47 protein-coding genes and 1 riboswitch (2 of these 48 cut by a window edge) are annotated in these 57,671 nt (G+C 59.9%); of the genes, 31 read left to right on the top strand and 16 right to left on the bottom strand.

Going from position 1 to position 57,671, the window contains the following annotated elements:
- From BCM02_RS27555 to BCM02_RS27540, 4 genes are all read left to right on the top strand, one after another.
- Positions 1–152, top strand: partial view of a hypothetical protein gene (locus BCM02_RS27555; RefSeq protein WP_148932341.1) — the 3' portion only. 2,761 nt of this gene lie to the left of the window's left edge; only the last 152 of its 2,913 coding nucleotides appear in the window; its start codon lies beyond the left edge, outside the window; it ends in the stop codon at positions 150–152.
- 8 nt (positions 153–160) lie between these two features.
- Complete coding sequence (locus tag BCM02_RS27550) at positions 161–2,281, top strand: S-layer homology domain-containing protein (protein ID WP_148932340.1); 2,121 nt, start codon at positions 161–163, stop codon at positions 2,279–2,281.
- 88 nt (positions 2,282–2,369) lie between these two features.
- Positions 2,370–4,145: an O-antigen ligase family protein gene (locus tag BCM02_RS27545; RefSeq protein WP_187434438.1), complete on the top strand. Its 1,776-nt coding sequence runs from the start codon at positions 2,370–2,372 to the stop codon at positions 4,143–4,145.
- A 142-nt stretch (positions 4,146–4,287) separates the two neighbouring features.
- Positions 4,288–5,382 (top strand): GGDEF domain-containing protein, encoded by a 1,095-nt coding sequence (locus BCM02_RS27540; protein WP_187434437.1) that lies wholly within the window; start codon positions 4,288–4,290, stop codon positions 5,380–5,382.
- 44 nt (positions 5,383–5,426) lie between these two features.
- Here BCM02_RS27540 and BCM02_RS27535 read toward each other — a convergent pair whose 3' ends face one another.
- Positions 5,427–5,639 (bottom strand): hypothetical protein, encoded by a 213-nt coding sequence (locus tag BCM02_RS27535; RefSeq protein ID WP_148932337.1) that lies wholly within the window; start codon positions 5,637–5,639, stop codon positions 5,427–5,429.
- A gap of 142 nt (positions 5,640–5,781) precedes the next feature.
- Here BCM02_RS27535 and BCM02_RS27530 point away from each other — a divergent pair, with 142 nt between their 5' ends.
- The 8 genes from BCM02_RS27530 to BCM02_RS27495 all read left to right on the top strand — a co-directional run bounded on the left by BCM02_RS27530 (position 5,782) and on the right by BCM02_RS27495 (position 16,988).
- Positions 5,782–8,097, top strand: coding sequence for a putative bifunctional diguanylate cyclase/phosphodiesterase (locus BCM02_RS27530; protein WP_148932336.1), 2,316 nt, complete (start codon positions 5,782–5,784; stop codon positions 8,095–8,097).
- A gap of 142 nt (positions 8,098–8,239) precedes the next feature.
- Positions 8,240–9,523: a sensor domain-containing diguanylate cyclase gene (locus BCM02_RS27525; protein WP_148932335.1), complete on the top strand. Its 1,284-nt coding sequence runs from the start codon at positions 8,240–8,242 to the stop codon at positions 9,521–9,523.
- Between the two features lie 112 nt (positions 9,524–9,635).
- Positions 9,636–10,484 carry a basic amino acid ABC transporter substrate-binding protein gene (locus BCM02_RS27520; protein WP_187434436.1) on the top strand — a complete coding sequence of 283 codons (849 nt, stop codon included), beginning with the start codon at positions 9,636–9,638 and terminating at the stop codon, positions 10,482–10,484.
- A gap of 261 nt (positions 10,485–10,745) precedes the next feature.
- The gene (locus tag BCM02_RS27515) at positions 10,746–11,393 is read left to right on the top strand and encodes an amino acid ABC transporter permease (protein WP_148932334.1); all 648 of its coding nucleotides are present in this window, start codon (positions 10,746–10,748) and stop codon (positions 11,391–11,393) included.
- Positions 11,394–11,396: 3 nt separating this feature from the next.
- Positions 11,397–12,128 carry an amino acid ABC transporter ATP-binding protein gene (locus BCM02_RS27510; protein WP_148932333.1) on the top strand — a complete coding sequence of 244 codons (732 nt, stop codon included), beginning with the start codon at positions 11,397–11,399 and terminating at the stop codon, positions 12,126–12,128.
- Positions 12,129–12,445: 317 nt separating this feature from the next.
- Positions 12,446–12,934: a MarR family winged helix-turn-helix transcriptional regulator gene (locus BCM02_RS27505; RefSeq protein ID WP_187434435.1), complete on the top strand. Its 489-nt coding sequence runs from the start codon at positions 12,446–12,448 to the stop codon at positions 12,932–12,934.
- Positions 12,935–12,948: 14 nt separating this feature from the next.
- On the top strand, positions 12,949–14,439 hold the full coding sequence (locus BCM02_RS27500; protein WP_148932331.1) for a DHA2 family efflux MFS transporter permease subunit: 1,491 nt from the start codon (positions 12,949–12,951) through the stop codon (positions 14,437–14,439).
- A gap of 368 nt (positions 14,440–14,807) precedes the next feature.
- Positions 14,808–16,988 (top strand): methyl-accepting chemotaxis protein, encoded by a 2,181-nt coding sequence (locus tag BCM02_RS27495; RefSeq protein ID WP_187434434.1) that lies wholly within the window; start codon positions 14,808–14,810, stop codon positions 16,986–16,988.
- Positions 16,989–17,126: 138 nt separating this feature from the next.
- On the opposite strand, the gene BCM02_RS27490 is transcribed toward BCM02_RS27495, so the two are convergent.
- Both BCM02_RS27490 and trhA read right to left on the bottom strand, forming a co-directional pair.
- Positions 17,127–18,464: a 5'-deoxyadenosine deaminase gene (locus BCM02_RS27490; RefSeq protein WP_148932329.1), complete on the bottom strand. Its 1,338-nt coding sequence runs from the start codon at positions 18,462–18,464 to the stop codon at positions 17,127–17,129.
- A 66-nt stretch (positions 18,465–18,530) separates the two neighbouring features.
- Positions 18,531–18,630: riboswitch (purine riboswitch) on the bottom strand.
- Positions 18,631–18,931: 301 nt separating this feature from the next.
- Complete coding sequence (gene trhA, locus BCM02_RS27485) at positions 18,932–19,579, bottom strand: PAQR family membrane homeostasis protein TrhA (RefSeq protein WP_148932328.1); 648 nt, start codon at positions 19,577–19,579, stop codon at positions 18,932–18,934.
- A 365-nt stretch (positions 19,580–19,944) separates the two neighbouring features.
- Between trhA and infC the strand changes: the two genes are divergently transcribed.
- Positions 19,945–20,436, top strand: coding sequence for a translation initiation factor IF-3 (gene infC, locus BCM02_RS27480; protein WP_148932327.1), 492 nt, complete (start codon positions 19,945–19,947; stop codon positions 20,434–20,436).
- 144 nt (positions 20,437–20,580) lie between these two features.
- Here the strand turns inward: infC and thpR are convergent, their stop codons facing one another.
- A complete protein-coding gene (gene thpR / locus BCM02_RS27475; RefSeq protein ID WP_187434433.1) occupies positions 20,581–21,183 on the bottom strand; it encodes an RNA 2',3'-cyclic phosphodiesterase in 603 nt (200 codons plus the stop codon).
- A gap of 165 nt (positions 21,184–21,348) precedes the next feature.
- Between thpR and BCM02_RS27470 the strand changes: the two genes are divergently transcribed.
- Entirely contained in the window at positions 21,349–21,585 is a 237-nt protein-coding gene (locus BCM02_RS27470; protein WP_246183583.1) for a hypothetical protein, read from the top strand.
- 93 nt (positions 21,586–21,678) lie between these two features.
- Here BCM02_RS27470 and BCM02_RS27465 read toward each other — a convergent pair whose 3' ends face one another.
- Together BCM02_RS27465 and BCM02_RS27460 are read right to left on the bottom strand one after the other, a co-directional pair.
- Entirely contained in the window at positions 21,679–22,293 is a 615-nt protein-coding gene (locus tag BCM02_RS27465; RefSeq protein ID WP_148932324.1) for a PH domain-containing protein, read from the bottom strand.
- Between the two features lie 129 nt (positions 22,294–22,422).
- Positions 22,423–23,166, bottom strand: a complete 744-nt coding sequence (locus tag BCM02_RS27460; RefSeq protein ID WP_246183582.1) for an MBL fold metallo-hydrolase — start codon at positions 23,164–23,166, stop codon at positions 22,423–22,425.
- Positions 23,167–23,776: 610 nt separating this feature from the next.
- On the opposite strand from BCM02_RS27460, the gene BCM02_RS27455 reads away from it, so the two are divergent.
- From BCM02_RS27455 to BCM02_RS27440, 4 genes are all read left to right on the top strand, one after another.
- Positions 23,777–24,121, top strand: coding sequence for a metal-sensitive transcriptional regulator (locus BCM02_RS27455; protein ID WP_425466208.1), 345 nt, complete (start codon positions 23,777–23,779; stop codon positions 24,119–24,121).
- A gap of 18 nt (positions 24,122–24,139) precedes the next feature.
- Positions 24,140–24,343 (top strand): copper chaperone CopZ, encoded by a 204-nt coding sequence (gene copZ, locus BCM02_RS27450; RefSeq protein ID WP_148932322.1) that lies wholly within the window; start codon positions 24,140–24,142, stop codon positions 24,341–24,343.
- A 110-nt stretch (positions 24,344–24,453) separates the two neighbouring features.
- Positions 24,454–26,709, top strand: a complete 2,256-nt coding sequence (locus tag BCM02_RS27445; protein ID WP_148932321.1) for a heavy metal translocating P-type ATPase — start codon at positions 24,454–24,456, stop codon at positions 26,707–26,709.
- Between the two features lie 18 nt (positions 26,710–26,727).
- A complete protein-coding gene (locus tag BCM02_RS27440) occupies positions 26,728–27,741 on the top strand; it encodes a hypothetical protein (RefSeq protein WP_148932320.1) in 1,014 nt (337 codons plus the stop codon).
- Between the two features lie 460 nt (positions 27,742–28,201).
- Here the strand turns inward: BCM02_RS27440 and BCM02_RS27435 are convergent, their stop codons facing one another.
- The 4 genes from BCM02_RS27435 to BCM02_RS36170 all read right to left on the bottom strand — a co-directional run bounded on the left by BCM02_RS27435 (position 28,202) and on the right by BCM02_RS36170 (position 34,658).
- The gene (locus tag BCM02_RS27435; protein WP_148932319.1) at positions 28,202–28,639 is read right to left on the bottom strand and encodes a disulfide oxidoreductase; all 438 of its coding nucleotides are present in this window, start codon (positions 28,637–28,639) and stop codon (positions 28,202–28,204) included.
- Positions 28,636–29,370 carry a DsbA family protein gene (locus BCM02_RS27430; RefSeq protein ID WP_148932318.1) on the bottom strand — a complete coding sequence of 245 codons (735 nt, stop codon included), beginning with the start codon at positions 29,368–29,370 and terminating at the stop codon, positions 28,636–28,638. The genes BCM02_RS27435 and BCM02_RS27430 overlap by 4 nt, the downstream gene beginning before the upstream one ends.
- A 794-nt stretch (positions 29,371–30,164) precedes the next feature.
- Positions 30,165–31,451 (bottom strand): glycoside hydrolase family 18 protein, encoded by a 1,287-nt coding sequence (locus BCM02_RS27425; RefSeq protein WP_148932317.1) that lies wholly within the window; start codon positions 31,449–31,451, stop codon positions 30,165–30,167.
- A 423-nt stretch (positions 31,452–31,874) separates the two neighbouring features.
- The gene (locus BCM02_RS36170; protein ID WP_246183581.1) at positions 31,875–34,658 is read right to left on the bottom strand and encodes a multicopper oxidase family protein; all 2,784 of its coding nucleotides are present in this window, start codon (positions 34,656–34,658) and stop codon (positions 31,875–31,877) included.
- A 390-nt stretch (positions 34,659–35,048) separates the two neighbouring features.
- Between BCM02_RS36170 and BCM02_RS27410 the strand changes: the two genes are divergently transcribed.
- Entirely contained in the window at positions 35,049–36,434 is a 1,386-nt protein-coding gene (locus BCM02_RS27410; RefSeq protein ID WP_148932392.1) for an amino acid permease, read from the top strand.
- A 256-nt stretch (positions 36,435–36,690) separates the two neighbouring features.
- Here the strand turns inward: BCM02_RS27410 and BCM02_RS27405 are convergent, their stop codons facing one another.
- Together BCM02_RS27405 and BCM02_RS27400 are read right to left on the bottom strand one after the other, a co-directional pair.
- Positions 36,691–37,419: a PspA/IM30 family protein gene (locus BCM02_RS27405; RefSeq protein WP_148932316.1), complete on the bottom strand. Its 729-nt coding sequence runs from the start codon at positions 37,417–37,419 to the stop codon at positions 36,691–36,693.
- 149 nt (positions 37,420–37,568) lie between these two features.
- Entirely contained in the window at positions 37,569–37,796 is a 228-nt protein-coding gene (locus BCM02_RS27400) for a PspC domain-containing protein (protein ID WP_148932315.1), read from the bottom strand.
- Between the two features lie 1,301 nt (positions 37,797–39,097).
- Between BCM02_RS27400 and nirB (BCM02_RS27395) the strand changes: the two genes are divergently transcribed.
- From nirB (BCM02_RS27395) to nasC, 5 genes are read left to right on the top strand one after another with little or no spacing between them, the layout of a single operon-like run.
- Positions 39,098–41,527 carry a nitrite reductase large subunit NirB gene (gene nirB / locus BCM02_RS27395; protein ID WP_148932314.1) on the top strand — a complete coding sequence of 810 codons (2,430 nt, stop codon included), beginning with the start codon at positions 39,098–39,100 and terminating at the stop codon, positions 41,525–41,527.
- Between the two features lie 26 nt (positions 41,528–41,553).
- Positions 41,554–41,889 carry a nitrite reductase small subunit NirD gene (gene nirD / locus BCM02_RS27390; RefSeq protein WP_148932391.1) on the top strand — a complete coding sequence of 112 codons (336 nt, stop codon included), beginning with the start codon at positions 41,554–41,556 and terminating at the stop codon, positions 41,887–41,889.
- A 37-nt stretch (positions 41,890–41,926) separates the two neighbouring features.
- Entirely contained in the window at positions 41,927–43,111 is a 1,185-nt protein-coding gene (locus BCM02_RS27385) for an MFS transporter (protein ID WP_148932313.1), read from the top strand.
- A gap of 54 nt (positions 43,112–43,165) precedes the next feature.
- Entirely contained in the window at positions 43,166–45,529 is a 2,364-nt protein-coding gene (gene nirB, locus BCM02_RS27380; protein WP_148932312.1) for a nitrite reductase large subunit NirB, read from the top strand.
- Complete coding sequence (nasC, locus tag BCM02_RS27375; RefSeq protein ID WP_148932311.1) at positions 45,526–47,673, top strand: assimilatory nitrate reductase catalytic subunit NasC; 2,148 nt, start codon at positions 45,526–45,528, stop codon at positions 47,671–47,673. The genes nirB (BCM02_RS27380) and nasC overlap by 4 nt, the downstream gene beginning before the upstream one ends.
- 252 nt (positions 47,674–47,925) lie before the next feature.
- Here nasC and BCM02_RS27370 read toward each other — a convergent pair whose 3' ends face one another.
- Entirely contained in the window at positions 47,926–48,507 is a 582-nt protein-coding gene (locus tag BCM02_RS27370; RefSeq protein WP_148932310.1) for a hypothetical protein, read from the bottom strand.
- 194 nt (positions 48,508–48,701) lie between these two features.
- Between BCM02_RS27370 and BCM02_RS27365 the strand changes: the two genes are divergently transcribed.
- Together BCM02_RS27365 and BCM02_RS27360 are read left to right on the top strand one after the other, a co-directional pair.
- Complete coding sequence (locus BCM02_RS27365) at positions 48,702–49,898, top strand: MFS transporter (RefSeq protein ID WP_148932309.1); 1,197 nt, start codon at positions 48,702–48,704, stop codon at positions 49,896–49,898.
- Between the two features lie 264 nt (positions 49,899–50,162).
- A complete protein-coding gene (locus BCM02_RS27360) occupies positions 50,163–50,651 on the top strand; it encodes a hypothetical protein (protein ID WP_148932308.1) in 489 nt (162 codons plus the stop codon).
- Between the two features lie 57 nt (positions 50,652–50,708).
- On the opposite strand, the gene fdhD is transcribed toward BCM02_RS27360, so the two are convergent.
- The 3 genes from fdhD to BCM02_RS27345 all read right to left on the bottom strand — a co-directional run bounded on the left by fdhD (position 50,709) and on the right by BCM02_RS27345 (position 54,381).
- A complete protein-coding gene (fdhD, locus tag BCM02_RS27355; RefSeq protein ID WP_148932307.1) occupies positions 50,709–51,527 on the bottom strand; it encodes a formate dehydrogenase accessory sulfurtransferase FdhD in 819 nt (272 codons plus the stop codon).
- The gene (locus BCM02_RS27350; RefSeq protein WP_148932306.1) at positions 51,524–53,881 is read right to left on the bottom strand and encodes an FdhF/YdeP family oxidoreductase; all 2,358 of its coding nucleotides are present in this window, start codon (positions 53,879–53,881) and stop codon (positions 51,524–51,526) included. The genes fdhD and BCM02_RS27350 overlap by 4 nt, the downstream gene beginning before the upstream one ends.
- A 149-nt stretch (positions 53,882–54,030) precedes the next feature.
- Positions 54,031–54,381 (bottom strand): Na-translocating system protein MpsC family protein, encoded by a 351-nt coding sequence (locus BCM02_RS27345; protein WP_148932305.1) that lies wholly within the window; start codon positions 54,379–54,381, stop codon positions 54,031–54,033.
- Between the two features lie 291 nt (positions 54,382–54,672).
- Between BCM02_RS27345 and BCM02_RS27340 the strand changes: the two genes are divergently transcribed.
- From BCM02_RS27340 to BCM02_RS27320, 5 genes are all read left to right on the top strand, one after another.
- Positions 54,673–55,167, top strand: a complete 495-nt coding sequence (locus BCM02_RS27340; protein ID WP_148932304.1) for a glutathione peroxidase — start codon at positions 54,673–54,675, stop codon at positions 55,165–55,167.
- A 294-nt stretch (positions 55,168–55,461) separates the two neighbouring features.
- Positions 55,462–56,151, top strand: coding sequence for a queuosine precursor transporter (locus BCM02_RS27335; protein WP_148932303.1), 690 nt, complete (start codon positions 55,462–55,464; stop codon positions 56,149–56,151).
- 113 nt (positions 56,152–56,264) lie between these two features.
- The gene (locus BCM02_RS27330; protein ID WP_148932302.1) at positions 56,265–56,927 is read left to right on the top strand and encodes an HAD family hydrolase; all 663 of its coding nucleotides are present in this window, start codon (positions 56,265–56,267) and stop codon (positions 56,925–56,927) included.
- 89 nt (positions 56,928–57,016) lie between these two features.
- Positions 57,017–57,307 carry a hypothetical protein gene (locus BCM02_RS27325; protein ID WP_148932301.1) on the top strand — a complete coding sequence of 97 codons (291 nt, stop codon included), beginning with the start codon at positions 57,017–57,019 and terminating at the stop codon, positions 57,305–57,307.
- A 112-nt stretch (positions 57,308–57,419) separates the two neighbouring features.
- On the top strand, positions 57,420–57,671 hold the 5' end (the start) of the coding sequence (locus tag BCM02_RS27320) for a DUF421 domain-containing protein (RefSeq protein WP_148932300.1). The gene runs 426 nt beyond the window's last position; 252 of the gene's 678 nt are visible here — the first part of the coding sequence; the start codon lies at positions 57,420–57,422; its stop codon lies beyond the right edge, outside the window.

The following is a 57,671-nucleotide window of genomic DNA, read 5'->3' as shown; positions in this document are numbered from 1 at the left end:
TTCTTGTTACGGGGGTCCGTATTCCCTTCTACACCCAGCTTCATCTAACGGGCGAGGAGTTGCTGCGATCGTCCAGCCTGACCGTAGCGGAAGGACAAGCGCCGATTACTATCATTTTACCGACGAATTTGAAAAATTCGGCTCGCGGATAAAAAGCGAGATGATCATGCCAACCGCAGGCTATTCCGATCCGTTTACGTTTACGACGTATCCGGGCAATGGAATCATTCTGAATATTCCGCGGTTCGAATGGATGGTAGCGGGCAGGGCGCGCAACCAAACCGAGGGCCTTGCGATCTACAAAGAAGGCGTTCGCGACGCGGTATCAGGAAGATACAACTTCCCGCTCAAGCCAAGCTATTACGTGAGTTTGCAGGGGGACAAGGCATTCAGCGATTTTGCTTCCGAACGCTATCCTTCGTCATCCCAGGTCGTGTCCATGTACGTCGATTTAAAGCTGATGAACCGGATACGCGTGTCGGAGGGCAAGCAGCGGCTGGCTTTCGATACGGCAAGAGTCGATAAGAATGAATCGCCATGGCGTTATGCTTGGCGGACGGCGGAGATGGATATTAAGCGACAGACGACGATTCCGTTTACAGGCCAAATCGACCCCACGGCATCATCGTTACGACTGAGTCAGCGTGCGGTGAAGAATGAAGGGGGTTACTTGAAAGTAGAACCCGACGTCAAGAGCGGCGACTTGCGTCTTCATGCTGCATTCGTAGCGCGAGATTACCCGGTTCTGACGGAAGAAACGTTGGGTCTAAGGACCGCTTCCCAAGTTACGTATCCCTACGAGGGGACATTCTACGGCTATGAGCGGGTATTCGGTACGATTCGGGTCGAGAACGAGAAGGGGATCGCGGTGTTCGAGCAAGGCGTGGAGAATTTGGACCGGGCGTATGAAATTCCGCATGCGCTTCCGGGCGGTAACTACACCGTCAAATTCATGCTTCCTACAGGACCCAATGAAGCGATAGAGCTGAAACAAACCGTCGTTGTAACCGCAGTTGCCGGCGGAGGCGGCGGAACCGGAGGCGGCGGAACCGGAGGCGGTGGCGCTGGCGGGGGAACCGGCGGTGGCATTGGCGGAGGGTCTGGCGGAAGCGCAGGCGGCGGAAGCGGCGGCGGGGCCGGAGGTTTCGGCGGCGCGACAACGCCGATGCCAGGCGGCACCGACATACCGGCGCATAAAATCGTCGAGTTCACGGATGCTACGCTCCCGACCCCTAAGGAAGGCCAACTTAAGCTGGACGCAGGCGATGCGGAGCGGGTCAAGCTGCCAGCCGGCGTGGCGCGGAAGAGCGGCATCGAACAAGGTGTTGCCGTGAGAATAGCGGACGCCGAAGTCACGATACCTGCAGCCGTCTTGAAGCAGCTAGAAGCGTTAATTCCCGCCGGGGCGGAAACGGGGGCCGTTATCGCGCTTGACGTGAAGTCCTTATCGGCGGGCGAGGTATTGCGGCGCATGACGAAAGGCGGAGTCGGATTCTCTGTCGCCGGCGCCGCATACGATCTGAGCCTGTCCATTACCGGCAAGGACGGCAAGACGGCAACCTTAAAGGACTTCGACGAACCGATCACGCTGACGCTGCCGATAAAGCCCGGGGCTAATATGGATGTAACGAATGTGTATTACATTGCGGACGACGGCACGGCGGCATATATAAAAGGGCGCCCGAGCGGTGACGCGCTCCTTGTCGAAGTTCATCACTTCAGCACCTACGGCGTCCTGGCTTGGAAGAAGACGTTCGCGGATGTATCCGCTAAGCACTGGGCGTACGGCGTCATCCAGCAGCTGGCGGCCCGTCAGGTCGTGCAAGGGGTAACCGATACCGCGTTCGCGCCGGAGAAGAAGCTGACGCGCGCGGAGTTCATCGCGATGGTCGTGAAGGCGCTTGACCTCAAAGCGGATGGCGCGGCGCCGTTCAGCGACGTGGCGTCCAGGGCGTGGTACGCGGATGAGGCGGCCGCCGCCTATGAAGCCGGTCTGATCAAGGGCGATCAAGCGAAGCGCTTGCGGCCGCTGAGCACGATTACGCGAGAAGAGATGGTCGTTGTGTTGGTCCAGGCGCTTAAGCTGAGCGGGGCGGAGAACGCCGCGCAGCAGGGTAACGCGGCGTTCAAGGACCAGCAGCGAATTAGCGGATGGGCCAAAGAGGCCGCTGTTCAGGCGCGCCAAGCCGGCCTAGTCCAAGGCGACGCGCAGGGCAACTTCCGTCCGCAAGGCTTGGCTACGCGAGCCGAGGCGGTTCAGATGGTGTGGAATCTTCTGTAGCGTTCTTCGTAAATGATGTACACTCGAGAGACCCGTGCAAGCGGGTCTCTCGTTTTTTAGGTCCGAATGGAAAAGGATGTATGACTTCATGGAGACGAAAGGCAAACCGGCGGCTTCGCCCGCCATGACGGAACGCGTCGCGTTCTGGGCGATTGCGGCGTTCCTGGTTTCAGGGGCGCTGTTTCACGGGTTCCTGCTGGAACGCGAATATTTGATGGCATCGGCTGCGGGGGCTATCCTACTGCTGATTATGGCTGTGAGCGGCCAGTTCAAGTTGCGCCAACAAGCGCTGTTCTGGGCGCTGGTAGCCTTGGCGGTTAGTTATGGGATCGCCGTCCTGTATGCGGTCACGCCCGGTCGTGCCGTGCATGAGGCGTTGAAAAGCTTCATCCCGTTGCCGATAGCTGTGCTCGGGGGCTTCCTCTCCGCCTCGGCGTACCGGAAGCTCGTTTGCATTTTACTGGCGTCCGCCTCGCTGACGACGATACTCGGGCTTGCGCTGGGATTATTTTATGAGGGGCGACTGGCGGGGTTATTGGATTATGCGAACGGCCTAGGCATACTTCTGTTCGCATGTGCTGCTCTTGGCTTCCCGTTGTATGCGGTGGGAAGGCAGTGGATATATTTGCCGGCCGCATTCTTGTTCGCGCTCGGCATCGGACTCACCCAATCCAGAACGGTATTCGCGCTTGGCGTCCTTGGCGCTTTCGTGAGCCTGTTAGGCTCACGAAAGCATGATCGGGCAGCTTGGATGAACTATGCGACCGTATCGCTGATGGGCGTCGCTGGGGCAGTTAGTTATGGGAATTCGGTATGGGTATTCGCGATAACGGTTCTACTCGTTGGATTGCTCATTTGGTATCTGCCGCGCATCACGGGTCGAAAACTGACATTAGCGGCCGCGGTCGGCGGCGCCTTCGCTTTGGTCTTCGCCGTAATATCTCTCTCAAGCGGGCACTTATTCAGATGGGCGTCGCTTTCCTCCAACCTGACCGACCTGCGTACCCGGCTGGTTTATTATGAGGACGGTCTGGCGATGATCCGTGATTCCGTCTTGACAGGATATGGAGGAGGGGCTTGGGCCGAGTGGCAATATCGGTACCAGAGCGCGGATTATTATGTAGCTTATCTTCACAACCATGCGCTGCAAACCTGGCTGGATGCGGGGCTCCTCGGGATCGGGGCGTTCCTAGCGGTCGCGATGCTCGTCGCGGTTAATGGAATTCGGGCCATTAAGCGAAGCGAGGACGAGTTGCGTTCGTTCGAGATTGCCCGCTTGGCCGCTTGCATCGCGCTCTGGCTGCAAAGTCTGCTCGACTTTACGTTCTCCTCTCCTTATCTATTCGCGCTCTTCGTCTTTCTGGGACTTCGGCTGAAAAAGGACGAGCGACAGAAGGGGCCTGCGACTAAGGCGAGTTTGGGATGGGGGAGATTTCCGCTAGCGGCCTGCTGCGCGATAATCGCTATGCTGGCCGGCACTGCCATGCTGTCGCAGTTGTATTACGAGCGGGCAATCCGGGCCGCGGGCGAGGAACGTCTGGCCGATGCCGTCGCCTATCTGGATCGGAGCATGGCAGCGGGAATTTACGATGACGCCGCGCATGAGCGTAAAGCCCGACTTTATTACGAGGGGTACATGGACCGGCGCGATCGAGCTTACTTGAGCGTCGCCAGTACGGAGATTAACGCGGCGCTGGCGGTGAATCCGGATCAAATCTGGTACCGAAAGCTGCGCAGCGATATCGATTGGGAGCTGGGGAACCGGGAGCAGGCGCTAGCGGAGCTGGAGCGACTGGCTCGCGACAATCCTTTTCGAACTAATTGGCTGGAAGAGCTGAACGCGAAGCGTCCCCCTCCTGATTGAACATGCCGACGCGCCAAAGCCGCAGACGGGCGATCCTGTCCGCGGCTTTTCTTATTTCGTACAACGTTTGATCGTGCCCAGATTGTGACATCCTACGGAGTAGAACTTACCGGGATGCGGCATGGGGAAGGAGAGCGAGGCGGTGGACGATCCGACGTTACTGAATTTTAACTATTGGTCCCGGCGCATTCTGCTCTTCTACCTGTTCATCGTCATGCTGTCGGTGACGGGAGAAGTGCTGGCCTGGGTGATCACGCGTACGATCCATGATGGGACGCAAATGCAGTTTTTCGTCAAAATCATCGTGCGGCCGACGCTTATGCAGCTGACGGTGATCGGTCTCACGTACGCGATCATTCTCGTGATTCGGCGATCGCTGGCGATATACGCGCTGGTGCTGTGCGGAATCGGGATCACGATGGCGCTTACGCTCACGATGCCGAACGTGCACGGACTGGAGCTGGCGCTGCTGCTGCCGATGGCGGTATCGCTTATTTTCTTTCGGCTCGGCGTGCTCATGTTTAGCTTCGTGGCCAGCTTGTTCTGCTACATGCTGGCGTACGTGTTTCTTCCAGTGTACCGGGATCGGGTGCTGCAATATGAATCGATGGCGTATACCGCCCTGTTGTGCGCGGGGTACATCATTTATTATGCGGTGCTGCAGCGGGAGGTCGAGGTCATGGGGTCGCTTCGGAAGGCGATCGATACCGAGCAAGAACTCGACAAGTTGGCCCGAACCGATTCGCTGACCGGTCTCTACAATCACCGCACGTTTCAAGAAGAGCTGGACCGCTTGGTGGCACAGGGCAACCGCGGGGAAGGCGAAGTACAGCTGGCGATCGTGGACATCGATCATTTTAAGCGCATTAACGATAACTACGGCCATCACGCGGGGGATGCCATCCTGCGGCGAGTAGCCCGGGCGATCGCGGAATCGGTGACGGCGTCGGAGTTCGTCGCGCGTTACGGCGGGGAGGAGTTCGCGATTCTGTTCAGCGGCAAAACGATGGAGGAGGCGTTCCGGCTCATGGAGCACATGCGCGTTACGATCGGCCGTCTGCGCCATCCGGAGATGGAAGGGAGAACGGCCACGATCAGCGGCGGTTTGCAGGCGCTTCGGCCCGGCGTAGGGAAGGCCGCCTTCTTCGCGCAAGCGGATGCGCTGTTATATGAGGCGAAGCGGGGCGGTCGCAATCGGATCGAGGCGTCGTCGGCGTCCGCGGCGGCGGGGCGATAACGGCGAACGCCCTTCGGGAGGAAGGGCGTTCGTCTCAAGCGGGGCTATCTTTTTTTCATTGCGAAAAATTCGCAGCCGCGCCGCGAGTGATAGGCAACGTCGCTGACGGAGGATTGGATGACGACCGTATCGGCATCGAATCGAATAATGACGCCGCCGGAATCGATGACATGATCGTCCTGGAACACGCGAAGGCGGGCCCCTTTGTCCATCGCCTCGGTGAAATCTTGATCGGTCAGCAGCTTCTGGTTCTGCATGCAAGCTCCTCCCTTCCCGGTGTGAATACGGATGCTCCTATTGTAACGTCTTGCCGGGAAGACGACAAACGCCGCTTAGGCGGGAGGACGACGAAGGACACGAACGACGCAAGAGGCGCGCGAGAGCTGGAGGTCAGAAGGCTTGAAGATATCCAAAACGAATAGACGGATCTTGTTATTATTGTTCGCTATTGCGGGCTATACGGGACTACATGTTCTCTTTATAAATACGCCGTCCATTCTGGACCGGGCGGCGCCGCTGGCTGTTGCGCTGCCTTTGATGCCGCCGCTGGCGGCATGGGTAATTTTGCGCCGCATCGCTGCCGGGCACGAAGGAGGGGCGCGCCGTTTCTGGCAGCTGCTAGGCTTAAGCTGCTTGTTTTGCACAGGGGCTCAGCTCGTATGGGGTGTGCTGTATTTGGAGGCGGATGGCGTCGTGCATTCCCCCAATTACGCGGATTTTCTCTGGAATCTGCAAAGTTTCACCTTGGTTGCGGCATTCGTTTATTTATTCGGCAAGCATCGGAACAAGTATCGCGGCATACGTTATTTGCTCGACACGATGACCGTTATTATGGTAGGCGGCACGTTGTTCTGGGTCTATGTGGTTTCTCCGGGGTTATGGGTATTTTGGGAAACGAAAACCGTCTTCGAATTTTTGATTACGGCGCTGTACCCCGTCTACGACTTCTTGGCCCTCGCCGGCTTGGCAGCGCTGTTCTTCGGCTACCGCACCTTCCTGTCGACGGGCGCATGGCTGGCCCTGGCCGTCGCGCTCCTGCTGTTCGGCATCGCAGACGGCATCTACGCGCTGCTGACACACCGAGGAGGGAACTTCTCCGAAAGCTGGACCGCGTCGCTCCTCGGCATCGGCTTGTTGTTGTTCCCGCTGGCCGGGATGCTCCCCCGCGGACGTCCAGAGTCTCCCCCCGTCATGGACGAAGAGCTGTATTCCCCGGCTCGCTCGCAGGCGCGAACGTTTCTGCCGGCGGTCTCGATCGTCGTCTTGATCGGCTGTGCGCTGGACCAGATCGAGCAATGGAACGGGGTCATGATCGGCGGAGCTCTGACGGTCGCCATCATCGTGATCCGCCAAATGGTCGTGCTACGCGAAAACGAAGCCTTGGTCCAGCAATCACGACATCTGCTGGAGCGCTACGAATACTTGGCCAATCACGATCCATTATCCAACTTGCCGAACCGGCGGTACTTCGAGCTGCGGGTGGAGGAGACGTTGGCGAGACGGGAGGAGCAGGAGGCGGAAGCGAGGACGGTGGTCATCATCGTCGACCTCGACCGCTTCAAATACGCCAACGATACGTACGGGCATGCGGCAGGCGACCGGATCATCTGTCAGGTGGCGGAGCGGCTGTCCGCCGTCGTCGGCAACCGGGGCGTCGTCGCGCGGCAGAGCGGCGACGAGTTCGCGATCTTGCTGGAAGGGCGGTACGACCGCTTGGATCTGCAGGAATGGGCGCAGCGCCTGCAGCGTTCCCTATCGAGGCCGTTTCATCTGGCGGAGCGGGTCGAATTCCTCATGACGGCCAGCCTCGGCATCACGGTGGCGGAGCCTGGGGAGGCAGCGTCCGATCTGATGCGCAACGTCGATTTGGCTTTGGACAAGGCGAAGAGTCAGGGCGGGGGGAAGGCGGTCTTCTATACAGAGGAGCTGTCGGAGGCGGTAACGCGGAAGCTGGAGATGGAGCAGGCGCTGCGCAGAGCGCTCGAGCAGGACGAGCTGCGGTTGCATTACCAGCCGCAAGTGAGCGCGCAGACGGAGCGAATCGTAGGCGCCGAAGCGCTTATCCGCTGGCAGCCGAGAAGCGGCGCGATGATCTCGCCCGCCGCGTTCATTCCCATCGCCGAAGAGACGGGGTTGATCGTGCCGATCGGCGAATGGGTCATCCGGACCGCGTGTCTGCAGGCGCTGCAGTGGTTCGGGGAGGGGCTGGACGCGTTTCAAATTTCGGTTAACGTCTCGTCGCGTCAATTCCAGGAGGCGGACTTCGCCGCGGGCGTGCTGCGCATCGTCGAGGAGACCGGACTGCCGCCGGACCGGCTCGTGCTGGAGATCACCGAGAGCATTGCCATTCAGGACGAGGGGGATGCCATTGTCAAGCTGCTGGCCATCAAGAACGCGGGCATTCAAATCGCGATGGACGACTTCGGCACCGGTTATTCGTCGCTCGGCGTGCTGAAGCGATTCAAGGTCGACAAGCTGAAGATCGACCAGACGTTCGTTCGCGACATCGGGGGGAACGAAGAGCAGGCGACGATCGTCGAAGCGATCCTCGCCATGGCGTCTAGCCTGAAGATGGAGGTCATCGCCGAAGGCGTCGAGACGGCGGAACAGTACCGTTTCCTGCAGGCGCGAGGCTGCGGCTGGATCCAAGGCTATTATTTCAGCAAGCCGCTGCCGGCGGATCAGTTCGGCAGCGCGTATGTGCGGAAACGGTAACGACGACGGGGGCGAACAAGAGGAAACCCGGTCGGCGCGTCGAAAACGTATTCAACCTCGGTTAAATGCGAAAACGCGCAGCCTCAAACACGGGATGTGCTCCAACGATTGACGATGGAAGCGAACGGGAAGGGAGGAGCCGATGTTTAACCGATTGTATATACCGAGGCACCGATTCGGCCGCAGCATCTACATCGCGGTGCTGACGGGCGGATTGCTGCTCATATTGCTCGTATCGACGGGCTTGTACTGGATCAACCAGGATTTCAAGGAATCCGTCCGCGTGCAAGGCGGGCTGCATCGTTACACGCAACATCTGGATAAGCTGCGCTCCTCCCTGATCGATCAGGAGACCGGCCAGCGCGGGTTCGAACTGACGGGCGAGGATACCTTCCTCGAGCCGTACGAGACGGGGACGTTGGAATTCTACCGACTGATCGCCGTGATGGACGTGGAAGGCGATACGTATTTGAAAGCCTCGGTCTCGATCCAGGAAGCGATCAAGCAAGGGTTGTACTGGCACGATTATGCGGAAGAACAGATCTCGGCCAAGCGGCTGGGCCACAGCGCGACGACGGCGCAGCTGGAGGAAGGCAGACAGCTGTTCAACGAGTTCCGGCGGAAAATCGATTTTGCGGCGAGCGTGCTGCAGGAGGAGAAGGATATCGCCTTCACCGAGCTGCAGCGCAGCATCGGGATCAAGCTGCTCGGGTTCGGGATCGGCGCGGCGGCGATTATCGTGCTGTTGATTACGCTGTTGGCGCGCAAGCTTCACCGGGATACGACCGTGCTTCACCAGTTATCCGAGGTGGTCCGCGGGTTCGGCGACCGACAATTCGACGAGCGGCTGCCGGCCCGCAGGGAACAAGACGACCTCTACCGACTGATCGCGGGGATCGACGTCATGCGCATGGAATTGAAGCTGAAGTTCGGCAAAATCGAGGAGCTTGCCTTGCTGGACGGCCTAACGGGCATACCGAACCGGCGGCAGCTGGACGTGCATCTGGCGGCGATGGCCGAGGCTGCGCAATCCAGCGGCATGCCGCTCAGCTTATTGTTATGCGATATCGACCACTTCAAGCAGTTCAACGACCGATTCGGTCACTTGGAGGGCGACCGCGTGCTGCGCCATACGGCTCGCGTGCTTCAAGGCGGAGAAGCGGGCAGCCGCTTTGCCTTCCGTTACGGGGGAGAAGAGTTCTGCATTTTGCTGCCCGGCTGCGATCGCCAAGCGGCCGCTGAAGAGGCGGAGCGGCTTCGGGTGGCGGTCATGGAACAATCGCTGCCTCCCTATAGGCTGACCATGAGTTTCGGCGCGGCACAGTTGAGCATCGGAGACGATGGATCCGGCGAAGCGCTTATCGCAAGGGCGGATAAGGCGCTCTATTCGGCTAAGAAAAACGGTCGTAACCGCGTGGAAAGTTGATCAAACGGCCAGGATGTTATATTAACTAACATTTTTGCAAATCTTGCATTGTATACCTGTCAGATTCCTGCTACTATTTTGATAAATCCATCAAATAGTAAAGGGTGTTCCTATGAAAAAATTGAAGTTATTGTCAATTATTGCGTTACTTGTCGTTGTTTTGGCAGCTTGTGGCTCGAAAAATGACGAAGGCACGAACAATGCGGCTAACGGCGGCAGCGGCGGCGAAGACGCGAAGACCTACGTAATCGCGAGCGATGCTTCCTATGCGCCGATGGAGTACATGGACAAAGAAGATCTCGTCGGCTTCGACATCGACTTCCTCAAGGCGGTCATGGAAGAAGCGGGACTGAAGTACGAAGTGAAGAACGTCGCGTGGGAAACGATGCTCGGCAGCGTGCAGCAGGGCAAAGATTACGACGGGGCGATCTCGGCCGTGACGATTACGGACAAACGCCAAGAGACCTACGATTTCACCCTGCCTTACTTCGAATCGACGAACATGATCCTCGTCAAGGAAGGCAGCGGCATCAAGTCCGCTCAAGATCTGAAGGATAAGACGGTCGCGGTGCAAATTTCCACGACGGCCGACGAGATCATGACCGGCATCATGGGCAACGGCAACACGAAGCTGAAGCGGTTCGAGAGCAACACGCTGGCGTTCATGGACATGGACCAAGGCGGTGCGGACGCGGTCGTCGCGGATATCGCGATCGTGCAGGAATACTTGAAGAACAACCCGGACAAGAAATACGAGAGCGTGACGGATGCCTCGTTCGCCTCCGAATATTACGGGATCCTGCTTCCGAAGGACAGCGAACTGAAGGCGAAGCTCGATCCGGCCGTGAAGGCGGTAATCGAGAACGGCAAATACGCCGAAGTGTACAAAACCTGGTTCGGCGACGAGCCGGACACCACGAACCTGCTCGCCGAGCTGAAGAAGCACGAAGAAGCGAAGTAGGCGGAAGCATTCCGGAGCATGCGTCCAGCGGCAGCGACACGCATGCTTTTTGTTTGAAAAGCGCATTGGTTTGCGTTCACAATCGGAAGATTGGGAATGCAGCATTGCGCTAATAAGGCTGATTGGTTTGCGTTCACGGTCGAAAGACCGGGAATGCAGCATTCAGCCCAAGCGCATTGGCTTGCGTTCACGATCCTTGGACCGGGAATGCAGCATTCAGCCCGAGCCGAAGTCGTAAATAAAGCGGAAAGGACGACATACATGGATTTTAGGTTCGATATCATTATAGATTACTTACCGCTTCTTATGAAAGGAACCTTGTACACGATCGGCATCTCGCTCGCGGGAATCGTCATCGGTTCGATATTGGGCCTCATCATCAGTCTGGGCAAAATGTCCGCACGCTGGTATTTCAATTATCCCGCCAGCATCTACATCAACTTCTTCCGCGGCACGCCGCTACTGGTGCAAATCTTCCTCGTCTATTACGGCCTCGTGCCGTTCATTCTGGACACGACGGACGCCATCATCGCGGCCATCGTCGCGCTGGCGTTGAATGCAGCCGCTTACACGGCGGAAATTTACCGGGCCGGCATCCAATCGATCGACCGCGGACAGAGCGAGGCGGCGTATTCGCTCGGCATGACGCACGCGCAGGCGATGCGGCTGGTCATCCTGCCGCAGGCGATCCGGCGGATGGTACCGGCGTTCAGCAACGAGTTCATTACGCTCATTAAGGATTCGTCGCTCGTCGCGGTCATCACGGCGCCGGAGATCATGTATTGGAGCAAGGCGATGGCGGCGCAATACTCCCGCGTATGGGAGCCGTATTTGGCGGCGGCGCTCATCTACTTCATCCTGACGTACGTGCTCGGCAAGGTGCTCAGCTACGTAGAGAGGAAGGTGTAACGCATGGCGGCTGTCATTGAAGTAAGCCAATTGAGAAAAGCCTACGGCGCGAATGTCGTCCTGGAGAACGTCAGCGTGAACGTGCAAGAAGGCGAGGTCATGGTCGTCATCGGACCGTCCGGCTCCGGCAAATCAACGCTGCTTCGCTGCTTGAACGGACTGGAGACCGCGCAGAGCGGGGATATTCGGATCGAAGGCCGTTCGCTGATGGACAAGGCGACGAAGCTGACCGACATTCGGACCGAAGTCGGGATGGTATTTCAACAGTTCAATCTGTTCCCGCATTTGACGGTTCTTGATAACATCACGCTTTCCCCTATTAAAGTAAGAAAGCAAAATCCCGAGCAAGCAAAGGCCAAGGCGATAGAACTGCTCGGCAAGGTCGGGCTATCGGAGAAAGCGGGCGCTTATCCGAATTCGCTATCCGGAGGCCAGTCGCAGCGGGTGGCGATCGCGCGGGCGCTGGCGATGGAGCCGAAGATCATGCTGTTCGACGAGCCGACCTCCGCGCTCGACCCGGAGATGGTCGGCGAAGTGCTGGCGGTCATGAAGCAGCTGGCGAAGGAAGGCATGACGATGGTCGTCGTGACGCACGAGATGGGCTTTGCCCGGGAAGTCGCGGATCGCGTCGTCTTTATGGAGCAGGGCGGTATCGTGGAGATGGGATCGCCGGCGGATATTTTCGAGCAACCGAAGCAGGAGCGCACGCGCGCCTTCTTGTCCAAGGTGCTGTAAGGAAGGAGCGGCCTCCGAGCGGCGCGGGAAGAACCTGCGGGGGGCGGCCAAACATAAGGTTTTGAGAGACGAGACCCACGGCAGCGTGGGTCTTTTTGTCGCGCGGATGGGTCGGCTGCAGCCCGAAATCGCGGTGCAGGCGGCAGCCAGAAGGTGAATCAGGGCGGAAGGGCGAGGGTAATCTAAGAGGGATTTCTACGATAACGCAAAATTACCATTGACCTTGGGCGAGGATATAAGGTATATTACTAAATGTTTTAGAGCTAAAGTTTTAGAGCTAAACAATTGAGTGGTAAATGAAAAGAAGGTGGAAGCCGATGCAGGCGAATGCCCGGTTGCTGGAGCTACCTGCGCTATTCAAGTGTTTTATGAAAAAAGCGACGCAAGAGTGGAAAGAGACGATGGAGCACGACTTATCCATCTCCCAGTTCCGCATGCTCTATGCGTTGTACGCCGAAGGGCCGGGGAAGTCGGCCGACTTGGCAGAACTGCTCGGCGTCACGCCGGGCGCGGTGACGGGATTAGCCGACCGGCTCATGCAGAAGCGGTACGTGACGCGAACCCGCGACGGCCAGGATCGACGGGTGGCGCTGCTTGCGATCACGGATGAAGGGCGCGAGTTCGTGGAAGGGGTCAAGAACCGGCAACAGGATGCGCTCGAGACGATTTTCGACCGGCTGGACGACGAGGATATCGAGCATTTGTGCAGGATCTTCACCTTGCTGCTGGATCGCCCGCAGCAGGCTTCGCAAGCGAACGCGCGAGCGGCCAATAGAGGCGGAAGACATACATTAAACAGAGAGTGAAAGAGGGAACAAACATGAGTCAAGCTATCACGCAAACATTGCGGAAGGGACCGATCGTGGCTTCCTTGCTGATCGGGGCATTCGTCGCCCTGCTCGCGCAAACGCTGCTGAACGTCGCGCTTCCGAAAATCATGGAAGACTTGAACGTCAGCGCCAATACGGTGCAATGGCTGTCCAACGGCTATCTGCTCGTCAACGGGGTTCTGATCCCTATTAGCGCCTACCTCATTAGCAGATTTACGACGCGGAATTTATTTATTACGTCCGTCTCCTTATTCGTTCTGGGCACGATCCTGTGCGCGATCGCGCCGGGCTTCGAAACGCTGCTGGCCGGCCGTCTCGTGCAAGCCGCGGGCGCGGGCATTCTGATGCCGCTCATGTCGATCGTCTTCTTGACCATCTTCCCGGTCGAAGAACGCGGCAAGGCGATGGGCATGATGGGTCTGGCGATGATCTTCGCCCCGGCGATCGGTCCGACGCTGTCGGGCTGGGTCGTCGAGCACTACTCGTGGCGCGTTCTCTTCTACATCGTGCTTCCGCTTTCGCTGTTCGCGCTGATCTACGGCGCCATCTCGATGAAGAACGTCACGCGTAACAGCGATTCGAAGCTCGATATGCTGGGCGTGGTCTTCTCGACGCTCGGCTTTGGCGGCCTCTTGTACGGCTTTAGCGACGCCGGCAAAGACGGCTGGGACAGCGCGATCGTGCTGACCTGTCTGATCGTGGGCGTCATCTCGCTGGCGCTCTTCATCTGGCGCGAGCTGACGGTCGACAAGCCGCTTCTGGAAATTCGCGTGTTCAAGTACAGCATGTTTTCGTTAACGACGGTCATTAACGTCATCATCACGATGGCGATGTTCTCGGGCATGATTTTGCTGCCGATCTACTTGCAGACGATCCGCGGCTTCACGCCGCTCGAATCCGGCTTGCTGCTGCTGCCGGGCGCCATCCTGATGGGCATCATGTCGCCGATTACGGGCATTATCTTCGATAAAGTCGGCGCGCGCTGGCTGGCCGTCGTCGGTCTGATCATTACGACGATCACGACGTACGAATTCAGCAAGCTGACGGTCGATACGACGTACAATCACATGCTCTTCATGTATACGGCGCGCATGTTCGGCATGTCGATGCTGATGATGCCGATCCAGACGGCGGGCATGAACCAACTGCCTGCACGCCTGAACGCGCATGGCTCGGCGATGTCGCAGACGCTCCGCAACGTGGCGGGCGCGCTCGGCACCGCGCTGCTGGTGACGATTATGTCCAACCGCGCCGCCGACCGGGTGAAAGAACTCGTCATCGCCGGCCAAGTGGACCAAACGGACAAAGTCAAAATGGGCGCGATCGTTCAGCAGGCGACGGTGGACGGCATCAACCACTCTTTCGTCGTCGCGACATGGATTACGATTGCCGCGCTCGTGCTGGCCTTCTTCATCCGGAAGGTGAAGCCGCACGAGGAGACGAACGCCGTTCCGACGCCTGCGCCAACGCCGGCCAAATAACGCAATTCATAAGCCCGAACCTCGGACGCGATCGCGCGTCCGAGGTTTTTTTGATTACAAAAATGTGTAGATTTGCGCTTATCATTCATCTAGTATTTCTGCGGAAATGAAACGGTTGTTGGCCGCATCAAGACGGCGACAACCGCTTCGACTTGCGAAAAAATTTTAGCCATTAAATTCCTATATGCTTATTTAAAGGTTGGTTTCATGATAGAATAATAGTCGAAACTACCTAATTCGACATACATAGTCATAGGTTGACATTCTACTTGTATCGACATGACATTTTGCAATGTTAAGTTTTATGACATCGGAGTAACGGGAAAGACACTGCTTGTAGCCTGGCATGATGATGAATAAAGGATGGGGTGGCGCAATTGCGGTTGAAGGAGCGGCTTAACGCAGGGAAGCAGTTGAAGGTACTGAAGTCATGGGGGAACAAAGTCTCGGCGAAGGCGCGCCCGCTCATGCGCGCGGCGGTCCGCAAGTGGAAAGAAGCGAACGTGGGCCAGAAGATCAAGGACGTGGAATTCAAAGGCGGGCTCAAGTTTTTGCACTCGGTCGGCTTTAAGCTGTTTACGACGATTTTCGTCGCGATCGTCGCCTTCGTGCTCATCGTCGGGTCGTTCTCGTACTCGATCGCGAAGAACATGCTGGAGGACAACGTATCTTCCGCGAGTCAGCAGAGCATTATGCTGACCGGCGACAAGGTCGACGCGACGCTGATGCGCTATGAATCGCTCGTCTCGTCCATTCTGATGGAGTCGGACATCATCCAGCAGGCGCAGGGCATGATCGCGGCGAAAGGGGACGCGCAGCGGATGGCCGCCGGCCTTGTGCTGAAGCAGCGTCTGCAGGAACGTCTGCTCTCGGATGGGGATGTGCTGGGCGTATCGCTCTACACGCTGCAGGGCAATCAATTCCTGCATATGGGGGACACGGCCAATAACGTGAAGTACGTCGCGGGCGAGAACTGGTTCATGTCCGCGCTCAAGAACAAGGATAAAATGGCGTGGAGCGCCTCGAAGAACGGCGAGGTGCCGGTCGTCACGATGACGCGTCTGATCAAGAATCCGGCGACGGGGTCCGATATGTATGTCATTCAGCTGGAGATGAAGGCGGAAGCGCTGGCCAAGCAGCTGGACGTGAAGCTCGGCGAGACCGGCGGGCTGAAGCGCATCGTGCGCGAAGATATGATGGTCATTACCTCGACCGATCTGGCGGAAGTCGGCAAGCGCGCCGATATCGAGATGCCGAAGGAGAAAGAGGCGGCGGGTTCCTTCCAGGACAAGGTGCAGGGCGAGGAGATGATCGTGCTCTACCAAAGCCTGTCGTCGGTGGAAGGGTGGACGGTCGTCGGCAGCTTCAGCGCCGAGGAACTGGTCGCGCAAGCGGACAAGATCTTCAACTTCGTCGCGATTATGGCGGTGCTCGCCGCGGTATTGGCCATCGGCATCGGCTTGTTCATCGTGCACAAGGTCGCCCGGCCGCTCGTGCAGCTCAGCATGCTGATGAACGAAGGCGAGCAAGGCAATCTGACGGTACGCTCCGATATTAAAGGCAAGGATGAGATCGGGCGTCTCGGAGTCAGCTTTAACGTGATGATGGACAATATCACGAAGCTGGTGACGCGCACGAACGAATCGGCGGCGCACGTGCTGAAGACCGCGCAGGAGTTGGCCGAGTCGTCCAAGCGAACCGCCCAGGCGGCCAAAGAAATCTCCACGGCGACCGAAGAGATCGCCGGAGGGGCGTCCACGCTTGCAATTGAGGCGGAGCGCGGGCAGTCGTTGACCGATGCGATCAACGAACGCGTCGTGCGGACGATCCATGCCAACGACGAGATGGGCGCGTCCGCCGAGGAAGTGCGGGCGGCCAGCGCGCGCGGCACCGACGCGATGAAGGTGCTGATCGTGCAGACGGACAAGACCGAGGAGATGACGCGTTCGCTCGTGGAGAAGGTCGGCAAGCTCGGGGACAGCGCGAAGGCGGTCGACCAGATTTCGGTGCTGCTGAACGATATTACGAAGCAGACGAACGTCCTCTCGCTCAATGCGACGATCGAAGCGTCCCGCGCCGGCGAGGCCGGTCGCGGCTTCATGGTCGTGGCGGGCGAGATCCGCAAGCTGGCCGAGCAGTCCAAGACGTCGATCCAGACGGTCAGCAAGATGGCCAAGCAAATTCAGCAAGAGGTCGGCGAAACGGTGGCTTCGCTCTCCGAGGTGTACCCGATGTTCCGTCAGCAAGCGGTATCCGTGCAGGAGGCGGACGTGATCTTCGGCAGCGTGCAGGCGCGCATGAGCGGTCTCTCCGCGAAACTGACGGAAGTGACGTCCTCGGTCCAGGAGCTGGAGCATACGCAGCGTCAGCTGTCCGAGACGATGAGCGGCGTCAGCGCCGTCGCCCAGCAGTCGTCGGCTTCTTCGGAGGAAGTGGCGTCGCTTGGCGGCGAACAGCTCGGCGTCAGCAATAACCTGGTCGAGCTGGCCGATCGCTTGCAGGATCTCTCCGGCGAGCTGAAGGCGATCATCGGCGAATTTAAATTCTAGATCACAGGGGCGGCGATTATGGCCGTCATCCATGCACCATAGGCGAAAGCCGCTGTCCGGAGGATATCCGGCAGCGGCTTTTTGTTGCCCCGACGAGCGTATTCGGTTACCGCTATACCTTGCGGCAGGCGAAATTCGTCAGGCGATCGACGTGCGGCTAAGCAGACGCTTGATCGCGCGGTCCGACTCGCGCAGGACGATGTCTTTGTCGAGGGTGACCATAATGCCTTGATGCATGAGGATCTTGCCATCGATGATCGTCGTCTCGACGTCGGCGCGGGTCGCGGAATACACGATGCGCGAGATCGGATCGACGTCGAACGAAGGGAACGTGTGGAAGTTGTACAGATTCAAAATGGCGAGATCCGCCTTCTTGCCGACCTCGAGACTGCCGATCTGATCCGCGAGGCCGACCGCCCGGGCGCCGCCAATCGTCGCCATCCGGAAGACGGTGCGCGCATCCATCGACGTCGGGCCGTGAACCGGCTTCTGAATAAGGGCGGCCAGGCGCATTTCGTTAAACATATCCAGGTTGTTGTTGCACGGCGCGCCGTCCGCGCCCAAGCTGACGGAGACGTTCGTATGCAGCAATTCCGGCGTCTCCGCGATGCCGGAAGCGAGCTTCAGATTGGAGCCGGGGCAGTGGCTGACGTGCACGCCGCGTTCCCGAAGGATGCGCTTCTCCTCGGCATCGAGCCAGATCGCATGGGCGAGGATAAGCCGTTCGTTCGCAAGCCCGATATGATCCAGATAGACAACGTTGCGCATGCCGGTCTCCGCCTGCACGATCTCGATCTCGCCCCGGTTCTCCGAAGCGTGGGTATGCACCTTCACATTATAAGAAGCGGACAGATCGCGCACTTCCGTCAGCAGCTGCTTCGTACAGGAGATGACGAAGCGCGGCGAGAACGCGTATTGGATGCGGCCGTTGTCGTGTCCGTGCCACTTTTCCAGCAGATCGACGCTCTCCTGAATCGAGTCGGCCGTCTCCTCCTGCAAGGCGGCGGGGATGTCGCTGCTCTTGCGGTCCATCATCACTTTGCCCGATAGGGCGCGGATCCCGCTCTTCGCGATCGCCTGGAACGCCGAGTCGGTATGGCGGACGGTCTCCATGTCGACGATCGTCGTCGTGCCGCTGGCGATGAGCTCGCCGATGCCGAGCATCGCCGAGTAATAGAGCGATTCCTCGTCGTGCGACGCCTCGAGCGGCCATATCCGTTTGCGCAGCCAGTCCATCAGCTCGAGATCGTCCCCTTTGCCGCGGAACAGCGTTTGGCACAGGTGAATGTGGGTCTGGACGAAGCCGGGAATGACGGTGCGATTCGTCGCATCGATGACGCGGTCGACGGGGCCCGGGTCGAGGTCGGGACCGATGGCGGCGATGCGGTCGCGCTCGATGAGAATATCGCCGTGGATAATCTCTTCCGCGTTGTTCATCGTGACGATCTGCGCGTTTTTGATCAGCAATTTGGACATGGGCGGTTCCTCCTTTAATGAGCGGCTCCCGGCCGGCGGGCACGAAAAAAGCCACGAAAAAATACGCTGGCGAGCATATTTTTTCGTAGCTAGAAATTTACGGTTTCTAAGTAGAGACCCTTAATCCGATTATTAAGGTTATACGAAAAAGACATATTCAGTTTGCCGTTGTTGATGTCATAATAATCCAAATTCGAATTCGCGTCAATAATGAGTGAGAAAACATACCATTATGGAGAGAGAGTTTGGGATTATTCGAGGATTCCGCTGCGATTTCTTGCGCTTGATAGGATATGTTGGTAGGTAAAATGACGTAAAATACCGATAGTTGGTTTCATTTGCGGATGCATGGGGATGCGAGAGGGTGGTCGATTTTATTGGGCGGGGCGCAAAAAAATCCCGCGCGCCGCGGTAGAAGCGGCGAAACGGGATTAGCGGCGAACCGGCGCTGGTTAACTGACGGCGGTCTAGGACGGCGGCAGCATATACAGCAGCACCGAGAAGAAGTGCAGTATGGAGCCGGCCAGCACGAATAGATGCCATACCGCGTGGTGGTATGGGAAGCCGCGCCAGACGTAGAAGACGGTACCGACAGTATAGCAAATGCCGCCCGCTATGAGCAGGTTCAGTCCTCCGGCCGGCAGGCTTTCGGTGAGCGGCCCCCAGGCGAACACGATCAGCCAGCCCATCAGAATGTAGAAGAGCGTGGACGTGAAGAGGAATCGTTTGGTGAAGAACGATTTGAACACGACGCCGACGAGCGCGATGCCCCAGACGAGTCCGAACAGCGTCCAGCCGAGCGGGCCGCGCAGAATGCCGAACAGGATCGGGGTGTACGTCCCGGCGATGAACAAGTAAATGGACGAGTGGTCCATGATTTCGAAGAAGTCTTTCAGCCGTCCCTCCGGGAAACTGTGCACGAGGGTGGAGGCCGTGTAGAGCAGCAGCATGGTGGAGCCGAAAATGGTAAAGCTGACGACATGCCAGGCCGTGCCGTGCAGGCTGGCGTAGACGATGAGCAGCACGAGCGCCGCGACGCTCAGAAGCGCGCCGATGCCATGGGTGATGGCGTTGGCGACCTCTTCCCGGCGGCTGTAGGTATACGTATTGGCCATCCGATTCACTCCGCTTCCTTCATAATTAACAAGGGACATGTACAAGGCGAGGCAGCCCGTCCGGGCGCCTTCTTTCCGTCTATTATATCATATGGGCGCCCCGTTGCCGATGTGCGGATCGTCCGTCTCGACAGCGGAAGGCGAGATTGTTCGTAATAAGGGGAAACGGTGGGAGGACAGGCAGCGTTTTATGATTATGAGGAGTAACCCATAGTGTAGCGAATGAACGTTTACTAGCGGGAAAGGAAAACTCCGTTCTATGGCGTAATTCAGCGTTGGCCCGTGCACCCTCGACCTCGACGGGTCCTCGACGGGGAGGAGGCTATCGTTCATAATAAGAACAAAACAGCTGGAGGACAAGCAATATGCTTATTATGAACGAGAAAATCAAAGCGTCGGAGGTACATCTCACCGGCGTAGACGGCGAAGATCTCGGCGTGGTCTCCCGCGAGGAGGCGCTTGCGCTGGCGAAGAAGCTGAAGGTCGACTTGGTGTGCACGTCGCTGATGAGCAGCCCTCCGCCGTGCAAGCTGGTCGGAGCGGGCGCGGCCAAGGCGCAAGCGCAGAAGGACAAGCAGGCGGGGCGCCGGCAGGAGCAAGGCGCGAAGGTGAAGGAGCTGCGCCTGACGCCTCATATCGAGGAGCATGATTACGACACGAAGAAGCGGCAGGCCGAGAAACTCCTCGGGTCCGGCGATGCCGTGCAGTTCGTCGTGAAGCTATCCGGCAGCAAGGAAGGACAGCAGGCGCGCGAACTGCTGGAGCGGCTGACCAAGGAGCTGGCCGCGTTCGGCACGCGCGAGAGCGGCATCCAAGTAAGCGGCAAGCAGGCGGCCGTGAAAGTGAATCCGAAGTAAGGCGAAAAGAAGTAAAGAAGAAGGCCGATTCCGCGTCGCAGGTGTGGGAATCGGCCTTTGTGTTCATGCTGTAGGCTTGCCGTACATGCTTCCCGAAGCTTGCGACCCAACGAGGGGAGCTAGATCGAATACGAGAGGCTAGGACTATCCGCCACGGGCCTGTCCGAGCGGGAAGCGGGCTAATGGCTCATACATCGGCTTGCGGTTCAGATGACTGCGGTAGAGCATGATATCCGCGGCCTCCCAAACGAACGGCCGACCGCGCGGGTCGGCGGGAGATCCGAAGCGTTCAAGCGCCTCTGCCTGCAAGGGCGTTTCGCCTCGATATTCGCGAGCCACGGTCAGATGCGGGTGGAAAGGCCGGTTGTCGGGCGCGAATCCGATGCTCTTCATGGCGTCTGCCACGCGGCGCTGAATGCCGTGCAGCGGAACGGCGCCTTCCCCGCCGATACCCGCCCATAGAATGGCTGGCGTTGTCGGTCGGCCGAAGGTGCCGAGCGACTCGATCGTCAGCGAGAGCGCGGGACCTTCGTGCAAGGCCACGACGGCGGCGAGCTTTCGCGATACCTGGTCCAAGCGGTCAGTCTCCGTGTTGCCAAGAAACTGCAGCGTTATATGCAGGTCCTCCGGATGCGTCCATTTGCGAAAAGGCAGCTCGCGCGCGATCGGCGAGCACCAATCGGCGATGCCCGATTTGATCGGCTTGGGTATCGAGACCGCGACGAACAGACGGTGCGATTCCGTCATGCGCATCACCTCCTTCTCAGGATAGGATACCCCGTCAACGGTTATTCAGGCGTGCAAGGTTGCAACCATTCATAGACGAAAGTCGTTTAACCTATAGAAGGGAATGGTAAAATAAGGCATGTACGCCGTTCCTGCAGAACGGGTTCGAGGAGGCGAATGGAAGGGATGGAACTTTTCCTCATGCATCCGACGCAGCCGTCGGAACAAGTCGGACAAAACCTGCTGGATGAAGCGCATGCGTTGGAGCAACTGAGGGACAGCCAGCGGATCGAGGGCGGCGGACCGCCGCGCCCGGTCGATTGGCAGGCGATGCCGGGCCCCGTCCGCCTGTTCGGCTACTTTTTTATCGCCGCTTTCGCCGCGTCGATGGCGGGCGTGCTCATCGTGACGGTATGGAAGTAGGGAGCGCAAAAGACCGTGTCCTCGCGGGAGGAACACGGTCTTCCTTGTCAAAAACGCTCTCGCCGACAGCTCGGCGACAATCGTTTGGCCCTATTAACGGTTAATGTACCGCTCGAACACGTGAGTATAATCCTTCACCTTATATTGCTTCTGCGCCGCGGACAGCCAGTCGAACGCGGATTGGTTGATCGCATTGAACTGCTCGGCGACGTTGATGTCGGCTTTCTGGATGTTGCTGACCGTCGAGGCGGCCATGTCCAGGCTTTGGCGGGCGAAGTCGAGCGCGATTTCGTTCTCATGCGTAATCTCGGCGATGCGGAGCAGCGCCTTGTACAGGTCTTTCACTTCTTCGATATGTTTCTTATGGACGTCGATCGAGAGCGTCGTGCTGCCGATCGTGAATTTGATCTCGACGTCGAGGTCGACCGTGCCGGCCGTCTCCAGCGTGACGTTGGAGATGCGGTGCGTGGCGTACGGATGTCGCTCCAGCGTCCGTTTCTTGCTCATGGCGCTTGTGCCGTTCAGATGAATAAGAGCCAGGTTCGTGAAGCAGTATTCGTCGGCTTTGGACTTGATCAGGAAGAAAATTTTCTCGTTGTCTTCGTGGAAGACGTAATCGTCCGCATCCACCTTGTCGTAGTTCTCGGGGCGAATGACCGCGCCTACATCGCTTAGGCCGAGCATATCGGCAGCTACTTTTCCAAACATCTACCCGTTCCTCCTTGGTTGACCCATGAGTGGTGTGCATTGCTTATTGTAGCATACGGGCAGGAGGCGAAGGCGTTTCGTTCCCTTTAGATTTGTATAAGGTTGGATGGAACGCGCACTCCGGAGCTTCTATTGTGCGGGCAGCATGGCCAGTTCTCTCAGGCGCTCGCTGGCATTGCCGGCGTATAAGCCTCCGTGGTAGCAAATGACGGTCTCGATGTCGTAGCGGCACAGCTCGCGGACGGACTGGATGGCGGCTTGCATATCCCACGTCAGCGACGGCGGGGAGATTTGCAGCTCTCCGTCTTCGATGATCAGGGCATCGACGGCGATTAGTGTTTTACTGACGGGATGATACAAGCTAATGTGACCTGGCGTGTGACCCGGCGTTGGAATCACGGTGACGCCCCCTCCGTAGGGAAGCGTCTCGCCGCCAAGCAGAAGCCCGGTGACATCGGCGCGCGGCGGATTGGCGAGCAGCCGTTTGAACGGGGCACTCATTTCTTCAGGCCAGCTGTCGATGTCTTTCAATGCATCGCCGCTAAACTTGAGCAGCGTCTGACGGCCTTCGATGAACGGTTGTTCGAACGGATGGGCCAGCACCTCGAGCGGATTCGGCGCGGCCTGCAGCAGCCCTGGTAAACCGCCGATATGATCGATATCTTGGTGCGTGACGATGACCGCGGTTAACTGTTGGAGCGATACGCCGGAGTCTCGGAGCGCTTGCTCCAATAGCGGGAGCTGGCCGGGATAACCGGCGTCGACAAGCGCGGCGGAATCGCCGTCCCGAAGCAGCACGGGATGGATCGTGCGCTCTTCGCCGAGCAAGTGAGCAGTGAGGGTAAGCATGGTGACTGGATTGGAATGATGCATATAATCGCCTCCAATAGTCGGAATGGGTGTTCTCAGACTATAAGGATACCGGCAAAACTTCATCTTGTAAACAAAATATTTTATTATAACATACATATTTAAATTTGTCAATAGTTATTTTACGAGGGGATCGAGCTACTGTCTAATAAGTCGGTTGAGCGGGATATTGGCGTAGTGTTTTTCTTGCGGCTAAATGACCTAGCTGCGCATAGTTGAGCGTTCTCCCTCATCGCGCGATCGTGGGTTACTTCTCTCGCATTGATGCCGAAGCTCTCGTGGAAAGAACCAGCTACCCAATGCGGGATGTTCATGAATACCCCGGGGGTGTACCGGAAACCTGTCTTTTTCCACGCCTGCCAATCCTCTATAGACCGAGATAGCAGGTAGTCGTTGCGATCAAGCTGCTAGTTCTCCTGCGGCTGTTCAACTGATAAGGCACGAAAGCACGGCGCTTGCGAGGCGAATAACCGACTGAACGAATCCATATACATAACCGGGGCGGGGAACGGACAGCGTATATGGAAATAGGCTTGAAAAAGTTCATTTCGCCCGTTGACATACCCTTGGGGGGTATTGTATATTTGATTCACGAGGTGAGCATGCTATGAACATGGAAGATAACAACGAAGTCACTGCGGAGTGCGTGCACGAGGCGTGCGATCACGGCTCCGGCGGCGAGCGCAAGAGCCATCATTCGGACAAAACGAAGTCGAATTTGATCTCGCGTCTGAACCGGATCGAAGGGCAAATTCGCGGGGTGAAAGGCTTGATCGACCGGGATGCCTACTGCGACGACGTGCTGAACCAGATCGCGGCGATTCAATCGGCGCTCAACAGCGTCGGCAAGCTGCTGCTGGAAGGTCACATGAAGAGCTGCGTCATCGAGCGGATTCAAGCGGGCGACGACGATGTTATCGACGAGCTGCTCATTACCGTGAAGAAATTGATGAAATAAGAAGCGGAGGGCTGTACGATGCAGCGAGAAACGTTGAAAGTGGAAGGCATGTCCTGCGGACATTGCGTAAACTCGGTCGAGGGCGCCGTGAAGAAGCTGGGCAACGCGGAAGCGAAGGTCGATCTGGCCGGCAAATCCGTCACCGTCGAATTCGACGCGTCGAAAGTGTCGCTTAGCGCGATCAAGGAAGCGATTGAGGATCAAGGTTACGACGTGGTGTAACCGGCTTTGGCATAGGGAGCTGGCCTCGGAAGAGGCGGCTCCTACATTTAGCCCGAATTTATACCCTACAGGGGTATGGTTCGTTACTATAGATACGGAAGGTGATCCCGATGGGCGAAAGAGCGATGCCGCACGCTGGCGGCGAGCAGTTGAATCCGGATGTCGAGCAAATGACCTTGGCAATCGAGGGAATGACGTGCGCGGCGTGCGCGAACCGGATCGAGAAAGGTTTGAATAAACTGCCGGGGATGCAGCAGGCGACGGTCAATTTTGCGATGGAGACGGCTCACGTGGCTTTCGCGCCATCGGGACTAACGATCGATCAAGTCGTGAATAAAGTGGAGCAGCTGGGCTATCACGCCAAGCCGAAGGCCGAGCAGGAAGATAGCGGAGATGCGCGGCAGGCGGCGATCCGCAAGCAGCAGCTCATGTTCGCGATCTCCGCGCTGCTGTCGCTCCCGCTGCTCTGGGCGATGGCGGGCCACTTCTCCTTTACGTCGTGGCTGTGGGTGCCGGAGCTGTTCATGAACCCGTGGTTCCAGTTGGCCTTGGCCACGCCGGTGCAGTTCGCGGTCGGCGCGCGCTTCTACTCCGGAGCGTACAAGGCGCTCCGCAGCCGCAGCGCGAACATGGATGTACTCGTCGCGCTCGGGACGTCGGCGGCGTATTTCTACAGCTTGTATTTGACGCTCGAAGCGGCGTCGAACCCGCATCATCATGGCGGCGTGGAGATGTATTACGAGACGAGCGCCGTGCTGATCACGCTGATTCTGCTCGGCAAACTGTTCGAGTCGCTGGCGAAGGGCCGCTCCTCCGAAGCGATCAAGAAGTTGATGGGCTTGCAGGCGAAGACGGCGCGCGTGCTGCGCGACGGTCAAGAAGTAGATATCCCGGTCGAGCAGGTTCTGGCGGGCGATATGTGCCTCGTTCGTCCGGGCGAGAAGATCCCGGTCGACGGCGTCGTGTTCGAAGGCGCGTCCGCGGTCGACGAGTCGATGCTGACCGGAGAGAGCATCCCGGTCGATAAGCGGGCCGGCGACTCCGTCATCGGCGCGACGCTGAACAAGAACGGCGTGCTGACCGTGCAAGCGACCAAAGTCGGCAAAGCGACGGCGCTGGCCCAAATTATCCGCGTCGTGGAGGAAGCGCAAGGGTCCAAAGCGCCGATCCAGCGCGTGGCGGATGCCATCTCCGGCATCTTCGTGCCGATCGTCGTTGCGATCGCGGCCGCCGTGTTCCTGCTCTGGTACTTCGGCATCGATGCCGGCAATTTATCCGGCGCGCTCGAGAAAGCGATCGCGGTGCTCGTCATTGCGTGCCCATGCGCCTTGGGGCTCGCGACGCCGACGTCGATCATGGCCGGTTCCGGCCGGGCTGCGGAGCTGGGCATTCTGTTCAAAGGCGGCGAGCATCTCGAATCCGCGCATCGGCTGACGACGGTCGTTCTCGATAAGACGGGCACGATCACGCACGGCAAGCCCGTACTGACGAACGTGAAGCTCGAGAACCGTTGGGAGGCCGGCGAGCTGCTGTCCTGGATCGGCGCGGCCGAGCGCAACTCGGAGCACCCGCTGGCCGAAGCGATCGTGGAGGGCATTAAGGAGAGAGGCATTGCGCTTCCGGCCGTCGAGCATTTCGAAGCGATTCCGGGTCATGGCGTCCGGGCGAAAGTTGAAGGACATGATCTGCTCATCGGCACTCGCAAGTTGATGACCGAAGAAGGCGTCGATGCATCGGCGCTGCTGGCGGACATGACCGGATTGGAAGAAGCGGGACGGACGGCGATGCTCGTCGCGGTGGACGGACGGCTGGCCGGGCTGCTCGCCGTAGCCGATACGATCCGCGAGACGTCTCGGGAAGCGGTCTCCCGCCTGAAGGCGATGGGCATCGAGGTCGTCATGATCACCGGCGACAACGAGCGGACGGCTCGCGCCATTGCCATGGAAGCGGGCGTGGACCGCGTGCTGGCGGAAGTGCTGCCAGAGGGCAAGGCGGCGGAAGTGAAGAAGCTGCAGCAGAGCGGCGCGGTCGTGGCAATGGTCGGCGACGGGATCAACGATGCCCCGGCGCTGGCGACGGCGGACGTCGGCATCGCGATCGGCGGCGGGACGGACGTGGCGATCGAAGCCGCGGACGTGACGCTGATGCGCGGTGATTTAAACGGCATCGCGGATGCCATACTGATGAGTAGGAAGACAATGGCAAATATTAAGCAAAATCTGTTCTGGGCGCTGGCCTATAACGTCATCGGCATCCCGATCGCCGCCAGCGGCTTCCTCGCTCCATGGCTGGCAGGCGCGGCGATGGCGCTCAGTTCGGTGTCGGTCGTGCTCAACGCGCTGCGGCTGCAGCGGGTCAAATTTTGATCGAGAAGGAGATGGATCATGGTACGCAAGTGGTTGGTCACCGCGCTTGCTGCGGCGCTCGTATTGGGTGCCGCGACGGGCTGCGCGAAGAAGGAAGAGGGTGATGCGAAGCCGGCGGCCGCGACGGAAAGCGGCCATGGCGGTCATGACACCGGGCAGGAAGAGACGAGCGCGGCGGATAACGGCCATGAAGCTCATGACGGCGCGGAGGGCGGCGGAGCGGAGGCGGCCGAAAGCGGCGAGCAAGGCGCAGACGAGGCGGCGTCGGCGGAGGCAGGCGGTCATAGCGGCCATGGCAGCTCCGCGGGCGGCGGTCATGAGGAATCCGCGGGTTCGGCGGTCCAGACGGAAGCGACCTGGTCGTATTCCAGCGACAAACCGGCGCCGGGCGCGGATACCGTCGCGACGATTCGGGTGACGGACGCGGCGGGCAAGGCGGTCGAGAAGTTCGACATCAACCATGAGAAAGAGATGCACCTTATCGTCGTGAGCAAGGACTTGAGCTTCTTCAACCACATCCATCCGGTCTACAAAGGCAAGGGGCAGTTCGAGGTCAAGACGGCATTCCCGGAAGCGGGCGAATATAAGCTGATTGCGGACTACATTCCATCCGGCGGCGGGGACACGACGAAGAGCGACTGGTTGACCGTAGACGGGACGCCGGCGGCGCCGGCGAAGATCGAGCCGGACCAGCAGCTGACGCGTACGGTGGACGGCGTGGAAGTCGCGCTGGAAGCGCCGCATTTGATGGCGGACATGGAAGTGGAACTGAATTTCGCAATGAAGGATGCGGCGACGAAACAACCCATTACCGACCTGCAGCCGTATCTCGGCGCCGTGGGGCACGTCGTCATCCTGAGCGCGGACGCCGAACACTATCTCCACGTGCATCCGGTCGACGAGAAGGCCAAAGGCCCGGACGCGACGTTCATGACGACGTTCCCGCATAGCGGCGTGCACAAAATTTGGGGCCAATTCCAACGCGGCGGCGAGACGTTCGTCGTGCCGTTCACGGTGAACGTGCCGGAGTGACGGGGATGGCGGGGGTTCGCGTCTGCGGCGGCAAGGTTGCTGTTGGCGACCACCGAGCGCTAAGAAGTTGAGGGGGCCGATTGCCGGGAGGCGATCGGTTTTTCTGTGTCTGGGCGGGAGAAGTTTCGGGGGACGCAGCAAAAGCCGGGAAGCGGGCGATAGCGACTTGAGGAGCGTTAATGGGCGAGGTGGCATCGGGTAACGGGCAATAGCGACTTGAGGAGCGTTAATGGGCGAGGTAACGATCGGGTGGTGGGCGATAGCGACTTGAGGAGCGTTAATGGGCGAGGTGGCGATCGGGTAGCGGGCGATAGCGACGTGAGGAGCGTTAAGGAGTGCGAGAAAGTCGCCATGCCGCACATGAACGCCACCGCCGCATCCCGAAGAACGCAAAAAGCCCGGCTCAGCCGTCCCGTGCACGCATGCGCGGGGGACGAACGGTAACCGGGCTATCCGAAGCTTACGCTTCCTCTTCTTCTGCCGTTTCTTGTTGTGCGCCTCTTCCCGCGATGAGGAAGATCGTAATCAGGATGAAAGCGATGAGCGCCAAGAACGGGATCGTGACGATGCCGCCGAACCAGTCGAGATAATCCTGATTGCACGGAATGCCCTGCGTGCACGGGAGCACTTTGGCCAGCGCGGGGATTTTCTGCTCCAAGTAATGGTAGAGCGAGAATCCGGCGCCGAGGATGCTGAAGGGGAGCGCGTAGCCGATGATTCCGCGGTCGTTGCGGTACGCGGCCCGCCCGAGCAGGATCACGAGCGGGTACATCAGGATGCGCTGGTACCAGCACAGCGTGCAGGGCATGAAATCCATCACTTCGCTGAGAAACAGGCTGCCGCCGGTGGCGACAAGCGACACGACCCAGGCAAAATAGAGCGCGTACGACTTGATCATGCGGCGTCCTTCGCGGCTTTCGCTTCGCTCAGCGCCTTCTCGATCGCGGATTTGATCGCGCCGTAATCCATCACGTTGTCGAACTTCTCGCCGTTAATGAAGATCGAAGGCGTGCCCGTGACTTTGGAAGAGCGGGCCAGTCCGTTATGGTCTTCGACCTCGTCGGCATACGTGGCGTTCTCGATGTCGCTGCGGAGCGTGTCGTAATTGACGTCGATTTTGTTGTCCTGCGCCAGTTTGACGAGGAAATCGGCCGTTGCCCATTGCTCGGCCTCGGGGCCTTGGTTTTTGTAGATCGCATCGTAGTACTTCCAGAACTCGTCCGGGTTCTGATGGTAGACCGACTGAGCGGCATAGGCGGCGGTAAAGGAATCCGGGCCGATGAATTGGAAGTTGGCGAAGTAGAGGCCCACGTCGCCGGAATCGACGAAGTCTTTCTCGATCTGCGGCACGATCGTCTGGCTGAACGTCTGGCAGACCGGGCATTTGTAATCGCCGAATTCGACGATCTTGACGGGGGCGTCGGCTTGGCCGCTCAGCGGCAATGCCTCGTAATCGAAAGCGACGATATTGCTCGGCCTGAACATGACGGCAAGCGCGATCAGGCCGACGAATACGACGGCGGTTAGTCCCATGATCCAACGCATCCGATTTTTCTTCTTCAATGCCTCTTGTTGGCGGATCGCCTTATAGTTGGCCTTATGTTCGGCCTTGGCTGTAGCTTTTTGCAACGGAATAACCTCCAGTATAAAGGATGATGTGAGGGAAGACGGGCCGTTCGCCAAAAGCGGGGTTATGCCGCATCTGCTCGCACTACAAATTGTAGTGTTTGAACGGAGTTTCGTCAATTGACAGACTGGCGAACAATCCCGAAGGCTTGCGAGCGGTTCAAGCCCGAGTACGGTGGCATGAAAATAGGGCGCGAAATCCCGCCTTGCCGAATAGATCGGTTCGCATTCGCAGCTTCCGGTTCAGGGGAGTTCTTCATGCCGCCGGCGCGGCGTTCCCTTACGAACCGCGATTTCTACGGGGATATTCGGACGAGCTTTTGCGATCAAAGGGTGCGTTTAATGGCATTAGCCTTTGACGCGGGAAATTATTTTCCCTCCTTCCGGAAGTGGTTTCGGCCCAAGACAACCGCCTATTTGTATCATACTAAATTCAAATGGAAAGCGGATTCATTTTATACAAAAAATTAAAGAAACTGGCTAGCTGTGTACGGAGACGCATTGCCCGTTTACGAGTAGGCTTGGTTGGAAGGGGTTTTGGCCTGCGAAGCGCGAAGGGGGCGAATAACGGGTAAGGGCACCGGCGGAGGAGCGCTATTGCGTCGAGGTCTTTGCCGGCATTGCGTGGTACCGAGTCGAAGTGTCTTGGGCTTGCAGCGCGGAAATTCTCGAGGCTGCGCATGGAACTTAAGCGGAGGTGCGATTGGGGAAAACCGCGGGGTTATAAATTCGGGCACGCCGGCGCAGACCCGGGAGACCGATATTCGATCCTCCCGAGTCGCATACGTTTCACCGGGTTAACGTTTCACGACGTTGAAATTATCCTGGATTAACAGCCAGTTCTGCGGGAAGCTGAGGCCCAGTTTCCAATAGCTGATGCCGCGCAAACCGAGCTCTTTGAGCAGATCGAACTTGGCTTGGATGGAACGGGCATCCTCGAACCAGACGATATGCTCTTTGCGGTTGTCGTCCCAATAGCGGAAGGTCGGCGCCTGCGCGGTATAGTCGTATTCGATCCGGGCGTTCTCGCGGCGGGCGATGTTGATCGCTTCCTGCGGGCTGACGGCGCGCGCGTACTGGCCGCCTTGGACGAACGGCAGCGTCCAGTCGTAGCCGTACAGATTTTGGCCCATCATGATTTTGCTGCCGGGCATCTCGGTTAGGGCGTATTCGAGCACTCGCCGCACCGGCCCGATCGGAGACACGGGCATTGCGGGGCCGCCGCTATAGCCCCACTCGTACGTCATGATGATGACGAAATCGACGATTTCGCCGTGCGCTTTGTAATCGTGGGCCGTGTACCATTCGCCGGTTTGGGAGGCGCTGGTCTTGGGCGCGAGCGCCGTCGAGATGAGATAGCCTTGGGCGTGCAGACGGTCGGCGGCCTTGCGCAGGAACCGGTTATACGCTTCGCGGTCGGCCGGGCGCAGATGCTCGATGTCGAAATGAATGTCGCGGAACCCGAGCCGCCGCGCGGTGGCGATGATGTTGTCCAGCAGCGTATTTTGGAGCGCTTCGTTGTTCAGGATGATTTCGCCCAGCTCCGCGCTGAATTGGTCGTTCTCCAGATTGGTGACGACCATCATCAAGGTGACGCCGTTCTGATCCGCGATGGCGCGGAAGTTGTTCAGCTCCGGCTGCGCGAGCGTGCCGTCCCGGTTGATGCGAAAGCTGAACGGAGCTAGATACGTCAGGTTCGGCGCCGTATCGCGGACGGACTGCTCGAGCTCGGGCGTGACGCCGGTCGCGCGCGGTTCGACGTAGGCGTTGACCTCCGCGTTCGGTTTGGGCCGCGGCGGGATATACAGGCGAAGGCCGACGACGAGCTGGTTGCCCGCGCCGATGTTGTTGACGCGCGCGAGCGTGGCGGCGTCGGTGCCGAAGCGTCCCGCGATCGTCGTCAGCGTATCGCCCGGCTGCACGAAGTAGTACCGGCCGACGATCGGAATGACCAGCGCCTGGCCGATGACCAGCGCCAGGGCGGGATTGATTTCGTTGGCCTCGGCGAGCTCCTGCACCGAGGTGCCGTACGCTTGCGCGATGCCAAACAGCGATTGGCCCGGCTGCACGACATGGATTTGCATGATTCGTTGTCCCCCTTATGCGGCGTTCGCCGCTTCGTTTCCCGTTACGCAAAAAACTGCCGTCAAAGCTAGCGTATTCGGGCGGCGTGCTCCGCATGACATTATCGCTCCCCCAACCCCTCCGCCGAGGGGGGTTCAAAGGGCCGCTGCCCTCTGGGCTCCTGCTTTAATCCCTCCTCCCACCTCCTCCGCCGAGGAGGCCCCAAAGGGCTCTGCCCTCTGGACTCCCGCTTTCGCGCGGATCCGTTGGAGCGGTGGTAGGCGGATGCTTTCGAGTGGGGCGCGCTTTTGTCTTTGGGGACAAAGCTTACGTCGTTGCCGCTTTCCGCGCTTTTTTGCCCGGCTTCCGCAGCGTGCGGAATTTAAATACAAAAAAACGGGTCGGACTCGTTAGCGTCCGACCCGCCTAAAGGCGTTTGTATTCTATTCCGGGTGGTTCTGCGTCGCGCTTCCGACCGTGTACGGGGCTAGAACGCCTTCGTACATCAGATGCATCGACATGCCGGCTTTGGCATGCAGCAGGTTGTGGCAATGATCCATCCACAAGCCGGGGTTGTCGGCGCGGAAGGCGATCTCGTACGTTTCGCCGGGCAGGACGTCGAGCGTGTCGGTCCACCACGGACTGCCGTCCGCCGCTTCGCCGTTGCGAGAGAGCACGAGGGCGTGATGGCCGTGGAGATGCATCGGATGATCGACCAAGGATCGGTTGACGATCGTGATTTTCACAAGCTCCCCTTCGCGGACCATGTACATCGGCGTGTTCGGGAACGACTCGCCGTTCATCGTGTACAGCTGGTCGAAGGCGCCGTTGTAAAAGCCGAGCTTGTTGTCGATGATCATGTCGAAGGAGCGGTCGAACGCGCTTGCGGCATCGAAGGGCGTAGTTGCCGGCTGGCCGTAATGCAGCGGGTCGAACTCCTCCATCGCCGGGATGGCGGGGAGCTCGCCTTGACCGTCCGGACTGAGGAAGATCCCGAGGTCCTTCCGCCCGCCGATGCTTAGGAACACGGGGCCTTCCGGCATGTCGAACGTCAGGTCGTACCTTGCGCCGGTCGTCAATGTTACTTTCACGTCGCGCAGCTCGCTTGGTTCGTTCACGCTCCCGCCGTCGATCGCGTCGACCCGGAAGGCGGTGCCGGTCAGCATATACGACTGGCGAATCCAATCGTCGGTGTTGATGAGCCGCAGGCGGACGGGCGTCCCGGGCGGCACGTCGAACCGCTGTATGCCGTCGTTCGCGCCGATCGCGAAGGTGCTTCCCCATAGATGGGTCATGACGGTGAAATCCCGCTCGTCTTCGATTTCCTCCGTCGTTGTCGACATGAGAGCGGCGTCGCTGCTGCTGCTTGCGTCGTCCGCGTTGCCCTGGAGGCTATCCGCCGGAGTTGTTTCCTCGCCTGCCGGATCGGTAACCGCCGCTTCCGCTGCGAACGATGGCTGATATGGGGCCGAAGCAAAACCGCCTTCGGACGAAGGCGCGTTGGCGGAAGCGAGCGTTGCGCCATCTCCGGTCTCCAGATCAAACGACGGCGTTCCCGCCTCTAGTTGATTCTGCGTATCCCCCGTTTTCTGCTTTGGAGCGCTTGGTTGCGGGTTGGTTGGCTGCGCGACGCCGGCATCGTCCGTATCGCTTGGATTCGGAACGCTAGGCAGTGCCTTGCCGCCTGGCTGCGCCCCGGCCGAGCCGTCTTCGGTCTTCGGGCGAGCGAGGTCGAGCAGACCTTCTTCGTCCAAGTCGAAATCGGCGTCGGAGCCGGTGCCGTGGTCGGCGAACCCGTCTGCCGGGGCGTCCGGCGTGCCGATTGGCGCCGTCCCTTCCGCAGGGAGCGTCGGTTCGGCGTTCGGAACGGTGGTTGTTCCCGTCCCGCCATCCGTGTTCCCGTCCGGCTGTTCTGTCGCGGCTGCTTCATCGGAAGGCGCATTCTGCTCCGTGCCTTGCTCGATATCCGATCCGTCCGTGACGACGCCGGTATCCGGGAATGTTTCAGATCCTCGTTCGCTAACCTCGGCACTCGAAGCGGGATCGACGATCAAGGAGCCGAACAATCCTTTGGCGACCGCTTCTCGCGAATGCTGGTGCGAGTGGTACCAATACGTGCCGGTCTGCTCGGCGATAAAACGATACGTATGCGACTCGCCCGGCATGACCGCATTCTGAGTAGCGCCGGCGACGCCGTCTTCGGCGTTAGGCACGTCGAGGCCGTGCCAATGGATCGTGGCGCCGCCTTCGATGTCTTTGTTCACGAGCGTGACTTCGATTAGCTCGCCTTGTTTCATCCGCAGCTGCGGGCCGGGGATCTGGCCGTTGAACGTCCAGGCTTCCACGGACTTGCCGGAGCTGAGCTGGACGGTCTTCTTCTCGGCGGTCAGCGTGAAGCGCTGGTCCGGTTCGCCGTCCCGAGGGCCGGTCAAGTCGGAGACCGAGACGGCGCCCGGCGCGGCCGCTTCCGTGCCGTGGGCATGGGCGAGCGCGGTGCCGCCGCCCAAATCGGCCGGACCGCTAGCCATGTCGACCGTGACCGGCAATAAGCTGGTCTCCCGGGCGAGATAGCCCAGCGGCGCGGCGATGGCCGCGAGCAGGAGCGCAACGCCGAACCCGGCGGCCGCGCTGCGCCATGGACGCGATACGACGGGCGCCTCCGTCACGGCGATTTTGCGCGAACGGCGGCGATGTTTGGCCCACAGGCCATACCAAACCAGCAGCACGGCCGCGACGGGGATCCCCGCGTCTACCCAATCGAACGGAGCGGCCATCGTCATGGAGAGCAAGAAGACGGCCGTCCCGCTCCAGGCCAACGCTTGGAATGGCGCGACGATGCCCGGCTGCGAAGCGCGTCCGAGCGTCTCGCCGGACAGCGGCGCTTCCGCTTCATGCCGGGACAGCTCCCGCCGGAGCAGAAGCAGCTTCGGCACCGCGACGAACCAGGCGGCCAACAGCGGCAGCGCGGTCATCGGCGCCAGAATGAACGCGCGATCCTGCCAATAGACGGGTTCGAACCGCTGCATAAGCAGGACGGCCCCCGTCGCTTGCGCCGCGACGGGCAGCGTCAGGATGAACGTCCATGTTATGAGCTTGCGCGCCTTGCGGCGCATGCGCGGCGCGGAGCCGCTGTATACGAGCCGGGATGCTTTCGTCCCGGCGATCCAGCCGAGCGCCAGCAGCAAGAGTGGCGCTCCGAGCGTGAGTCCAACGAATAAACTGTACAACCCAAACAACCTCCCTAGTGATGTAAGAACGCATCTGGCGTTCATCTCTAGTCCTCAGTTTACCGGGAGGGGGGAGGGGGCGGAACGGACGCGGGAATGGTTTGCGACCTAGACCTTGGCCCGGGGAGCGAAACGCGACAGTTATTTATTTACAGTTGCGTAATGCCGATCGTTTTTCTTACAATATACGCTGGTTAAAATTTGCGTATCAGAAGCAAGCTAGAGGCAAGTATGCCGTTATTTGGGCGATTGCCTACTCCTGCAGACTTCAACGATATACGTAATCTTCAGGGAGTGTGAACGTACAGCGTGGATCAGCAACACGACAATCGCAACACAAGCGCAGCCGAAGGCGCCGGCCGTCTGCGCAGAGGTTTGAAAGCCCGGCATATGACGATGATTTCGTTGGGCGGCTCCATCGGGACCGGCTTGTTCCTGGCCAGCGGCGGGGCCATCCATTCCGCGGGACCGGGCGGCGCGCTGCTCGCGTACCTGCTTATCGGCATTATGGTGTATTTTCTCATGACCAGCTTAGGCGAAATGGCGACGTATATGCCGGTATCCGGCACGTTCAGCACGTACGCGTCGCGTTTCGTCGACCCGTCGTTCGGTTTCGCGATCGGCTGGAACTATTGGTATAACTGGGCGATCACGATCGCGGCCGAGCTGTCGGCCGCGACGATGATCATGAAATTCTGGTTCCCGGACAGCCCGTCCTTCCTCTGGTGCGCGCTGTTCCTGATCGTGATGGTCGGCCTGAACTTGCTGTCGGTCAAAGGGTTCGGCGAATCCGAGTATTGGTTCGCCATGATCAAAATCGTAACGGTCATCGTGTTCATCGGCGTCGGCCTGCTGATGCTGATCGGCATCTGGGGCGGGGAGACGGTCGGTTTCACGGCCTTCCGCGACACGCCGTTCCCGGGCGGATTCCTCGCCGTGCTCGGCGTGTTCATGGCGGCGGGGTTCTCCTTCCAAGGGACGGAGCTGATCGGCGTCGCGGCGGGCGAGAGCGAGAACCCGCGCGAGTCGATTCCGCGGGCGATCCGCTCGATTTTCTGGCGCATCCTGTTGTTCTACATTCTCGCGATTCTCGTCATCGGCCTGATCATTCCGTATGCGGACGAGCGGCTGGCGAGCGATGCGATCGCGACGAGTCCGTTCACGATTATTTTCGAGAAAGCGGGCCTCAGCATCGCGGCTTCCGTCATGAACGCCGTCATCTTGACGTCGGTGCTGTCGGCGGGCAACTCCGGCATGTACGCGTCGACCCGGATGTTGTGGACGCTGGCGAAGGAAGGCAAGGCGCCGCGGTTCCTTGCTCGTCTGTCCAAGAACGGCGTTCCGGTGTTCGCGTTGATCATCACGGCGGCGCTTGGCACGATCGCCTTCTTCTCGTCCTTGTTCGGCGACGGGGCCGTGTACGTGTGGCTGCTGAACGCCTCCGGCATGTCCGGCTTTATCGTATGGCTCGGCATCGCGATCAGCCATTACCGGTTCCGCAAAGCTTACGTCGCGCAAGGCCGTTCGCTGTCCGACCTGCCGTATCGCGCCAAATGGTTCCCGTTCGGACCGATCCTCGCCATGGTGCTCTGCATCGTCGTCATTATCGGCCAAAGCTACGGCGCCTTGTCGGACGGCGAGGTGGACTGGCCGTATCTGTTCGCTTCGTACGTCGGCATCCCGCTGTTTCTGGCGCTCTGGCTCGGACATAAGTGGAAGCACCGCACCCAGCTGCTCAAGCTGAGCGAGTGCAAGTTGGATGGTTCGCAAGAGTAATATAGTGGAGAAGTCCGTTATCGCCGGAAGGCGGTGGCGGGCTTTTTTCGCATGAGCGTCGGTAGGATAAGGGGCGCAAATAGCGGCATGAGGGCGTGAGACCGACTATTGCGAGTTAGAAGGCAGAAGACTTGCAACTTGCGGCATACAGCCGTGCATGGAACCGCTATTTTTCACATCCCGAACCGACCGCCGCAAGGTACGCCGCACACAAAAAAGTCCGCCATCCCTCTCGGAGTTGGCGGACTTTCTATTATTACTCGGAAGCTTGCTTCTTGCGCAGCAATTCCAGCTGCTCGGCGATGAGCGCTTCTTTGGCCGGGTCGGTTACCGTCGGTACGCCCGCGCTTGCCGGCGTGCCGTACGCGCCTTGGCTGCCGTGAGGCGTGCCGGCGTAAGGCGCTTGCTTGCCGGACAATTCGAGGCGAGCCTCGAGCTGATGGATTTTCTCCTCCATCCGCTGGAAGCCGCGCGCCGCGGAGCCGCCTTCGAGGTAGGAACTAGGGCCGCTGCTGAAGCTAGGCATCGATGTACGCGACTTCGCTTCGGCCTGCTCGACGCGGGCGACGAGCTCCGTCCGTTTCTTCACCATGACCTCCAGCTCGGCTTTCGCGTTGTCGAGCTTATAAGTAAGTTCGTCCTTGCGCGCCAACGCGTGGTGATGCCACTCGAGCTGCAGGGCGGCTTTCTCGGCATAGTGCAGCTTCGCGGCGAGCGCTTCGCGCGCTTCGGCTTCGCGGCCCGCGGCGAGCGACTCGGCGGCTTTCGCTTCGTAGTGATCCGCCAGGCGGGCATGCTCGGCATGCTGCTGCTTGAAGCCGCGCGCCGCCGCCTCTTGGCGGGCGATCTCGGCTTGTACTTGGCCGATTTCCTGCTCGGCGTCGCGGATGTATTGATTCATCATAAGCACGGGGCTTTCCAGTTTCTCCAGCACCTCATGCGCGGCGGCTTTCGTCAAGTTTACGATACGTTCGAATACTCCCATCGTTCAAACACTCCTTTAGGTGGTATAAGCATAGTTTGGTTGGACAAATCGCGGGGCATCCCGCGCGGCATGGCGACTGTGGATGGCGGCTGATCGAAGCGCGGCTTCAACTCCGGTGCAAAAACCCGGTTAACGATTAGCGCTTTGTATTAGAACCGGTGGTACATCGCTTCGTCGTAGAAGCCCGTCATTTCCGGCTCTTTCGGGATGACGACCGCGGCCAGGGCGTAGACCAGCAGCACGCTGCCGAAGCTGAAGAAGGCCGTGACGATCAGCGCCAGACGAAGAATCGTGGCATCGAAGCCGAGGTACTGGGCGAACCCGCCGCACACGCCGGCCAGCTTGCTGTCTGTTCTAGAACGGAATAAACGTTTCATATTCGCATCGCTCCTCTTTTAATTGAGAACCGTTTGTTGCATTGCGGTTCGTCGGTGTTTCGTTTGCGTTGTTCTTATGGCTTAATTGTAGACCGAATGGCAACCGGCGATAACAGTCCCGCGACGGTTTTTGGCACTGGTCTCGAGGCGGGGGAAGGCTGGGACCCCGGCACGGTTGGGCGGTCGGATAGACGTCGGCCGCGCGAGAACTCCGGCGGGGCGTTTTTGACATACAAGAATTTATAAGCGGAATGCTGCATTCTCAATCTTCCGATTGCGAACGCAAACCAATCAGCTGTGGCTGAATGCTGCATTCTCAATCTTCCGATTGCGAACGCAAACCAATCAGCTGTGGCTGAATGCTGCATTCTCAATCTTCCGATTGCGAACGCAAACCAATCAGCTGTGGCTGAATGCTGCATTCTCAATCTTCCGATTGCGAACGCAAACCAATCAGCTGTGGCTGAATGCTGCATTCTCAATCTTCCGATTGCGAACGCAAACCAATCAGCTGTGGCTGAATGCTGCATTCTCAATCTTCCGATTGCGAACGCAAACCAATCAGCTGTGGCTGAATGCTGCATTCCCAATCTTCCGATTGCGAACGCAAACCAATCAGCCTATCTAGAATGAAACTTGCTGCGCCGCCAATGGACGCCGACAGTCGGTTCGTCTTGACATGCCTAATAGGGGGCATGCGGCCGACCGCGCTGCGCCGCCACGAAATGTTCTTATTAGGAAACCTCGCCCTTGTCCTCCCTCATTTAAATCGATCTAATGCGAATCGGATGTCAGCTTTCCATGAATGTTCGGGCTTTTTGCGTCTTGTGGGCACGAACTTCGTTTTCAGAAATCGAATCGCTCAAATTCCCTCGTTTTTTCGTAAAAATTCACTAATTGACCGTTTGGCTTCGCGACACCCGTCTATCTTTTGTGAAAGGTTCACAATGATGTTAGGGAACTTCACGTAAGAATCGGCGGACAAAAGGATAAACATTGGTATTAACGTTTCGAATTGTAAGGGGTTACATCCGAACAATAGGCCGCACTTCACCTAATCGCGAACGTTTACTAGGCACGTAAGGTATAACGTACGCTTACAACCCGGGGTCTAGGCGATAAAAAATAATTATTTCGTTAATTGTTGCCAAAATCGCAACTCTGAGCTAAAGTATGAATAATTAATGTTAGATAACATTACACAAGCGGAAGAAAATAGGGTTGGTCAACGCGAGGGTTAGGTTATGAGGGTCGATAGTAACATATCATGTTAGATATTTGGGTAGGAGTGTGGAGCTCACATGAAAAAGAAACTTGTGTTGGTAGGCAACGGGATGGCCGGCGTGAACTGCATCGAGCAGCTGCTGAAGCTGGCGCCGAACCGGTATGACATTACGATTTTCGGCAGCGAGCCGCATCCGAACTACAACCGCATTCTGCTCTCATCGGTGCTGGCGGGCGACGCGGACATGAAAGATATCGTGATCAACGAGCGCTCTTGGTACGCGGAGAACGGCATTGCTCTTCATACGAGCCACACGGTAACCGGTATCGACCCGGTCAAGAAGACGGTCACGACGGATAAAGGACTGAGCACGGAATACGACGAGCTGATCATCGCGACGGGGTCCAACGCGTTCATGCTTCCGGTGCCGGGAGCGGATAAAGAAGGCGTCATCGCGTTCCGCGACATCAAGGATTGCGAGACGATGATGGACGCGGCCAAACAATATAAGAAAGCGGTCGTTATCGGCGGCGGCTTGCTCGGTCTCGAAGCGGCGCGCGGCTTGCTGAACCTCAACATGGACGTGACGGTCGTGCACAAGCACCCGTTCCTCATGGAGCGCCAGCTCGACCAGACGGCTTCCATCCTGCTGCGCAAGGAGCTGGAAGGACAGGGCATGCGGTTCCTGATGAGCAAGAACACGGAGCAGATTTTAGGCAAAAAGCGCGTAGGCGCCATCCGGTTCAGCGACGGAACGAGCGAAGAAGCGGACCTGGTCGTCATGGCGATCGGCATCCGGCCGAACATCGCGCTGGCCCGCAGCACGGGCATCACGATCAATCAAGGCATTGTGGTCAACGACTTCATGGAGACGAACATCCCGCATATCCATGCGGTCGGCGAGTGCGCCGAGCATAACGGGGTCGCATACGGCCTGGTAGCGCCGCTCTACGAGCAAGGCGCGGTTATTGCCAAGCGGCTGTCGGGCGTCGAGACGGATGGCTACCATGGCTCGATCGTCTCCACGAAGCTGAAAGTATCGGGCGTCGACGTGTTCTCCGCCGGCGTGTACGCCGACCGGCCGGATACGCGCTCGGTGCGGGTGCAGGACGATTTCGCGGGCATCTACAAGAAGGCGGTCATCCAGGACGGCAAGGTGATCGGCGCGGTGCTCTTCGGCGATATCGGGGACGGTTCGAGATTGTTCAAAATGATCCGCACCGGCGAGGACGTCACCGGCCGCGAACGCGAGGTATTGCTTCCCGCCTCCGGCGCTCCGGCGAAATCCGGCGCCGACCTGGTCGCGGAGATGCCGGACGACGAGGTCGTGTGCGGCTGTAACGGCGTCACGAAGGGCGCGATCGTAAGCGCCATTAAAGAGAAGGGCTGCTCGAGCATCGGCGAAATCAAAGCGTGCACGAAGGCTTCCGCTTCCTGCGGCGGCTGCAAACCGCTCGTCGGCGACGTGCTGACGTACGTGCTCGGCGCCGACGGCGTCAAGACGGTGAAGGAAGGCATGTGCGGATGCACGACGCTCGGCCGGGACGAAGTGGTCGAGGCGATTCGAGACATGCACCTGACGACGTCCAAAGAAGTGATGAACGTGCTCGGCTGGACGAACGAGGAAGGCTGCTCCAAATGCCGCCCGGCGCTCAACTACTACCTCGGCATGGCATGGCCGGATGAGCACGAGGACGAGCGGGAATCGCGCTTCGTCAACGAGCGAAACCACGCCAACATCCAGAAGGACGGCACCTACTCCGTCGTGCCGCGGATGTACGGCGGCGTGACGACGCCGGAAGACCTGAAGAAGATCGCGGACATCGCGCTGAAATACAACGTGCCGCTCGTGAAGATGACCGGCGGCCAGCGGATCGACTTGCTTGGGGTGAAGAAGGAAGACTTGCCGGGCATGTGGGCCGACCTGGATATGCCGTCGGGTTACGCGTACGGCAAGACGCTGCGCACGGTCAAGACGTGCGTCGGCGAGACGTTCTGCCGCTTCGGCACGCAGGACGCGATGGGCATGGGCATCAAGCTCGAGAAGAAGTTCGAGCGCCTGAGCGCGCCGGCGAAGGTGAAGATGGCGGTCTCCGGCTGCCCGCGGAACTGCGCCGAGGCGACGATCAAGGACTTCGGCGTCGTGGCGATCGACGGCGGCTGGGAGCTGTACGTCGGCGGCAACGGCGGCACGAAGCTGCGCGGCTGCGACCTCCTCACGAAGGTGAAGACCGAGGATGAGGTCATCGAATGGAGCGGCGCTTACGTCCAATATTACCGGGAGACCGGCAAATATAACGAACGCACAAGCGAGTGGGTCGAGCGTGTAGGTCTCGATACGATCAAGGCGGCGCTGGAGAAGAAGGAAGACCGGCTGGCGCTCATGGAACGCATCGAGCACGCGCTTTCCCTGACGAAAGATCCATGGAAAGAAATTATCGAGAAACGCGAGCTGAACGAAACGTTCGTGCCGATGATCGAAGAGACGCCTGCGTCCGCAGGGTAAGGAGAGGGGCCAAGATGACCATGACGATGAAACGAATCCATATCGGCAACGTGGGCGACATTGCGGAGAAACGGGCGCGGGTCGTCCGGATCGGGGAATTGGAGATTGCGATATTCAAAATGACGGGCGGCGAGCTGAAGGCGATCGAGAATCGCTGCCCCCATAAGGGCGGCAAGCTGTCGGAAGGCATCGTGTGCGACCATCACGTCTTCTGCCCGCTGCACGACTGGAAAATCAGCCTGCGCGACGGCCTCGCGCAGGCGCCGGACGAAGGCTGCGTGACGACCTTCCCGATTGAGATCGACGCGGCAAGCGGCGAGCTGTGGCTCAGCCTGCCGGAGGAAAGCACGATCGCTTCTTAGAGACGTAAGAGGCAAGCGAAAGCGGAGGAGAAAGCATATGGGGAAGAAACAGGGCACTCAGGCACAGGCATTGTGGTATTCGACCATCGCGATGGCGGCGTCCTTCGTGATTTGGAATATGCTCGCGCCTCTCGCGGCGCAGCTTAGCGAGCTGTACCGGCTGAACGGCTTTCAGAAGAGCGCGCTCATCGCGGCGCCGGTGCTGCTCGGTTCAATCATGCGGATTCCGATGGGGATCCTGACGGACCGATACGGCGGTCGCAGGGTATTTTCGCTGACGATGCTGTTTCTAATCCTTCCGCTCTTGGCGGCCAGCTTCGCGAATTCCTTCTCGGCGATGCTGCTGTGCGCCCTGTTTCTGGGCATGGGCGGATCGACGTTCGCGATTTCGCTGACGTACGTATCCCGCTGGTACCCGCCGGAGAAGCAGGGGTTCGTCCTCGGCCTTGCCGGACTCGGGAACCTCGGGGTCGCGGCGGCGAGCTACGGCGTGCCGGTGCTGCACGGCGTCATCGGGCTGGACGGCGTGTTCTATAGCTTAGCGGCGATGATCGCGATCGTGGCGGCGCTGTTCTGGGTGTTCGCGTCCGATGCGCCGAAGCCGGCCAAACCGAAGACGCTCCTGCAATCGATGCAAGTGCTCAAGGTGAAATCGACGTGGACGCTGTCCTTCTATTATTCGTTAACGTTCGGCGGCTTCGTGGCGTTCAGCGTCTACTTGCCGACCTTCATGAAGGAATTGTTCGGATTGTCCGCGGCGGAAGCGGGGCTGCGGACGGCGGCGTTCGTGCTGGCCGCGACGCTCATCCGTCCGTGCGGCGGCTATCTGGCCGACCGGTTCGGGTCGCGCCGGGTGCTGACGGCGGTATTCGCGGGCATCGCCCTCTCGGGACTTGCGCTCGCGCTGTCCTTGAATCAATCGGCGTGGTTCACGGCGTACTTCCTGATCATCGCGCTGTTCTTAGGGATCGGGAACGGAGCGGTATTCAAGATGGTGCCGGAAGTGTCGCCGGCCGACACCGGCGCTGTGACGGGCATCGTCGGCGCGGCCGGCGGCCTCGGCGGGTTCTTCCCGCCGCTGGCGCTCGGCGTCATCAAAGACATGAGCGGCTCCTATACGCTCGGCTTCGCGCTGCTGATCGCGTTCGCCTGCATTTGCCTGGGGGTCAATCAGCTGGCCCTTCGAATTAGACAAGAGAAAACGGCGGTCACGGCTCCCTAAGACGGAGACAGGGAGCCGTGACCGCCCAGCTGGGGAACGTGGAGGGGAACCGGGATGGAGAAGAAGAAGCTGGTGGTCATCGGCAACGGCATGGCCGGCGTGCGATGCGTGGAGGAGATCCTCAAGCAGGATCCGGATCAGTTCGAGATCACGATATTCGGCGGCGAGCCGCATCCGAACTACAACCGGATCATGCTCTCCAAGGTGCTGCAGGGCGATACGCAGATTGCGGATATTACGATCAACGACTGGCAGTGGTACAAGGATCACGGCATCCGGCTGTACGCGGGCGATCCGGTCGTCCGGATCGATATCGCGCAGCGTCAAGTGTGGAGCCAAGGCGGCGTGCGCGTCCCCTACGACAAGCTCATTCTGGCAACGGGTTCGCTGCCGTTCATGCTGCCGCTGCCAGGGTCGGAGCTGCCTGGCGTCACGGCGTTCCGGGATATCAAGGACTGCAATACGATGATGGAAGCTTCGAAAAAATTTCGTCGCGCGGCCGTCATCGGCGGCGGCCTGCTCGGGCTCGAGGCGGCGCGCGGCCTGCTCAATCTGGGCATGGAAGTCGACGTCATTCATATTAACGAATACCTGATGGAGCGGCAGCTGGACCGGGAATCGGCCATCATGCTGCGCACGGAGCTGGAGAAGCAGGGCATGCGTTTCCTGCTTGCCAAGCATACCGAGCGGATCGTCGGGAAGAAGCGGGTCGAGGGGCTGCTGTTCAAGGACGGCAGCAAGATCGCCGTCGACCTGGTCGTCGTGGCCGTCGGCGTCCGTCCCAACATCAGACTGGCGGCTGACAGCGGCATCGAGGTCGACCGCGCGATTCTGGTCAACGACTATATGCAGACGAACGTGCCGGACGTCTACGCCGTCGGCGAATGCGCGGAGCACCGGGGCATGGTCTACGGCATGGTGTCGCCGTTATACGAGCAGGGCAAAGTGCTGGCGGCTCATCTGTGCGGCGTCCGTACGCCGGGTTACGAAGGGTCGATTCTCGCTTCCCACTTGAAAGTATCGGGCGTCGACGTCTTCTCCGCGGGCGAGATCCGCGAGAGCGAGATCGATGCTTCGCTTAAAGTCGTCAACGGCATTAAAGGCACGTATAAGCGCGTCATGGTGCGCGGCGGCAAAGTCGTCGGCGCCGTCTTGTTCGGCGACAGCGCCGAAGGCAACAAGCTGCTCGGCCATATCAAGCAGGGGGCCGATTCGGCGGTGCTGGAACAAGAAGGGGCAGGCGCGGCAGGGGGTTCGGACGACGAGCTCGTCTGCGCGATGTCGGACAAAGAGACGGTCTGCTCTTGCAACGGCGTCAGCAAAGGCGCGATCGTCTCCGCGATTCGCCAAGAGGGACTGGAGACGTTCGAGGAAGTGCGCGGCTGCACCAAGGCGTCCAGCTCGTGCGGCGGCTGCAAGCCGCTCGTCTCCGCGATTCTGGCGTATACGCTCGCGAACGAGCCGGAGCCGGAACCGGCGAAGGTGACGGTATGCGGCTGTACGTCGCTGAGCCACGAAGAGCTGCGCGCCGCGGTCATGCAAGGCGGCTATGCCGATGCGCGGACGGCGATGCAGGCGCTCGGCTGGCAGAGCGCGGACGGGTGCCGCGCCTGCCGTCCGGCGGTGCGGTACTACGCGGGACTCGCCGCTTCGATGGCCGCGAGCGCAGCGGATGCGAAAGCCGTCGAGCCTTCGGTCGCGCTGCTGGCCGACGGCACCTGTTCGGTCACCCCTCGCCTGTACGGCGGCGTGGCGACGGGCGATCAGCTGAAGCGCATCGCCGAGGTGGCGGAGCGCTTCGGCATTCCGCAGGTGAAGCTCGGCGTCTCGGGCGGCATCGAACTTCGGGGCGTCGATCCGCTTCGGCTGACCGAAGTGAAGGCTGCGCTTGGGATGCAGGAGGCTTCCGCGCGATACGGCAAGCCGGTCAGTCCCGTCGCGACCTGCGGCGCGCCTCGCTATGACGGCGGCGCCGTGCGCGATTCGGTCGCGCTCGGCGAGCGGCTGGAGCGGCTGCTCGAGCCGATGCAGCTGCCGGCGGAATTCGCGGCGGCGGTCTCGGCGAGTCCGCTGCATCAGGCAGGAACGCTGACGGCCGATCTTGGGCTTACGGCAGCCCCGGCCGGCTGGGAGATCTACGTCGGCGGCAGCCGGGTGAAGGAATTGAAGCGGGCGGAGCTGCTCGGCGTCGCGGACGGCGAGGAGACGGCGCTCGAGATTGCCGCGGCATTCACGCAGTGGTACCGCGAGGAAGCGGAATACGGCCAGCGGGTCTGGCAGTGGATCGAGCAGGTCGGCATCGTGCAACTGCGCGAAGGGCTGTTCGACCCCGTGAGGCGGGCGGATCTGCTCGGCCGGTGCCCGAGCGGGGCGGTCGGCGGAATTTTGGCAGGTACGGCGGGGAGAGGGATCGGATGAGACTAGAGACCAGAGAACAGGCCGGCCTGACGCCGGCCGTGAAAGTCTTGGATACGCAATGCCCGTTCTGCAGCGTGCAGTGCAAGGCGCTCGTGACGGAGACGTGGGCGCCGGGCGCGTCCCGGCCCGTCTACACGGTCGAGCCGAAGATGAACGCGGCTTCGGAAGGGCGGTTGTGCATCAAAGGCATGAACGCCTACCAGCACGCGCTAAGCGGCGAGCGGATCATGCAGCCGCTGCGCCGGGAAGGCGCTGGCTTCGTGCCGATCTCGTGGGACGAAGCGCTGGACATGATCGGCAAGCGAGTCGAGCGGCTGCAGGGCATCTACGGCCGCGACGCGGTCGGCGTCTACGGCGGCGGCTCGCTCACGAACGAGTCCGCTTACCTGCTGGGCAAATTCGCGCGGGTCGCGCTGCGCACCAAATATATCGACTATAACGGCAGGTTCTGCATGTCGGCCGCGGCTTCCGCGGGCAACAAGGCGTTCGGCGTCGACCGGGGATTAACCAATCCGCTGTCGGATATCGAGCTGGCCAAGTGCATCATTCTCGCGGGCACGAACATCGCGGAGTGCCAGCCGACGCTCATGCCGTATTTCACGCGGGCGAAGGAGAACGGCGCTTATCTGATCGTCATCGATCCGCGCGAGACGGGCACGTCGAAGCTGGCCGATTTGCATCTCAAGGTGAAGCCGGGCATGGACGCGGCGCTCGCCAACGGATTGCAGAAGGTATTGCTCGAGGAAGGACTGCTCGACGAGAAGTTCCTGCGCGAGCGGACCAATGGTTTCGACGCGCTGCGGGCGCATCTGACCGCGCTCGATCTGGAGGAGATCGCCGGGCTGACCGGCGTCTCCGCGGCGGATATCCGCAAGGCGGCGCTCGCGTTCGGCCAGGCGCCGACCGGCATGGTGTTCACGGCCCGCGGCGTCGAGCAGCAGACCGACGGCTATATGGCGGTGCGCGCCTTCCTGAACTTGGTGCTCATGAATGGCAAAATCGGCAAGCCCGGCTCCGGCTACGGCGCCGTCACGGGCCAAGGCAACGGACAGGGCGGCCGGGAGCACGGCCAGAAGGCCGATCAGCTGCCGGGCTACCGGCTGATCGAGAACCCTGCGGACAGAGCGTACATCGCCGACGTATGGGATATCGAACCGGAGGAGCTGCCGGGCAAAGGCGTCTCCGCCTATGAAATGATGGAGAAGATCCACGCACAAGAGATTCGCGCGTTGATCGTCATGGGTTCCAACCCGATCGTCTCGAATCCGAACGCGAATCTCGTGGAAGAGGGACTGCGCAAGCTCGATTTCCTCGTCGTCGCCGACATGTTCCTCTCCGAGACGGCGCGGCTGGCCGATCTCGTCCTGCCTTGCACCTCGTATATCGAGAACGCCGGCACGCTGACGAACCTCGAAGGCCGCGTACTGCTGCGAGAAGCAAGTCGCGCGCCGATCGGAGAGTCGCGGCACGACTGGCGCATCATGGGCGATATTGCCGAGAAGCTGGGCCGGGGACGGTATTTCCGGTTCGAGACGGCGGAGGATATATTCGAAGAGCTTCGGGTGGCAAGCCGAGGCGGCATCGCCGACTACTATGGCATCACGTACGACCGGCTCCGCCGCGAAGAAGGCGTCTACTGGCCGTGTCCGTCGACGGGCTCGGCGGGCGAAGGGCGCTTGTTCGCAGACCGGTTCGCGCATGAGGACGGCCGGGCGCAGCTCATTCCGGTCAACAATCACGAACTGCCGGAGCCGGCAGACGACGCGTATCCGCTGTATTTGACGACCGGCCGCGTGCTGACCCAGTACCTGACGGGCGTGCAGACGCGGCGCAGCCACACGCTGGCGGCGAGGGATTTCGAGTCGTTCGTCCAGCTCCATCCGAAGGCGGCCCGCGCGTATCGCATCGCCGACGGCGAGCTGGTGCGCGTCACGTCGCGGCGGGGAAGCATCGTCGTGCGGGCGCGCGTGAACACCGACATTCGGCCGGATTCCGTGTTCGTGCCGATGCACTGGGGCGATACGCAGAACGTCAACAAGCTGACGCTGCCGGAACTCGACCCGACTTGCCGGATGCCGGGCTTCAAAGCCTGCGCGGTGCGTATCGAGTCTTATATCAGCGAATCGGCCGTCGGCGATTATTAATATCGCGGCGGCCGGGAGTCGGCGGCGGCAAACAAGCCCGGGAATCGAGAGATTCCCGGGCTTGTTTTAAATGCTGCGCATTTTTGGGTTTTTCGATTATATACGATCTTAGAATTGTCCGGAATGAAACGCGCTGCGCCGAGAAAAGACGGAGCCAACCGTTTCGCCTTGTTTGCCGAAAGGGAGTTTGAAGAGCGTCATAGGACGTACGCGCGTATAGACGTCGGGCCGGAATAACGAGGTAACGGGAGGCTAGTCGGTCGTCGTAATCTTCGGGTCCTCGTTCGTGATCTTCAGGATGTCCGCGCCATACTTGGCCGTCAGCTCGGAGACCTGCGCCTCCGTTAACTCCGCCATAATGTGCACGGCCTCGTGTTGAACCTCGTAACCGACGCTGTAGGATTTGGCGGTCATCTTGCCTATGTCTTCCGCGATCTCGTCGGCCTTGTCTCGCAGCCATTGCGGCGAATATTTCGCCTGCTTAAATACGACCGCATCGCCGAGCTTCGCTCCCAGCTCTTGGCGGAAGGCGACGATGGCCGGTTCCTCGAGATCGGTGGCGTGAACGACGATGCGTTCGCCCTGCGCGGCATCGTTGTCGTAATACAAATCCGCTTGCTTCGCGTAATCTGCATAAACCGGGAAATGCCGGTGGATGGCATCCTTGACGATCGGGATCGCTTTCTTCTGAAAGGCGACCGTCTTGTCTTCTTGCGGCTTCGTCGCCGCGTTCTGCCGTTCTCCGGGTACGTTCGGCGGCGTCGCCGGAGGCTGATTGTTCGCGCACGACGTTAGCAGGAGACAAGCGGCTAGGCTTGCTGCTTTTCCTATCATGATCATGTGCCCTCCTTATCGACATGGGCCGAAGGCGATGGGGTGACAATCGCGTTAGTTCTAAGATAACCATCGCGGCATGCGCACAAACTTCAGCAAACGCCGGAGTGGAATATTTTAACTTGGTACGCCTGCCGCGGCCGGACTACAATGGGGTATTAACCGTTAGAGAGAGAAGGGACGGATAGGAAGCAATGAGTCACTCGGAAGTCATACTGGAGAGACCGGCCGCCAAAGAGAGATTGCCGATCTCGATCTACTCCCTGACCGTCGGCGCGTTCGCGATCGGCATGACGGAGTTCGTCATCATGGGCATCCTGCCGGACGTGGCGACCGCGCTCGACGTGAGCATATCGCGGGCGGGCCAATTGATCACCGGATACGCCCTTGGCGTCGCGTTCGGGGCTCCGATTCTGGCGATGCTGACGCACCGGCTGCCGCAGAAGGCGCTGCTCCTGCTGCTGATGGCGATCTTCGTGCTCGGCAACCTGATCGCGGTCGCCGCGCCGAACTACGCGGTCGTGATGACCGCGCGGCTCGTGACGGCGCTGGCGCACGGCACGTTCTTCGGCGTCGGCTCGGTCATCGCGGCGAGCCTCGTGCGGCCGGAGAAGCGGGCGGGCGCGGTGTCGATCATGATGGCGGGGCTCGCGATCGCGAACATTATCGGGGTACCGCTCGGCACGTTCATCGGCCAGCATCTCGGCTGGCGGGCTTCGTTCGGGGCGGTGGCGATCATGGGCGTTATTTCGCTCATCGGCATCATTATTTTCATTCCGCGGGTGGAGAACAAGTCCGAGGTAAGCTTAGCCCAGCAGGTGCGGGCGCTGCTGCAGCCGAAGCTGCTGCTCGTGCTGCTCATCGGCGCGCTCGGGTGCAGCAGTTTGTTCGCGGTATTCACGTACATTACGCCGATTCTGACCGATATTACCGGCATCTCGGAGAAAGCCGTCTCGTGGGTGCTCGTGCTGTTCGGCGTGGGCGTGACGGTCGGCAACATCGTCGGCGGGAAGTTGGCGGACTGGAAGCTGCTGCCTTCGCTGATCGTGAACTTCGCGGTGCTCGCGGGCGTTCTGGCGCTGTTCGCCGTGACGGACAAGGTGCCTGCCGCGGCGATCGTCACCGTGTTCGTCTGGGGCGTCGCGGCGTTCGGCATATTACCGGGGCTGCAGCTGCGCATCATGAACCTGGCCAAGGAAGCGCCGGAGCTGGCCGCGACGTCGACGCACTCCGCGCTGAACCTCGGCAACGCGAGCGGCGCCTTCATCGGCGGGGCGGTCATTACGCATTGGGGGCTGGAGAAGCTGCCGCTCGTGGGCGCGGGATTGACGGCGGCGGGTTTGGTACTGCTCGTCGCGAGCTATGCGTATGAGCGTCGGAAAGCGAAGTAATGGGTTGGGAATGAAGAGGAAGCAGTCCGGAAGGACTGCTTTTTCTTATGGAGGTAAAGCGCATTGTTTCCTGCACGTGTGGCAGGTCTTCAGGCAGTCCGATGAGTCGTGAGTTGGGCGGAGATTGGTGGAGGTGCGGCAGATGGAGGAGGAGAGAAGCTCGTATCGAAAGTTCGGCGCAATGTCGTAAAAGGAGAAAATAACCATTTTTTCTCATGACTGGCGGTTGTTCGGCGTGGTATGGTGGGGGTGAGGTGAAGCGTCATGCGCAAACGGATGTTGGCCATCGTTCTGCTGCTTGCCGCCGCGGTGCTGGCAGGCTGCATGGAGAAAATCGATAAGCTGAAGATTGAAGCTCCGGCGTACATGTACGGCGATCAGGCAAAGTCCGTCGACGTGATGATCGAGGGGCCTTTCTCGCACGCGGACAATTTGTTTACCGGTTCGATGCGGATCGGGGGCAAAAAGCTGGAGACGATTGTCTTTACTCCCGGTACGGGGCTGATCCATTATGATGAGAGGAACCTGGCGAACGGAGAGGGGCCCAAGCGGACGGATTTAGGCCTCATTTATTACGACAAGGAAACAATGGCCTACGCCATCGAGGTTACAGATGCCGCATTGTATGCGTCGTTAACGGGCAAGAAGCAGGAAGACCAGTCCAAGCTGATCATCAGTTCGCCGGCGAATAATGAAGAGGAAGCGAACGCGGTGCACGATCGGTTGACGAAGCTGGATTATTTCGAGGACTAACAAGCGGCCTATTAGTGAAAAGCGGAAGGGCATCGAGCCCTTCCGCTTTTTGCGTGCTTATACACCGCTATCTTGCGCCGCGATCCGCTCCGAATGCGTGTACACGTTCATCGACCCGTCCCGAATGAAGCCGACGCACGTGATGCCGAGATCCTGCCCGAGTTGGAGCGCGAGATCGGTCGGCGCGGACTTGGAAAGGATTACGCCGACGCCGAGCTTCGCGGCCTTCAGCACGACCTCCGAGGAGAGGCGGCCGCTGAACGCGACGATCAGGTCGCGCGTATTCAGCTTGCCGAGCAGGCTGTAGCCGAGCAGCTTGTCGAGCGCGTTGTGCCGCCCGATGTCCGAGCGGACGGCGAGCAGGGCGTCCGGCGCGCAGAGCGCGGCGTTGTGCAGGCCGCCCGTCGCCTGGAAGTCGGCGGAGCGCTCCTGCAGCTGCCGCATGAGCGACAGGCATTGCGCGGGCGTGAGCCGGATGCGGGAGGTGGATGTTCGCGCCGTCGCCCGGTCGCTCGCCAGATAGAACTGGCGGCTCTTGCCGCAGCAGGAGCCGATGACCCGCTTGGACGTATCGGCCACCGCCGATTCGGGCAGCTCGCCCGCCAGCTCCGCGTAGATGAATCCGCGGTCTACGTCGATATCGAGCCGCCGGACGTCGGCTGCCGCGCGGATCACGCCCTCGGAGGCGAGGAAGCCGTACGCCATCTCCTCCAGATCGGCCGGCGTGCAGACGATCGTCGCGAATTCCCGTCCGTTCACCCGGAAGGTGAACGGCGTCTCGGCCGCGATCGCATCCTCGTATTCGAGGCGGGTGCCGCCGTCCGTATCTACGCTGAACTTCACGACCGGCCAGCTCGCGATCGGCTGCCGGTTCATGATCCCGGCGCCTCCGTCTCGAGCTCTTCGATCCGCTTCTCCACGTAGCGGGTATCCTTGAAGGCGTGGTACGTATCGGCCTTCTCCAGCACGACGGCGATGTTGTATTCGGGGATGCCGGCCATCGGTTCATAGCGTCCTCGCGCAAGCAGAATATTCCCCTCCGGCCAGAACAGCTCCAGGTTGCCCGGCGCCACGTCGCCGATTCTCGCCCGGCCGTGGAAGACGCCGTGCCGGTTGTAGGCGACGACCGCGTCGCCGTCTTGGATGCCGATGTCGCCGGCATCCTTCCCGCTCACGATAATATCGTCGCGGTGCGCGTCGTTGAACGGATCGACCGCGCCGTACACCATCGAGTTGAACTGCTTGCCGCGCCGCGTCGTCGCGTAGAAGTGACCCTCCGGCTTGCGCAGCTCCGGCAGCTCGACCGGAATCAGGTTGCCGCGGCCGTCCGGCGTCGGACAGACGCCGTCCTCGCACAGCCACGCGTTGCCCCATTGGAACACGTCGCCCTGGCGCTTCAAGTGTTGGATGCCGTCATAGTTCGGCGCGGCGACGGCAATCTCCGCGCGGATCGCGTCCGCATCCTTAAACTGCACGAGCGCCGCTCGCTCTGGATCGACTTTGGCGGCGAGCTCCGTATAGATGCGCCATTCCGGACGCGCTTCGGGCATGCGCGGACCGTCGATCTCCGGCGAGAAGTACACCATCCGCTCGGTCGAGGTCGACGTGCCGCCGCCGGGCTGCTCGTAGCGGGTCATGGCCGGCAGGACGATGACCGCCTCGCGGGCATCCGCCAGCGTCGACGTGTTGAGCAGGATATCCTGGTGGACGCGGATGTCGACTGCCTCCAGGCAGCGCCGTACGAAATCCGGGTCCGGCATCGTCTCGATGAAGTTGCCGCCGGAGGTATAGAATAGCTTCAGCCTGCGCTCGTGCGCGTCCGGCAGCAGCGCGTTCTCCAGCGAGACGCCGACGATGTCGCCTTGCCATCTCGGAAGCGCGAATCCCCACGTCTTCTCGATGCGCGGAATATCCTCGCCCTTGAATTCGCCGCCGGGCAGGCTGAACGGATCGGCGCCCATCTCGCCGGAGCCCTGCACGCCGCTGTGCCCGCGGATCGGCATGAGGCCGCAATGCTCGCGCCCGAGGAATCCGCGCAGCAGCGCCAGATTGGCCACCTGCGAAATATTGTCCGTGCCGAAACGGTGCTGCGTCAGCCCCATGCTCCAGACGAAGACGGCCGACTTCGAGCGGGCGAGCAGCTCGGCGAATTCGGCGATGCGCTCGCGGGAGAGGCCGGATGAGGAGACGAGCTGCGCCCAATCCTGCTTCCGCGCGTGCTCGCGGAGCGCTTCGTACCCGTTCGCGTGCGCGGCCACGAAGTCGTGATCGATCGCGGAGCCCGGCTCCCGCTGCTCCATCTCGAACCAGTGCTTCATAACGCCGTGCATGAAGGCGATGTCGCCGCCGATATTGACCTGATAGAAGTCGTCGGCCAGCTTCGTGCCGAATAGGGCGGACTCGGGAATCGACGGCACCCAGTAGCCGTCCATTGCCGGCTCGCGGTATGGGTTGATGACGATGATCTTCGTCCCTTTGCGCTTGGCGGCGTACATATATTTGGTCGAGACCGGCTGATTGTTGGCCGCGACGCTGCCCCAGAACACGAGCACGTCGGTGCCGATCCAGTCCTTATAGCTGCAGCTCGACGCCCCGATGCCGACCGACCGCTTGAGCGCCGTCTTCGACGGGGAGTGGCAGATGCGGGAGGCGTTGTCGATGTTGTTCGTGCCGAGGAAGCGGGCGACCTTGGCGGCGGCGTAATACGATTCGTTCGTGATGCCGCGCGCCGTCAGGTAGAAGGCGAGCTGCTTCGGATCGATGGACTTGATTTTCGACGCGATCGTCTCAAGCGCCTCATCCCACGAGATGCGGCTGAACGCGCGCTCGCCTTTGCGGCGGATGAGCGGGTACGGGAGACGTCCGAGTTTGCGCAGCTCGGTGCTGTCCATTCGCCGGAGCTCCTCGATATCCGCGTGCAGCATGTGCGGTTTGATCGCGGGCATCGTGTTCAGGCGCAGCAAGTTCAGCCGCGTCGTGCACAGGTGCGGGCCGGCCAGCGTCTGGTCGTACAGTCCGGAGACGCCGAGCGCGCAACCGTCGCAGACGCCTTGGGTCAGAATGCGCAGCGCGTAGGGCAGATTATCGCGGTTGTCCGCCATTACTTTCATCGTCTCGCGGATATGACGGGGCTTCACGCGTCCGAGGCCGAACGGCATTTTGCTCACCCACAGCTTCGGGTCGGGCTTCGACGGCAGCTTGATCGGGCCGGTATGTTTGGTGCGTCCCATAGGATCTACCTCTTTCTTGAAATACGGGAATGAATGGAATAAAAAAACCGCTCAAGAGGAATATTTTTCAGGAATGAAAAATGTCTCTTAGCGGTTCGTCTCCGGCAGGTTCGCTGCCGAGCGCGGACTAGCTTCGTATGCATATAAGCTTAGGATTGCGGCAAAACGCGGTCGAACACGAAGATCGACATGCCGAAGTCCTTATCGATATCGATGTCGACGTATAGGTCGAGGAAACGCGCGCCGAGCAGCTCCTCCATCTCGACGGGCGGGTTGTTGCGGTAAATCTCCTTCACCCACTGCGTGCGGGCTTCGCGGAGCATCTGCTTGCCGTCCTCTGCGCCCGCGATGAATTTCTCCACGGGGGACAGATTGCCTTCCATCTCGCAGATCGCCCAGTTCTTGCAGAACGTCGTCGTGATGCGGCCGGGCCCCTTGCCCATATGCCGCTTGCGGTACGCCTTCACGAGGTTGCTGAATTCGGCTTCCAATTTGTTCATCGCGATCATCCTAACGGGCACATGCCGCAAACCGGTGGCAGGAACGCTGCTTCCGTATCCCGCGGACGTGACCAAATCTTCCCCCATCTTAGCAAGAAAGCGGCATCATGACAAGAATCGTAAAAGCAGGGGCCGGATAGGGAGAGAGAACGATGTGTGGACGATTGGCAGAGCGGACAGGCTGACGTTGGCATCCGAGCAATCGGCGATTTCTTTTGGGCAAGGGGTTTTCAAAACAAATTAAATTGTGTACAATATAATTGCGAACAATATAAATGAGGTGGCGAGACCATGAGCGTATATGATTTCGAGGTAACGACGATTCGCGGCGAGAAGAAGAAGCTGTCCGATTATCGCGGGCAGGTGCTGGTCATTGTGAATACGGCGACGAAATGCGGGTTCGCGCCCCAATTCGACGGCTTGCAGGAGCTGTACGAGAAATATAAGGACAAAGGCTTCGCGGTACTCGGGTTCCCGTCGGGCCAGTTCATGAATCAGGAGCCGGGCGACAACGGCCAAGTCGAAGAGGCGTGCAAAATCAATTTCGGCGTGACTTTCCCGCTGTTCGCCAAAATCGACGTGAACGGGGCGGATGCGGATCCGCTGTACAATCATTTGAAGAAAGAGGCGGGCGGCTTGCTGGGCTCCGCGATCAAATGGAATTTCACGAAGTTCCTCATCGATCGCGACGGCAACGTCGTGAAGCGGATCGCCCCGGCGACGGCGCCGGCGAAATTCGAGAACGACATTGTGAAGCTGCTGGATAAGGCGCCGTCGGCGGTGTAAGCCAAGGGACTCGATTTCATAGAAGGAGCGAAGCAGACCTGCGCGGGTCTGCTTTTTTGCGTGCCGGGGCTCGTACCGAGGGTTGCGCGAGAAAGACTTCCCGCGGCGTCGGCTGGACGGGTGGCACGGCTCGGCTTACGGACGCGCGACCGCCTGCAATGGCCGAGCGCCAACGTTCGACCGCGCCTATTTTCCGCTTGCCGTTCATCCGCCCTGTGCTATAATGATCCAAGCTCCGAGACGGGGCCGCGGTTCGCAAACTCCCGCGTTATCAAAACTAGGAGGAAGAAAGAGATGTTTAATTTCGGGTGGGGCGTTCTGTTCGTCCTGGTCAACTTCGCGCTGTTCCTGATCTGCTACCGGGCGTTCGGCAAGTCCGGCATGTACGCGTGGATCGGGTTCGCGACGGTGCTGGCCAACATTCAAGTCGTCAAGACGATCGACATGTTCGGGCTCGTCATGACGCTCGGCAATACCGCGTACGGCACGATCTATCTCGCGAGCGATCTGCTCAACGAGAAATACGGCGAGCGCGACGCGAAGAAAGCGGTCTGGTTCGGCTTCTTCTCGCTGATCGCCTCGACGATTATCATGCAGATGGCGCTGAAGTTCGAACGCGGAGAGTCGGACTTCGGGCACGATCCGATGGCGGTTATTTTCGGCCTGCTGCCGGAAATCGCGATCGGCAGTCTGTTGGCGTATTTCGTCAGCCAGTTCCTCGACGTGCGCATCTACACGTATTTGAAGCGGCGATTCCCGAAGCCGAACCAGCTGTGGATTCGCAACAACGGCAGCACGCTGGTCAGCCAATTCGTAGATTCGCTCATCTTCTGCACGATCGCGTTCGGACTGAACGGGGACTATCCGTTCGACGTGTGGATCCAAATTTTCTTTACGACGTATTTATTCAAGTTCATTATTTCCGCGGCGTCGACGCCGGTGCTGTATATCGCGCGCACGTTCAAGTTCAAGCCGGAGGCGTAACTCGGGCCGGGCCGGACGGACTACGGTAACAATCGAATTCGGCAATCATCCGGGCGGCTTATGCATACGTATTGCATGAGCCGCTTTGTCGTACAAGAAGAGGGGGGAAACGCATGATCGCTCGGGGAATAAAAGGCGTTATTTTCGATATGGACAATACGGTGCTGCGCTCGCGCATCGATTTCGCGGCAATGAAAAGGGCGGTGGCGGACTATTTGGCGCGCATCGGCTCGCTGCCGGCGAACGTGGCCGTGCAGGAGCACACGACGGCGACGCTGCTGGCGCTTGCGGCGGCAGAAGCGGGTTTGACGCCGGAAGGGTACGAGGGCGCGATGCGGATCTGCGCCGAGCACGAGAAGGCGGGGATGCTTGATGCCGATTTGGAGGAAGGAGCGATCGAGCTGCTGGAGGCGCTGAGGACGCGCGGACTGCGGCTGGCGATCGTGACCAACAACGCGCATGAAGCAGCCGTGGAAGCGCTGGAACGAACGGGAATTTTGCCTTACTTCGGGCTGGTTGTCGGCCGCGAGCAGATGACGTCGATGAAGCCGCATCCGTCGGGTTATCTGGCGGCGAAAGCGCATTACGCCGATGTTCCGGCGCAGGGTTGGCTCTCGGTCGGCGACTCCTGGATCGACGCGCGGGCGGCCTGCGAGGCGAACGTGCCGTTCGTGCATTATGGCGCGTCTTCGGAGGCGCTGGATAGCAGGGGGATCCCGTATGCGGGGCGGATTGGGCATTTACGGGAGTTGCTGGGTTATGTGGAGGGCGAGTGAGGATACGAAAACGCAGACTAGCCGCAGTTTTGCTCGTTGCATTCAGTTTGGCGCTAAACGCATGCACGGGGCAAGAGGCCGACACGCTTGTGGATGATTCGTACTCCGTCGTTCGGATGGATATGGACGTCAATGATGCTTCCAATTTGGTTGCGGGTACGAATGCGTCGAAGCTTACGGAAGCCGTGGTACGTCGGATTAACGGCGCTGCCCGGCAGGACGCCGGAGACTTCGAATGGGAGAAGGGGCCGGAAGCCGAGCTCATTTTATGCCGCGAGGATGGCGAGGAGCCCGCGCTGCATGTTCTCTATTTCAAAGAGAGCGGCGATCTGCTGTTAGCGAATGGTTACGTCGCGTGGTCCCTTGGCGGACGTTCGTAAGGACTCTGTTCATCGCCTACCCCCAGCAATATCCGCCCTGCCCGTCTTCGTTTCCGCGCCGCCCGCTCCCGGTTAAGGAAACTTAAGTTTCCGATGGACGGGGGGAGGACGCTTGGATTACACCTATATCGCAATCAAGCTGGCGGCCGGGTTCTTCGGCTTGTGGGTAATGACGCGCTTACTGGGCAAAAAAGAAATTTCGCAGCTCACGCCCTTCGACTTCGTCACGTCGCTCATGTTGAGCGAGCTGGTGGGCAACACGGTGTACGATCGCGAGGTGAAACTCGCCGAACTCGTCTTCGCCCTCGCGGTGTGGATGGCGCTGTCGCTCGCGCTCGAGAAGGCGATGCAGCGGTTCCCGTGG

Origin of the sequence: Paenibacillus methanolicus (assembly GCF_008124765.1) — a bacterium.
In the GTDB taxonomy this organism is placed as follows: domain Bacteria; phylum Bacillota; class Bacilli; order Paenibacillales; family Paenibacillaceae; genus Paenibacillus_Z; species Paenibacillus_Z methanolicus.
This window is presented reverse-complemented; position numbering and strand designations above follow the sequence as displayed.

Excerpts from the sequence above, each read along its gene's own strand:
- BCM02_RS27510 (WP_148932333.1), top strand. The coding sequence starts at position 11,397 with ATGGCGGCTGTCATTGAAGTAAGCCAATTGAGAAAAGCCTACGGCGCG.
- BCM02_RS27440 (WP_148932320.1), top strand. The coding sequence starts at position 26,728 with ATGGTACGCAAGTGGTTGGTCACCGCGCTTGCTGCGGCGCTCGTATTG.
- BCM02_RS27455 (WP_425466208.1), top strand. The coding sequence starts at position 23,777 with ATGGAAGATAACAACGAAGTCACTGCGGAGTGCGTGCACGAGGCGTGC.
- BCM02_RS27545 (WP_187434438.1), top strand. The coding sequence starts at position 2,370 with ATGGAGACGAAAGGCAAACCGGCGGCTTCGCCCGCCATGACGGAACGC.
- BCM02_RS27515 (WP_148932334.1), top strand. The coding sequence starts at position 10,746 with ATGGATTTTAGGTTCGATATCATTATAGATTACTTACCGCTTCTTATG.
- BCM02_RS27425 (WP_148932317.1), bottom strand. The coding sequence starts at position 31,451 with ATGCAAATCCATGTCGTGCAGCCGGGCCAATCGCTGTTTGGCATCGCG.
- copZ (WP_148932322.1), top strand. The coding sequence starts at position 24,140 with ATGCAGCGAGAAACGTTGAAAGTGGAAGGCATGTCCTGCGGACATTGC.
- nirD (WP_148932391.1), top strand. The coding sequence starts at position 41,554 with ATGAAACGAATCCATATCGGCAACGTGGGCGACATTGCGGAGAAACGG.
- BCM02_RS27460 (WP_246183582.1), bottom strand. The coding sequence starts at position 23,166 with ATGCATCATTCCAATCCAGTCACCATGCTTACCCTCACTGCTCACTTG.
- BCM02_RS27525 (WP_148932335.1), top strand. The coding sequence starts at position 8,240 with ATGTTTAACCGATTGTATATACCGAGGCACCGATTCGGCCGCAGCATC.
- BCM02_RS27505 (WP_187434435.1), top strand. The coding sequence starts at position 12,446 with ATGCAGGCGAATGCCCGGTTGCTGGAGCTACCTGCGCTATTCAAGTGT.
- nasC (WP_148932311.1), top strand. The coding sequence starts at position 45,526 with ATGAGACTAGAGACCAGAGAACAGGCCGGCCTGACGCCGGCCGTGAAA.
- BCM02_RS27335 (WP_148932303.1), top strand. The coding sequence starts at position 55,462 with ATGTTTAATTTCGGGTGGGGCGTTCTGTTCGTCCTGGTCAACTTCGCG.
- BCM02_RS27340 (WP_148932304.1), top strand. The coding sequence starts at position 54,673 with ATGAGCGTATATGATTTCGAGGTAACGACGATTCGCGGCGAGAAGAAG.
- BCM02_RS27500 (WP_148932331.1), top strand. The coding sequence starts at position 12,949 with ATGAGTCAAGCTATCACGCAAACATTGCGGAAGGGACCGATCGTGGCT.
- infC (WP_148932327.1), top strand. The coding sequence starts at position 19,945 with ATGCTTATTATGAACGAGAAAATCAAAGCGTCGGAGGTACATCTCACC.
- thpR (WP_187434433.1), bottom strand. The coding sequence starts at position 21,183 with ATGACGGAATCGCACCGTCTGTTCGTCGCGGTCTCGATACCCAAGCCG.
- BCM02_RS27470 (WP_246183583.1), top strand. The coding sequence starts at position 21,349 with ATGGAACTTTTCCTCATGCATCCGACGCAGCCGTCGGAACAAGTCGGA.
- trhA (WP_148932328.1), bottom strand. The coding sequence starts at position 19,579 with ATGGCCAATACGTATACCTACAGCCGCCGGGAAGAGGTCGCCAACGCC.
- BCM02_RS27535 (WP_148932337.1), bottom strand. The coding sequence starts at position 5,639 with ATGCAGAACCAGAAGCTGCTGACCGATCAAGATTTCACCGAGGCGATG.
- BCM02_RS27410 (WP_148932392.1), top strand. The coding sequence starts at position 35,049 with ATGACGATGATTTCGTTGGGCGGCTCCATCGGGACCGGCTTGTTCCTG.
- BCM02_RS27350 (WP_148932306.1), bottom strand. The coding sequence starts at position 53,881 with ATGGGACGCACCAAACATACCGGCCCGATCAAGCTGCCGTCGAAGCCC.
- BCM02_RS27360 (WP_148932308.1), top strand. The coding sequence starts at position 50,163 with ATGCGCAAACGGATGTTGGCCATCGTTCTGCTGCTTGCCGCCGCGGTG.
- BCM02_RS27345 (WP_148932305.1), bottom strand. The coding sequence starts at position 54,381 with ATGAACAAATTGGAAGCCGAATTCAGCAACCTCGTGAAGGCGTACCGC.
- BCM02_RS27445 (WP_148932321.1), top strand. The coding sequence starts at position 24,454 with ATGGGCGAAAGAGCGATGCCGCACGCTGGCGGCGAGCAGTTGAATCCG.
- BCM02_RS27435 (WP_148932319.1), bottom strand. The coding sequence starts at position 28,639 with ATGATCAAGTCGTACGCGCTCTATTTTGCCTGGGTCGTGTCGCTTGTC.
- BCM02_RS27490 (WP_148932329.1), bottom strand. The coding sequence starts at position 18,464 with ATGTCCAAATTGCTGATCAAAAACGCGCAGATCGTCACGATGAACAAC.
- fdhD (WP_148932307.1), bottom strand. The coding sequence starts at position 51,527 with ATGAACCGGCAGCCGATCGCGAGCTGGCCGGTCGTGAAGTTCAGCGTA.
- nirB (WP_148932312.1), top strand. The coding sequence starts at position 43,166 with ATGGAGAAGAAGAAGCTGGTGGTCATCGGCAACGGCATGGCCGGCGTG.
- BCM02_RS27330 (WP_148932302.1), top strand. The coding sequence starts at position 56,265 with ATGATCGCTCGGGGAATAAAAGGCGTTATTTTCGATATGGACAATACG.
- nirB (WP_148932314.1), top strand. The coding sequence starts at position 39,098 with ATGAAAAAGAAACTTGTGTTGGTAGGCAACGGGATGGCCGGCGTGAAC.
- BCM02_RS27365 (WP_148932309.1), top strand. The coding sequence starts at position 48,702 with ATGAGTCACTCGGAAGTCATACTGGAGAGACCGGCCGCCAAAGAGAGA.
- BCM02_RS27370 (WP_148932310.1), bottom strand. The coding sequence starts at position 48,507 with ATGATAGGAAAAGCAGCAAGCCTAGCCGCTTGTCTCCTGCTAACGTCG.
- BCM02_RS27385 (WP_148932313.1), top strand. The coding sequence starts at position 41,927 with ATGGGGAAGAAACAGGGCACTCAGGCACAGGCATTGTGGTATTCGACC.
- BCM02_RS27405 (WP_148932316.1), bottom strand. The coding sequence starts at position 37,419 with ATGGGAGTATTCGAACGTATCGTAAACTTGACGAAAGCCGCCGCGCAT.
- BCM02_RS27520 (WP_187434436.1), top strand. The coding sequence starts at position 9,636 with ATGAAAAAATTGAAGTTATTGTCAATTATTGCGTTACTTGTCGTTGTT.
- BCM02_RS27400 (WP_148932315.1), bottom strand. The coding sequence starts at position 37,796 with ATGAAACGTTTATTCCGTTCTAGAACAGACAGCAAGCTGGCCGGCGTG.
- BCM02_RS27550 (WP_148932340.1), top strand. The coding sequence starts at position 161 with ATGATCATGCCAACCGCAGGCTATTCCGATCCGTTTACGTTTACGACG.
- BCM02_RS27465 (WP_148932324.1), bottom strand. The coding sequence starts at position 22,293 with ATGTTTGGAAAAGTAGCTGCCGATATGCTCGGCCTAAGCGATGTAGGC.